The following is a 57,344-nucleotide window of genomic DNA, read 5'->3' on the forward strand; positions in this document are numbered from 1 at the left end:
GATCCAAATCCCAGCGAAATATAAAATAGCAGGGATTGCAGCAGCTTTTGCAATCTCCCAATAAGATAATCCAATAAACTCTGCCATCAAAAATGCTGCTGCCCCCATAATAGGTGGCATAATTTGACCACCAGTAGAAGCAGCAGCTTCTACTGCTCCGGCAAATTCAGGACGATAACCTAATTTTCTCATCATTGGAATGGTAAATGAACCAGAGGTAACAACATTAGCAACTGAACTACCACTAATTGTACCTTGTAATGCACTTGAGAAAACAGCAACTTTGGCTGGCCCCCCTACTCTTCTACCAGCAATCAATAATGCCAGATCATTAAAGTATTGACCAACTCCTGTTTTCTCTAAAAAAGCGCCAAACAATAAGAACAAAAAAATAAATTTAGCTGAAACCCATAAGGGTGTTCCTAGGATTCCATTAAGTGTGAAATACATATGGGAGATAATTCTTTCCCATGAGAGACCACGAAAGGCTAGAAAACCAGGAAAATAATTTCCAAACTTCGCATAAATCAAGAAGAGTGCAGCAATCAACGTAATTGGAATACCCACTACTCTTCTTGAAGCTTCAAGTACCAATAGAACAGCTAATAATCCAATAATGAAATCTAGTTGGTTATAATTTCCTGCTCTCATGACTAATCCATCATATTCATATACCCAATAAAGCCCGACAGATGCACCTAAAATAGGCAAAATAATATCTAATATTTTTACAAAAATATTTAATATGGGGAAATCAAGTTTTATATATTTCTTTGTTGGAAATAAAATATAAATTAAACTTAACCCAAATGCTAGATGGATTGTAATTAAAAGCTGTGAAGGTAAGTTTCCTGTTAAAGATGCATAAACTTGGAAGATTGAGAAACTAATAGCTAAAATGGTAACGATCCACTTCATTAATCCCTTATACTGATAAAAAGCTGATTCACGATCATACTTTGTTAATAATTGATGAACTTCTTCTTGTGATAAATGTTGAATGTCATGACTCATTCCTATCCCTCCCTTTTATCCACTGTACTAAGTTGCTTTTCGTTGCTTCAAATCGGATCCAATGACCTGGCACTGTTAACTTTGAAAGTGGGAGTTCTTTATTTTGGATCAATAATTTGTGGTTGGCGATCACTTGCCCAACCCTTTGATCAAAATATGGAAATACACGATGAATGGAGTCGAGAATAAATTTACCATTCTCTATCTTAAATTTCTCTCCATTTTCTATTTCAGATGGGATTCCAACCCCATAGCTTTCAAAAATGACTTTATCAAGGACAATATTTAATTGTTTATCAACATGATAAAACTCTTGAACAGGTGTTCGGTGTATTGAATGAATATATAGAATCGAAAACTTGTTATTATTTTGCAATGAAAAACGTTCAAGAACTTGATCAGTTTGACCATCTGTAAGAACTAACATTGGAAACAACGGTATATTGATTAGAATTAGAATGATAATTAGTAAGATGATTAGAATCATGAATGGAGGATGAAAGAAAAACCGAGGTAACAGGTGCCACCTCGGTTTAGAATGTAAGACTGGCATCATTTAATGCCTTTTTCCTCAAAGTACTTAGCAGCTCCTGGATGTAGTGGTAGACTAATCCCTTGAGTCGCAGTTTCTAAACTGATTTGCTCTGCTTTTTTATTGATGGCTACTAATCCACCTAAATTTTCAAATAAAGCTTTTGTAATATTATAAACTTGGTCTTCAGACAAACCAGAACGTGCAACTAACATCGCTTTAACAGCAACAGTTTTAACATCTTCATTTTGTCCAGAATAGGTTCCAGCAGGAATAACTTCTTCTGTGTAGTATGGGTATTTAGCAATTAACCCTTGAATTTTGTCATCATTTAAATTTAAGATTTTTACTCCTTTAGTCGCTGATAGTTCAGATACTGCAGAAGTTGGAGCACCAGCTGTTATAAATGCTGCATCTAATTGGCCATCCTGGATTTTCTGTGAAGAATCACCAAAAGAAAGACGTTCAGCTTGCAAATCATCAAATGTCAAACCATAGATTTCTAAAATTTGTTTAGCGTTAGCTTCAACCCCACTTCCAGCATCACCAACAGATACTCTTCTACCTTTTAAATCAGCAACAGATTTGATATCGCTGTCAGCTGGTAATACGATTTGTACTGTTTCATTATATAATGAGGCAATTGCTTGTAGATTTTCAACTGGTTTATCAAACATCTCTGTACCTTTTACAGCATAATCAGCAATATCTGTCTGGGTAAAAGCAAGGTCAACTTCTTCACTTGCAATTAAACGCATGTTTTCAGCAGAAGCCCCTGTTGTTTGGGCAGTAGCATCCATATCTGTGTTATCCTTAATGATCTGTGCGATTCCACCACCTAAAGGATAATAAGTACCTGAGGTCCCACCAGTGGCAATAATTAATTGATTGCTACCACCTTGGTCACCACATCCAACCAAAGCAATAGATAATAGCATAGTAATGGCAAGTAAAAAAGCAAATTTTTTCATAACTTGGCCCCCTTCTTCATTATGTATTTTTTAGTCAATTTTAATTTTAAACTATTTTCTAATAATTTGTATAGACTTTTTTGATATTTGTAAAAGGATAAATCTAAATTACAACATGTTCAAATAAAATTCAATAAATCTTCAATTTTTTTTGAACTTATCATGACATTTGTTTATTTAAATTTTAAGTTCATATACTAAATTTGCTAAAATAGTTATTGTGATCAATTTCACATTTATTTGGGAGGTATAGATGAATGGCTAAGACCGAGTTTCAATCAACAGTTTCTTTGAAAGAAGGTTTATTTGTAGAAGCAATTTCTAGAGGGTTTGCTGTCCACATGGACGAACCAGAACAGCTTGGTGGTACCGACAAAGCAATGAATCCAGTGGAACTATTATTATCAGCATTAGGAGGATGTTTGGCTATTACTGTTGGCGCATTTAGTAAAGCTGCGCATGTAGACATTAAGGAATGCAAGGTACATGTGACTGGTGATCTTGATCCTGAAGGTTTCTTGGGTTTAAACAAAGAAGTACGTAAAGGATTTAGTCAAATTCGTTATCAAATTGAAATCCTCTCTGATTCTCCTGAAGAACGAATTAAGAAGTTGATGCAAATGGTTGAAGAAAGATGCCCAGTATCTGATACATTAAAAGGTGTAGAAGTTAAAGGGGATTACGTTCTTCAAAACCAAGTTGCAAATAAGTGATCTTATTATCAAGAGAGCCTTTTAACGGCTCTCTTTCATTTAAATGAGAAAAATATGTGTGCACTTGTGAATATAGGACATCTTGTGATATAACCTTTTTATGCAATGAAATGATATGAAAGGAAGAAGATGATGGAAACCATTTTTACACCAGAATATCTTTTTATTCAATCCAATACCCTCTATATTTCAAGTGAAAAACTTTCAAATTTTATTCAAAAACAAGGAGAAGCTCATCCAAAGATGATTAGTTTGGATGCTCCTATTTTGTGGGAACGATTAGACAATCAAGAAAAAACAGAAGTTTTACTGCACATCGATTGGAATGCTTTCTCCGATTTAATTACAATCCAATTCTCGGAAAAAGATCTAAATTTGTTACAGGAGAATCGAGAGATTGAATCATTAGGCATTTTAGTTCATTTTGATCCAGATGATGGAAATGCAGAACAGGTCATATTCATCATGGGCATTCAAGAAGGATTAAGAGTCATTCTCTAACCAGTTATAAAATTCAAATTTTTCGTTTCCATTCTTTTTTGTATGCCTTGTGCTACTCTGATCTTGGTTGACCCTAAACTGTTTCGTATGTTCTTTTATCTGTTCTACGGTCTTTAAATTCTTCTTCTGCCATTCGAATAAGATTTTGTCAATATACCGGAAATTTAACTTATTTGAGAAAACAGCCTCTTTCAATGCGTATAGAATTATTTCGTTAGAATAATGATCCTGGTCTAACCAAGCTGAGATCAATTCAACTTCCATAGGTGATAACGGTCTGCCAAACTCCTGTTCAAAAACCTTAAAGAGATTATTTTCTTTTAATTCTTTTTCTGATTTCTTTTTCTCGATCCTGTCCATTTGCATTTCTCTTTCAAAGTGGTCAATGATTTTTAAATAGAATGGTGTTAGGTTATACGTCTCATAGAGAATTCCAGATGTCTCATCTTTCATTTCATCAATTTGAAGATATCCTTGTTTTACAAGCCGTTGCAAGATTCGTACTAATTCTTCCGTTTTCAAAGCCATTCTTTGTTCCAATTCTGAAATACTGGGAAATAGCTTCCCCTTACTTTGAAAGTATAGAATATGTATAATTAACATCATTTCTTGATCTGATAAACCTATCTTTTTATAATTTGATAGTAAATGGTTTAAAATAGGAGTTGTCCCTTCTTGTAAAATAGATAAAAATAATTCATGTTTTAATATCACAGTAAACACCTCAAAGCTAGTATACACCAAAAAAGAGCACCAAAGGTGCTCTTTTTTCAAATGTAAAGAAAGTATAACTTTCTTCCACTTGTCATTTAGGGGTTTGTATATTCCATAAGCTGCGACCTTCAGAAGTGCCCTTCTCTCCTTAATCTTTATTTATAGAAGGGCACGGATGACGGAGCGCGATGGAATATACAAACCTTTTCTTAAATGTAAAGAAAGTATTACGTTCTTATCTATTTTCATATTATGGATATAAACGGTTGAGCAAACGCGGGAAGGGAATGGTTTCTCTTACATGCTCCAAACCGCAAATCCATGCAACTGTGCGCTCTAATCCTAATCCAAATCCTGAATGAGGTACTGAACCATATTTTCTAATATCTAAATACCACTTATAAGAATCGATCGATAGATGATGATCTTTAAATCGTTGTTCAAGCAAATTTGGATCATCAATTCTTTGGCTACCGCCAATAATTTCTCCATAGCCTTCTGGGGCAATAAGATCTGCACATAAAACAACTTCAGGGCGATTAGGATCTGGTTTCATATAGAATGCTTTTAATTCAGTAGGGTAATGAGTAATAAAGACAGGCTTCTCAAATTTTTCAGCAATTGCAGTTTCATGAGGTGCGCCAAAATCATCTCCCCATTGAATTTCATGGCCTTCTTCTTGTAAAAATTTAATGGCATCATCATACGTAATCCGTGGAAAAGGAGCCATAACTTTTTCTAGCTTAGAAATATCCCTATCAAGTGTTTGTAATTCTATCTTGCAATTTTTTAATACGGATTGAACAACATGTGAAACGAATTCCTCTTGAATTTTAAGATTTTCTTCATGATCAATAAAGGCCATCTCAGGTTCAATCATCCAAAATTCTATTAAATGCCTTCTAGTCTTAGATTTTTCTGCACGAAAGGTTGGGCCAAAAGAATAGACTCTGCCTAAGGCCATCGCTGTTGCTTCCATGTATAATTGACCACTTTGTGAAAGATAAGCATCTTCATCAAAATATTTCGTGTGAAATAAATTAGTCGTTCCTTCAGCAGAAGTCGGAGTTAAAATAGGTGGATCAACCAATGTAAAACCATTTTGATCCAAATACTCTTGAATAGCACGAATAATTTCGCCTCGAATCTTTAAAATAGCTCTTTGCCTAGGCGTTCTAATCCATAAATGACGATGATCCATTAAAAAATCAGTACCATGCTCTTTTTTAGTGATTGGATATTCTTCAGCAATTTGAATGATTTCAATCCCAGTTACGGAGAGTTCATAACCAATGTTAGATCGATCATCCTTACGAACAGTTCCTGTTACATACAATGAGCTTTCTTGGGTTAATTGAGTAGCAGACTCCCAAACTTCTTCATAAACTTCGTTTTTCACAACAACACCTTGAATAAAGCCTGTTCCGTCACGAAGTTGTAAAAATTGAATTTTTCCGCTTGAGCGTTTGTTATACAGCCATACACCAAGTTTTACTTCTTGTTCAACATATTGAGCGATATCCTTTATCGTGGCTAACAATGACTTTCCCCTCCAATAGATATGGACTGAATGTTTAAGACATCACAAATTCTTTGATACGTTTCACTGCTACTGTTAGTTGCTCTAATGAAGTTGCATACGATAAACGAATGAAATTAGGAGCACCAAACCCTGAACCTGGAACAACGGCTACCTTTGCTTCCTCTAATAAAGCATTTGCCCAGTCATCAGCATTTGCGAATTTTTTCTCCTGAATACTTTTTGTTACATCAACAAAAATGTAAAATGCCCCTAGTGGCTTGATTGGTTTTATACTTGGTATTTCCTCTAATAATTCCAGTACCTTATTTCTTCGTTTTTCAAATACATTTCTCATCTCAACTAATTCAGATTGAGGTCCTACCAGTGCTTCTAATGCACCATATTGTGCAAAAGTAACAGGATTTGACGTACTATGACTGGCCAAATTAGTCATTGCTTTGATGATTGTTGCATCTCCTGCAGCATATCCAATTCGCCAACCCGTCATTGCATAAGGTTTAGATACCCCATTGATAACTAGCGTACGTTTGAATGCATCTTCACTTAAACTAGCAATACTGACATGTTCAATTCCATCATAGATTAATTTTTCATAAATTTCATCAGAAACGATGAGGATATCATGTCTTTTACAAATCTCAGCAATTGCAATGAGTTCATCGCGAGAATAGATGGTACCTGTTGGATTACTTGGTGAGTTGATAATCAGGGCTTTTGTTTTCGAAGTAATCGCCGATTCCAACTGTTCTGGTGTAATCTTATATTGATTTTCCTCTTTTCCTTCAAGGTAAACTGGAATAGCTTCCGCTAACTTAACCTGTTCAGGATAACTAACCCAATATGGTGCTGGAATGATTACTTCATCTCCAGGGTCACAGACCACCTGAAAGAAATTATAAAGAGCATGTTTTGCCCCTAAAGCTACCATGATTTGGTTTGAATGATAATGTAGACCATTATCCTTTGCAAACTTCTCTATAATGGCCTCTTTTAACTCTGGAATTCCTGAAGCAGCTGTATATTTGGTTTGACCATTTTTCATTGCTTGAATAGCTGCATCAATGATGTGGTCTGGTGTATTGAAATCTGGTTCTCCTGCACCAAGTCCCACGACATCCATTCCCTTACTTCGTAATTCTTTTGCCTTTGCGTTAATAGCTAAAGTTGATGAAGGTGTTAAACCCATGACCCGATTAGCTAATTGCATCGATACATCCTCCCCATAGTAAAATATTTTTATTTACTTGATTTTACTATTCTTAGGGTGTCTCTTGCAATCATAAGTTCTTCATTTGTAGGTACAACAAGTACTTCAACCTTGGACTCTGGTGTGCTGATTCTTCTGATCTGCTTAGAACGAGTATTATTTATTTCATCATCAATTTCAACACCCAAATAGCTTAAATGGTCAGTAATTGCCTTTCGAAGCAAATTTGAATTCTCTCCTACACCAGCAGTAAAGATCAATACATCAATTCCATCCATAGCTGCAGCATAGGCACCAATATACTTTCTAATACGATATTCGTACATATCAAAAGCTAACTTTGCATTTTCATTTGTTTCCATGTTTTCTTCAATATCTCTCATATCACTACCAATTCCTGATACCCCAAGAAGTCCACTATGTTTATTCAACATAGAATTTACTTCATTTAAAGTTAAATCTTCTTTATCCATAACAAATGGAATAATTGCAGGGTCGATGTCCCCACTTCTTGTCCCCATCATCAAACCTTCTAAAGGAGTCATTCCCATACTCGTGTCTATAGATTGACCTTTATTTACAGCTGTAACACTTGCACCATTTCCAATATGGCAGGAAACGATTTTTAGTTGTTCCAATGGTTTATTTAAAAATTCTGCTGCCTTCATACATACATATTTATGGGAGGTGCCATGAAAACCGTATCTTCTAATTTTATGCTTTTTATAAAGAATTCGAGGTAATGCATACATAAAGGCATTTTGAGGCATCGTTTGATGAAAAGCAGTATCAAACACTGCAACATTGGGTACATTGGGCAAAACAGTTTCAACTGCCTCTATTCCCACAAGGTTTGCAGGATTATGTAATGGAGCTAAATCAAAAGTTCCTTTGATCGCCGCTTTTACTTGTCCATCTACTTTTACAGAATCGGAAAAAACTTCTCCTCCATGAACAACCCGATGACCGACTGCTTCAATCTCCGTAACATTTTTGATCACGCCATGTTTTGGGTCAACTAAGAAATCAAATACTTTTTCAATTGCCGTAGTATGATCAAGAATTTCAGTTACCAACTTTACTTCTTCTTTATCTGTAGGTTCATGCGTTAATATCGCATCCTCCATTCCAATTCTTTCTACTTTGCCTGAAGCAATAACGGATTCGTCTTGCATGTCAAATAATTGGTATTTTAATGAGGAACTACCACAATTTAGTACAAAAATTTTCATCTGAAAAACCTCTCCTTTACTTTACACGTTCTCCATTTTCATATTTAAAAAAGCCTTGTCCAGTTTTTTCACCAAGATGTCCTGCACGTACTAATTTTTTTAGGAAAGAAGAAGGGCGATACTTCACTTCTCCATACTCTTTGTACATTGCTTCCATCACACGCAATACAGCATCAAGTCCCATTCGATCGGCCATCTCTAATGGTCCATAAGGAAAATCAAAACCTAACTTCATCGCGGTGTCTACATCATCTTCTGAAGCAACACCTTCCATTACGATATTTATCGCTTCAGTAATCAATGGCATCATTAAACGAACAGTTACATAGCCAGGAGCTTCAAAGACTTGAATACCTGTTTTATTCATTTGTTCTACAAATGTTTTAGAGATAGCAAAGGTTTCATCTGAAGTTTTCAATCCACGAACAATTTGGACTAATTCTCTTTTAACGACAGGGTATGTAAAGTTAAGACCAATGAACTTCTCAGGTCTGCTTGTTACACTTGCCAACTCAGTTACACTTAGTGTCGATGTATTCGTAGCAAAAATGGCATTAGGATTACAGATTTGATCTATCTCTTTAAAAATTGCTTTTTTAAGTTCTAAAATCTCATCTACTGATTCTATTACTAATTCAACATCTTTAAGTAATTCTTTCTTAACAGAGTAAGTTATCTTGGATAAAATCACTTTCTTTTCACTTTCTGTGATTCCCCATTTTTCGATTGCTTTATTTAGGGAATGATTTAAATTTTCTTTGGCCTTTTCTAAAAGGGTCTCTTCCTTATCAATTAAATTAACATCGATTCCGTGTTCAGCTAGCATTTGAGCTATACCTAATCCCATTACGCCAGCACCGATAACACCCACTTTACGAATTGTCATGCAAAAATACCTCCCTTTAATTGTAAACATAACACAAATAATATATTAACATAATCCAGCAAAAATGTGTTATAGTTATTTCTAATTTAATTATATAACACAAGTAAAAAATAAGCCAAATCATCCGATTTGGCTTATCATTGTTTCATTAGATAGCTGACGAATCATCTCTCTAAACTCATTTCCTGAAAGTACTTCTTCATTTTCAAGATGTTCAAGAGCTTTTACAATAACTTCTTTATGTGATTGTAACAGATTGCTAGTTTTTTGTAGTAACAGATTTAAAATCTCATTGCTCTCTTTTTCAAGTTTATCCTTCGAAATATAATTAGTATTGACGATTCCTAAGGATGTTAAACCTGTATCGATCAAGTAATTAACTAAATTTAGTGCTTGTTCAAAATCATTTTTAGATCCAGTACTACGGTGACCATAAAAGATCTCCTCTGCAACCGAACCCCCTAAAGCAATCATGATCTGTTGTTCTAATGATTCACGTGTATGCAAGTATTGTTCCTCTTGGGGATTATGACGAACATATCCTAATGCTTGTCCACGTGGTCTCAAAGCAACTTGCGAGATACTACCAGGTTTCACGTTTTCAGCAACAATTGCATGCCCAAGTTCATGTATCGCTACCCTTCTTTTTTCTTGTTGCGAAGCAGTACGGTCCATTTGTTCCCCCATGATGACTTTATCAATCGCACTTGAAAAATGCTTACTCTTGATCTCTTTACTTTTGTCCCTCATCGCATAGATCGCAGCTTCGTTTGCAACACTCTCTAACTGTGCTCCAGAAAATTGATACGTTTCAATTGCTATTTGATTCAGATCAACGTCTGACGCTAGTGGTTTATTTGAAGTATGAATTTCCAAAATCTTTTTTCTGGCATTCTTATCAGGTAGATCGACTAAAATATGACGATCAAAGCGACCTGGCCTTAATAGAGCAGGATCCAACATATCCTTTCTGTTTGTTGCTGCAATAACTAAGATTTGAGGTTGATCTCTACTTTGGATACCATCCATTTCGGTAAGTAGCTGGTTCAAGGTTTGGTCATATTCTCGTTGACTATTTGCGTCGCGTTTTCCACCGATTACATCAATTTCATCAATAAAAATGATCGCACTATTTTTTTGCTGCTTCTTTGCCAATGTTTTTGCTTCTTTAAATAAATCACGAACTCTTTGTGCTCCAACTCCTACATACATCTCAATAAACTCACTACCAGATGAAGCCACAAATACCGATCCCGTATAATCTGCAGCAGCTTTTGCCAATAATGTCTTACCTGTACCTGGTGGACCATCCATTAAAATTCCTTTCAATGGTCTTATCCCGTATTCTTTCATCTCTTCAGAATGTATTAAAAAGTCTAACGCCTCTTTTAATTCTTGTTTAGTTCTTTCGAGTCCACCAATATCTTCAAAAGTAACAATGGTTTTGCCAACAATATGATTTTTTTTCTTTATCTCTTGGTGTAATCCAGGTATACCACCTTTTTTCTCTGTGAGATAAAATGCTAATCCACCGATCAAGGTTAAGAAGAGAAGGGGCCCTATATTTAAACCAATAAATGCAAAGAAGATAAATAAAGCGGGAATGATTCCCCAAAAAATATGTTTAGCCAATCTTTTTCACCTCCAGATTATTCGTTCGAGGCAAAATGAGATATAAAGAAGAATTTTTTGATGAAGATCAATGTAGATTTGATTTTCATCCATAGAATAATTTGCCTTATCTAATTGGTATTCATTCTTTAAGGCATTTATTGTTTTGGGTATTAAACTATATTGATGTTGATCAATAGCTTGTGCAATATAAAAATAAGATTCACTCCATGCCTTCATCAACTTTTCGTCCTCAATTCCTTTACTTTTAAAATCCAAATTTAATTGACGTTTACCAAGATAGGGTTGTAATTTATCTTGTATTTGGTGATAGGTCAGCTGAAAGTTGTCAATTTTTTGGATAGATATACTTACGTTTATTTGATCTCGATCTATTTTTAAATCATAAAGAATAATCCCTTCAATAGAGGCTAATGCATTTTCAATAGGTTTTTTTATTTGAACGGTTTGATAGGTAAACCACCCACCGAATAAAACAACAAGAGACAATACAAGTATTGTGATCGTTACTATCCATGGTTTTTTCTTTATCATTTTATTTCGCCCCTCCATATCTGTAAATCGAATACATATAATAGTATATCACATGATATATCATCTGTTCTTTAGTAATTGCTACCATAAGAGTTGTATAGTAAATCATCAAAAATAAAAAAAGACTGTGACATTGCACAGCCAAATTAAAAAGAGATTATTTTCCCAATAGATACATTTTTATTAGTTCCCCTGTTTTTAAATCAAAATATTGATAACCAAATCTTCCTTGGTCATCCTTAAAAAGTACCTCATAAATCAAACGATCTACCTGCATAATTCCCGGTGTGATCCGTTTAATCGAACTATTAGGTTGTAGAGATAAGGCCTTCTTCTCAATCTCCTCTTTTTTTACCCAATTAGTTAAAAACTGGTAATTAATTTTATCTTTTTCATTTAGCCAAATGATGAGTTGAATACCTAAATGATCTTTTCCCATAATTACATAATATTGCTTTTCACCAGTAAAATAGGAAATTTCATCTATCTTGTCTAAAATAGAAACCTCTTGCCTTGCCTTCATCACCATTTGTTCTTCAACTTTTTTTTCTTTTGCCCAAATTCGATAAAAATAGGCAAACACAATAACTAACAATATGATCAGCAAGATTAAAATTCTAATAATAAATTTTTTCATTTTATCCCCTATAAACTTTTCTTTTTAATTCTTCTATTTTTTAAGTACGGTAAATGGTAAAAACCATCAAATTTGGATCATCTTCATCTTTTGCTAATCCAAACATCAGATCGTCATATTTTAAATTTTTGTTTAAAAGATCCACTATTTTATATAAATCTGAAGTAGCTGTGACTTTTACTGATGCGATCAATTCAATTCCCATAAAGTGACCTTCCTTTTTTAACGGTAAATTAAGTATAATTTTCTTCTTGTATTCGTCCAAGTCTTTTCTTCCCTTATTATACTAGAGAAAACTTGACTTCTGTCAAGTCTTTGTGCAAACAGAAACCCTAGTACTAAGAACATAAGACGCGCTACATGACTAAAGTAGTGAAAAAAGGATAGAAAAAACAGACATCACAAAAATATGGGGGTCTGCCTGAAATAGGATTTCATATCCGCTAGATTTCAGGTAATAATAATATTACACCTAAGGAGGTGATTAGCCTGAACGGCATCTCCAAAGGTCTAATATCACCGTTACATGTCAATCAAAGAGATCAGGTTAAGATTCATGAAATGACAGCATGGTTTTTGCTATTGAAAGATCAAATGGACTTGCTGGATTCAAAGGATGAAGTGATTGGAAATTTTCGTATGAAGGATAATTTATTTACTATTTAAACATGTTTGTTAAATTTAGTATGAATAAAATTAGTCTACCTTATACCTCTTTCTTGCCTGCTACCTTGCAGGCCTTTTTTATCAGTAGAGAAAGTGTCATTTTTTCCTTTTGATAAGAACTGTATGATAGGATCTAAATTTTGTTTTGCTGATTCGGATAATAATGGGGAAAAAAGGTCTCCCTTTTTCTTTAATCGCTCGATTACATTTAATAAATGAAATTGCTTGGGAGTGATTCCTTTTTCTAATTCTCTCCATTCAACAGGCATGGAAATAGTTGCTTCTATTGTGGCTCTTGGTGAATATACCATGGTTATGGTTTTTCCATGCCACATTTGCAGATAATCAAAGTATAGTTTTTTCCCCCTTTTATTAACTATTCTCTCGATCGTCACAATATCAGGAAATTTTTGGCTAAAGTATTGTGCAAAAAATTCATTAAGTTTTCTTGCCGTTTCATAAGTATATTTCTTTTCTATTGGGATATAAATTTGTAACCCTGTTGCCCCAGAGGTTTTTACCCAGCTTTTTATTTGTAAAGAATGAAGAGTTTCGTGAACCTTTAATGCAATATCAACTACTTCATCAAAGATTTGTCCTTCAGATGGGTCTAAATCAAATACTAATGCTGTAGGATAATTTTCTGTTTGATATAGGTTAAACGCCGTATGAAATTCTAAAACAGCTTGATTGGCTAACCATGCCAAGGTTGCCCGATTATTTAGCAGAATATATTGAACCCCTCTCCATTCGTAACGATCCACCCAGTTCGGTGCATAAACAGGAATATTCTTTTGGTAAAAAGATTTTCCACCTATGCCATCAGGAAAACGAATCGTTGTGAGTAAACGATCTCGAGCATGAGGTAATATATAGGGCGCTAGTTCTAATAATTTAGTAATGTAATCAATTTTGCGAATTTCCAAATTTGGCCATAACATTTTTTCAGGATTTGTAATACGAACCGGATACCCATCAATGGTGATAGAATTCACTGGCCAACATTCCCTTCTTACATAACATACTTTTAGAAAGTACATTCATCTTTTGGATGATCAACAAAACCTTGAATACTTGGTTGTCTTAGGGTTTGATTCTCTGTCCATTCCATAAATTTAACTTTTACTGTGATTTGAGGACGAATCCAAATTACCTCATTCATTCGCTCAGGTTTATTTATAAACGGACGTTCTTTTTGCACATGTTCCTTCACTTTTTTTGTAAAGCTTCTCCAATCAGTATGTGTTAACTTTCCTGTACCAGCATGTCCAATATACCAAAGCTGTCCTTCTTGATCATATAATCCTAATAAAATTGCATTTACAATCCCCTCGCGAAGGGTGACCCCTCCAACTACTGCAATTAAATCTTGATAGTTTTTTATCTTTTGCCAACGACTATCTTTTCCATTGATGATGTATGAACTGTTAAGGTTCTTGACCACTATTCCTTCCATTTGATGTTGAACCACAACATTGAATAATTCCTTACCATCGTGATGAGAGGATACCAATTGTATAGTTGGATTAGGTTTAATGATCGCTGAAAGCGCCTTTATTCTTTTTTTAATGGCCAGCTATTAATCCATTCCCCATTAAGATAGAGGATGTCAAAAATCATATAGGTGATCGGTACAATATTTTGCATACGTTTTATTTTGTCTAATCGGCGTATTCCATCTCGTTTCATGATTTCGTGAAATGAAGGTTTACCATCATTACCAAGGGCTATCACTTCGCCATCCAAAATAACAGAGTTTACATTACAATAGGTTTGAATGTCAATCAATTCTGGGTAATGGTTTGTTCGTTCATTTAATTTTCGATTAAAAAGTTTGACATGATGACCATTAAAATATGATAAAATTCTTACTCCATCCCACTTTATCTGAGCAATCCATTTATCCCCCGTAGGTATCTCCTTTGTGATCGTCGGTTCAAAAGGAACAATTGGTTTGAATTCCATGATCTAACCCCTAACTTGCCGTTGTTTTCTTTTTTCTGCCTCTTGTTGTCTTTTTATTTGGAGAGGTCTGTTCGATACTTGCTTGTAAAGCTTGCATCAAATCGATTATATTTTTTTGAGGAGCTGATGGCGCCTGTTCAATCTCTTCTCCCTCAACTTTCTTCGCAATCAGATCTTGAAGTGCTTTACGATATTCATCGGTATACTTTTCCGGTTGAAAAGGTGCAGTAAGATTTTCAATTAACTGAATAGCCATATTTAATTCTTTATCATCAAGCTTCATCTTTTGTGGGATGCCAGGGATAAGTTGAACATCCCTTACCTCATCTGGGTAAAAGATCGTTTCAAGTACAAGAAGATTTTGATAGACACGCAGTGCAGCCAAGGATTGTTTTGACCTGATAGCAATTTTGGCAATGGCGATTTTCCCGGTGTCATTCATCGCTTGCCTTAGCAGATGATAGGCTTTTTCCCCAGTATCTTGTGGTGACAAATAATAGGATTTATCAAAATAAATTGGATCAATTTCACTAAGATTGACAAAATCTAAGATCTCGATTGATTTCTTGATTTCTGGTTTAATCGATTCCAAGTCTTCATCGTCAATTAAAACAAAACGCCCTGGCTCATATTCAAACCCTTTTACAATATCATCCCATTCCACTTCTACATTACAAGTCGGACAAGTACGTACGTATTTTAACGGAGTACGGCAATCCCTGTGAAGATAGCGAAATTTTACTTCCTTTTCTTCTGTAGAAGCATACATTCTGATTGGGATATTCACTAAACCAAAACTAATAGAACCTTTCCACATGGTATGCATTGATAAGCACCTCCTATTCAGTTAGTGTTCGTCGAAATAGTAAAATCATACAAAAAAAAAGCCTGCTTGTGGCTTGTTTGCATTGATCAGTTAACCTAACCTCAATAGTTAACTCTTTCTAATGAATAATTCGTTCCATTACTAAGGATTTGCACTTCTCCTTCTTTCTCTAAAATCATCACGTCCATCCAAGATTCGTTTAACCGTTCAAGGACATCCTCGCTTAATGCATAAAGTTCACGATCACTTGAGAAAATGATACCAACTTGGGCATCCACTTTTTCCAAAAATGTTGCATCAGATCCAGCAACCCCACCAAAATCACTGACCTTCAAAATTTCAGATTTTAACGGATAGCGTTCTAATAACCTTTGTTCTATTTCTTGATTGATATCGCTTGTAAACAAGATTTGCACATCTTTATGGATTAATTGAAAAACAAGTGAATTCGCTTGAGGAGACAGAGAAAGAGGTTCGATTGGTGAAAGAACAACTATTTTTATATTTTGATTGATCTGAATTTCATCCTGAGCTTTTATTTTTTTATTTTTTTGGTAAGCAGAGGGAATTGGAAAAGTCGACGAGATTAATTCTGGAATATAGATAGATTGTATCGAATACTGGTTGAGAATCTGATTAAAACCTCCAAAGTGATCATCACTTGGATTGGTCAAGATCAAGCCCTTTAATTGCCCAACTCCATGTTGATTTAACATTGTTAATAATTGTTCTGTACACTCAGGTGAACCCGTATCAATTAAATAAAATTCTCGATCTGAAAGTTGAATGAGAGTAGCTTCCCCCTGTTTTAGTGGTAAAAAAGAGACTAACATTTCATTAGGCTCAATCTCTATAAATTTGGCTGAAGGGACGGTTTTTTGATCTGGTAAACGAATATAAATAAAAGCAAAAATAAAGAGGATAACAGTGAAGACTCTGATAGTGAATTGCAAAACAATCACCTTCTAGTCAAAAAGAAATGTTACCCTCTATCTATATGAGTCAATACCAATTTTATTCCTTTTGCATCCAATCCTCAATAAACGCAATGATTTTTGTAAAGGGTTGATATTTAATATCGACTGGGGGTAATGACTTAATAAATGACTTCCCATAACGAGATTCAACTACCCTACGATCAAAGATAATGACAACACCCTTATCCTTTTTTGTCCTGATTAATCGTCCAAACCCCTGTTTGAATCGAATAATAGCTTGAGGAACTGATAATTCCATAAACGGATTTTTATGATTCTCTTTTAATTTCTCTGTTTTTGCCTCATTGATCGGATGATTTGGTGGGGTAAAAGGTAAACGAACGATAACTAAGGCGCTTAGTGCCTCTCCTGGAACATCTACCCCTTCCCAAAAACTACTTGTCCCAAGCAAAATGGTATTCGGGTTCTCTGTAAACATCGTTGTTAGTTTAGAACGACTGTTGCTATCAATGCCATGACCTAAAACCTTTATTTGAAAAGGTGCTAGAATTTCTTTTAAGAGTGTATGAGTTCTTTGTAGCATCGAATGAGAAGTAAAGAGAACCAGAACTTTTCCACTTAGAGAAATCGCCACATCAGCGATATCTTTTGCCAAATGTTCGATATAAATATGTTCAGATACTTCTTGTATATTTGGGAAATCGCTGGGTATACAGACTAGTGCTTGTTTCTTGTAATGAAAGGGTGAATCTAGCTTTATTTTTTTAAATCTTTATCATCAGCTTCAAACCCAAATTCCCTACTACTAAAGTTGAATGAGTCATTTACACTTAATGTTGCAGATGTGAATATCACACTTTCTTTCCTATCAAATAAGAATTCCTTCAGGTAGGACCCAACTTCAATCGGTGCCGCATATAAGTATGAGCTCAATCTTTTTCCACGACTTTCTGTTTCAACCCAAAATACCATTTCTTTATTTTGTAGATAATTCCATTCTGAAAAAGCAAACATCATTTCCTTTACCTCTTTTAGATATCCATTCAAATCAATAACCATGCTTTCTTCTGCTTCAACATGTTTCAATCGGCGCAAAACATCCTCAAGTAAATTGCTTAAGTCAGTAAGCTGAATATAAAGATTGTTCGCGATCTCCTGAATGGTGATCCAATTTTCTCGTTCTTTTATTTTGTCTGTAACTCTTAATGTCTTGCGACCACTCTCCTGAGCAGAAGCTTCTTTGTTCACAAAATCCCCAATCATTGAAAAATAAAGTTGAAAATCATTTTCTATTCTTGGTAATAAAGAAATGATCTGGTTTTGAATAAAGTTGGCAATAGGAAAATAGTCTGGATTTTGCGAATGAATCAAATCATTCATAAGCAAAACAAGAAAACCATTTTTGGCATCTTTATATAATCTTTGCAATAAACGGTTTACCACATATTGATTGACCTCAAATCCTAAATGTTTTGATGCCACTTCACTAAAATGATGAGCTTCGTCAATCACCAACCGTTGATAAGCAGGTAAAATCCGATGTTCAGCTTTTAAATCAGTTAATAACAATGAATGATTTGTAATAATAAGATCAGCATTTTGAGCCTTTTGTTTTGCTTTATGATAAAAACACTGTCTAAACCAAGGGCATGAACGATTTAAACATGAATCCGCATCGCTTTTCACTTGTTGCCAAAGATCACGTCCACTTAAAGATAAGTTAATTTCTTCAACATCGCCTGTTTCGGTTTGAGCAACCCATGTTAGCATCTGAGATAAATTTACAGACTGCTCTTTGTTTGGTTCTTCATATGGAAATTGATTTAGTTGAAGTTCAAACTTTCTTAAACATAAGTAATTATTTCGTCCTTTTAAAATCGTTGCCTTAAAATCAAAAGGTAAGGTTTTTTTTAGTAAGGGAATATCCCTTTGATATAACTGCTCTTGCAGGTTGATTGTATGAGTAACAATTACAATTTTTTCTTCATGTTGTTTTGCCCAAAAAATAGCAGGGATTAAATAGGCTAAAGATTTCCCAGTTCCAGTTCCTGCTTCGACCATTAAATGATATCCTTCCTCAAAAGCATTCATGACTTCTAAAGCCATTTGTTCCTGAGCAGGTCTTATTTCAAAATCAGGAAAACGTTCAGATAATAATCCATTTTTTTCAAATATAAGATCGAATGATAACTTAGTTGATTTTTCAGTAGGAATCCTAGAATTATCTATCTCTTCTTTTTTCAAGGCGATTTGATTGATCAACTCATAATGCTCATCTTCAGAATAAAAACATATTTTTTGATGAGTCATTTCTTCTACGATTAGATACAAATCGTGGTGAGTGTTCTTTATCAATTCTTGTAAACGCTGGAGATAGGCCAATGGCATTTCTTTTAGGCGATTAAACAATTGTAAAAGTATAGTTGCTGTTGCATATGCATCAGCATCAGCACGGTGTGGTTGTTCATGAATAATCTCTAATTCCTGTGTCATCGAGTCTAACTTATAACTTTGCACCATTGGTAATAAAATCCTGGACATATCCAATGTATCGATAACAAGGCCAGAAAATGGGAGGTAGCCAAGTTGGTCTAGAGCATTTTGGATAAAAGCTAAGTCAAAAGGGGCATTGTGGGCAACAAAAACCGAACCTTCTAATAAAGAAAGCAGCTTTTGCATGACTTCATCGATTTTTGGTGCATTCTTAAGCATATCTTCATTGATTCCAGTTAAATCTTGGATATATGATGGAATTAATTTGTCGGTATATACAAAAGAAGAATAGGTTTGTTTGATTTTATCATCTTCTATTAAAACGGCACCAACTTGAATGATGGTATCCTTATCCGGCTGATTACCTGTTGTTTCTAAATCTATGACTATAAAGCGATTCAATTGTGTCACCTCTAACCTTTTCACGCATTCTTTTATACTATACTAGGAAATAAAGGATATGAAAAGGTGAAAGAAGAAAAAAGCCCAAAACAAAGGGCTTATCTTTAATGAATCAACTTTAGCCAAGAATTTTTAGCTTCCTCCACATGGCCAAGTAAATAATGGTTATAGCCTAAATAATAAAACCATTCCCGTCTCTTTATTCCCTTTTAACCATTCATTCTTGGCTAAGCCAAGCAAAGCTTCTGATTGAAAAGGTTCAAGTTCCAGCCATTTTTTATACCATTGTGTCGCCTGTTCGAAATGAAGTCGTTTTTCAAAATTAACGGCGATTTGTCGGACGATCATCGGTTGTTTGGCAATGGTATATGTTTTTTTAGCCATTCAATCGCTTGGTCATATTCCCCTAATTTTTGATATGCTTTACCCAAATAAAATAAGACTTCCCAATCATTTGTATTGATTTGAGCCAATTCTTTCAAATAGGAAATGGATTCATGATAATGCTTAGTTTGATAGTAAAGCATTGCTAAATTAAAAATAGGTTCTGTCCAATTCTTCTTTAATTCTATTGCTTTCTTAAAGTGATAAATTGCTTGTTCTTCATCACGTTCAAGACCATAGATCATCCCTAATAGATTATGTCCAAGAGAAAGAAGGTCTGGATCATCTGAATATTTGAAAAGAATCAGAATTTCACGTTTGGAATAAGCGTATTCTTTCTTCTTAAAATAGGTCATTGCTGTATATAACCGAGCTAAATTAAAATCAGGATATTTCTTCGTTGTTGTCTCAAGATGAAGTATAGCTTGATCGTACATCCATAAATCAAAGAAACCTATACCCTTTTGAAAAGTGATGAAATCCTCTTCATCAAGTTTTATGACGACTTCAGAATATTTTTCAGTCATCGTGTCAGTATCTTTCATTACATGAAGATCCATATCTAATAAACCATGATCTTTTTCGAACTGACGTATTTTTTCATTTAATTTTTTTAATTCTCCAGTAATCTCTTCACTCATCTCTTTGATCGATAAATATTTTTCTAATAAAGATAATTCTTCATCTATGCTATTGGTAACCTCAAATTCTTTACCTAATCGATCCAATGTTTGAGTCATATGGGCAAATAGCTCATGGTGAATCATTAAATAGCCCTCCCTTCCTATCCACAGTGTTTGTCATAGATAGGAAGAATATACGACCCTAAACTGATTTAGATGGTTATATCACCGGAAACAACTTTAATCATTTCTCCATTTTCTTTCTTAACGATTAAATATCCGTTCTCATCTACCCCATATATTTGACCATAAATAAAAGATGTTGATTGCGTAACAACGATAGGGGTTCCTTTCTTTAATAAAAGTTGATTATATTCATCAAAAAAGGGTGCAAATCCTTTCTGATGAAATAGCTCATAGTTTTTTTCAAATTGTTCTAGGAATTTACATAGAATTTCAATTCTTTTTGGATTCTGATTGATAAATTCTTCTAAAGATCCTGCTTTTTGTTTAAGTTCCAATGGATATTTGGTTTTATGCGTATTAATTCCAATTCCAATGATCAAATAGTGAATCTGATCTTGCTCTCCATGCATCTCTGTAAGAATTCCTGCAATTTTTTTCTTTTCAAAATACAGATCATTTGGCCATTTAATTCGAATATCAATTCCATATAAACTTCTTAATGCATTTGTAAGTATGATAGAGGCAAATAAAGTAATTTGAGGTGCTTCGTTATAACTAAAAGAGGGGCGTAATAGGATACTCATCCAAATCCCTTTTCCTTCGTTAGAAAACCAAGATCTTCCTAGTCTACCTTTTCCATTTGTTTGTTCATTCGCAATGACAATTGTTCCATGCTTAGCCCCTTGTCTAGCTAATTCATGTGCTTTAGTCTGGGTAGAATCGATTGATTTAAAATAGACAACGTTGCTCCCAAATATCTTTGTGTGACATTCTCTTTGGATGATCTCTGAAGAAATATCATCGGGTTCATTTAATAATCGATACCCTTTTTTTCTTACGGCTTCAAATTGGTAACCTTCCTTTTTTAACTCTTCAATTTGTTTCCAAATTGCTGTTCTTGAAATTTGCATTTGTTGACTTAGTTCTTCTCCGGAAATAAACTGGTGATTCGATTTTAAAAAAATTTCCTTTAGCTTTTCCCTCATTTTTGATCCCCTTTTAATTCTAATGATTTCTTTAATAAGATCTTAGGATCGTTTAAAAGTTGGCCATATACCACCTGCTCAAAAAGCTCCTCTAAAAGTTCTCTTACCCAAGGCCCACCTGGGCGATTAAAGAATTGCAGAAGATCATTTCCTGTAATGGCTAAATCTTTTATTTTTCTTACCTTTAAATCTTGATCTGTATAGAGTAGCTTTTGTTGCCAGTATAACCTTTCTTCTTCGCTGATCTGCCCTAACATCCAGGTCATTTCTATTGCTTTAGAACACGATTGAAAATCTAATTCAACCAAGCAACGTTTAAGCTGAATCAGTTGTATTCCACCTTGCATCATAGTTAAGGCACTAAAGATTTTATTGATCTTTACTTGTTCTTTTTTAGAAAATTTCATTTCACTTAATAAAAACAACCGTTCCTCTTCCTTTAAAAAATAAAATATGATTACCCAGCGTAAGAGGACATCAGATGTTTTAGATAATAATTCAGATAATTCTTTAGGATATAAGCTTATAAAACGTGTATCCTTCAACCCTCGTATATATTGGATCAGGCCAAGTTCAAATAAACCCGAAATTCCATATCCCGGGTTTTCTGAAGCCATTATCTTGTCCATTTCTGATTTAATTCTCTCCATTGCAATATATTGTAAGTAGGATCCAACCTCTAAGATGCCTTGTTTTGTTTCTTCCTCTATCTGAAATTGTAGTTGAGAAGCAAAGCGAATAGCTCTCATGATACGCAAAGGATCTTCGAGAAAACGGTCTTTTGGTTTACCGACGCTAATAACCAACTTAGATTTAAGAGCGGCCTGTCCTTGGAATGGGTCAATTAATAGACCATTAACATCCATGGCCATAGCATTTATGGTAAAATCCCTTCTCTTTAAATCTTCAACTAAACTAGAGACAAATTCAAGATGCGAAGGATGACGATAATCAAGGTACTGACCCTCCTTACGAAAGGTCGTAACTTCAAAAGGGACTCCTTCTTCAACGATCGTAACAGTGCCATGCTTCAATCCAGTTGGAATTGATTTAGGAAAAATCTGCATCACCTCTTCGGGTAAAGCATTTGTTGCGATATCGATGTCATGAATTTCCCTTCCTAAGAGAAGGTCTCTAACCATTCCGCCAACAAAGTATGCTTGATAGCTATTCGTGTTAAGTTGTTTTAATATTTTTCTTCCAACTTCAATCTTCTCCAACATTTATTCTCCTTTATACTTGTGTACAACCTCTCTCCAGGCAAAATCTCCTTTTTCCATCGCTTTAACGAGGATTTCAGCAGTCGCAACATTTGTGGCAACAGGTATACCATAAACATCACATAAGCGTAATAGTGCAATAATATCAGGCTCATGGGGTTGAGCTGTAAGCGGATCTCTAAAGAAAATAATAAGATCCAACTCATTTTCCGCTACCATTGCACCGATTTGCTGATCTCCTCCCAAGGGACCAGATTGAAAACGATGAATTTGCAAATTGGTTTGTTCCATAATTCTCTTTCCTGAAGTCCCTGTCGCATATAACTGATGTTTTGAAAAAATAATTTCATAGGCAATCATGAAATTTACCAATTCATCTTTTTTACGGTCATGTGCTACTAAAGCAATTTTCATTTTTTTCTCCTCTATTCTTTTGATTTCTTGACTAATCTAATAAATGTTCTAATCCATAAACTATGCCGCGTAAACTTTTTACTTTTTTAATGGCTAAATTCACTCCAGGCATAAAAGACTCTCGATGAATAGAATCATGACGAATGGTTAAAGTCTGACCTAAGTCACCAAAAATCACTTCTTGATGAGCAACCAGACCAGGAAGTCTTACACTGTGAATGCGAAAACCTGAATATTCCCCACCTCGTGCACCTTTTAAAACCTCTTTTTCATCAGGGTGACCTTGGTAAATTTTCTTTCTACTTTTGCTAATCAGTTCAGCTGTTTTTATTGCCGTACCCGATGGTGCATCAAGTTTTTGATTATGGTGCATTTCAATGATTTCAACATGGGGCATGTATTTTGCTGCGATTTCTGAAAATCTCATCATCAAAACGGCACCTATTGCAAAATTTGGGGCAATTAAACCACCAATGTCAAGCTCTTTCGCTAGCTTGTCCAAAGTTGAAATTTCCTCTTGAGAAAGCCCAGTGGTTCCAACGACTGGGCTAACCCCCATTTGCAATGCGATTTCTATATTTTTTTTAACAACATGTGGCGTTGTAAAATCAACATAGACATCTGGCCTTCCAGCAATGATTCCCTCTTCAAGCGTTCGATAACAATCAGATTCAGTTGGATCGACTCCGCCAACATATTCTAATTCCTCATCATTTAATACCATCTTGACTACCTCTTGACCCATCTTGCCATTCGCTCCAGCGACCATTACTTTCATTTTGCTCATTCAATCACCCTCTTTGTACAATTTAGAATAATATTCACGTAGTTCTTTTGCTTGTTGATGAAATGGATCTAATCCAAATACCATATTAAATTCCTTTATAGCTTGCGGTAGTCGTTGTTTTTCACCATAATAAATACCTAAGATAAGGTAAGCCTCAATATTTAAAGGATCCAGTGTTTTAGCTTGAATCAATATATTTTCAATTTCTTCTGTAAGTATCCCTTTTTTCATCAAATCTGCTGCAACCATGACTAGATTTTTGGCCTGTAAGATTTGAAGATGGTACCTATAGGTTAGGTTATACTGGAGTTCGCAAGCTTTTTTGGCTGCTTCTATTGCTTCTTTCATATCCCCATTTCTAGAGTAAGTGATAGATAATTTGTAATAATATGAAGCATTTGTTGGTTCACACCGAATGGCTTTATTAAAAGCATCAATCGCTTTTTGAAAATCATTTTGGAATATGGCATGATAGGCTTCTAAAAGATATTTTCTTCCTGAACTCATTTGCCTTCACACCTTTTTGCTAGCTGTAGCCCTTTGTATAAGATAATATATGACTGAAGCACTAGTTCGGTGTATTCTAGTGTCCATTTCATCAATATTTTTAATAACGTTATCGTACCCAATTTTTTCTTATAAATCAATAGATATGGGAAATTCTTGCATTTGACGAGAGATTATTTGTATAATGAGAATGATTTTGACATGAGGAGTTGTCCTATGAACTTGAGTTTTAAAAATTTGAGCTATCATCTTAAGAATCTTTTTTTATTGCAATCGGAGCCTTCATTTTTGCCTTTGGTCTTAATTATTTTACAATTGCTAATCGTTTGTCGGAGGGTGGCTTTACTGGGATTTCTTTATTACTGAACTACATCTTTGGTTGGTCTCCAAGTGTTGTAATCCTTATCTTAAACATTCCTTTATTCATTATTGGTTGGATGAAGCTTGGCCGCAATTCAATGATTTACACCATCATTGCCACTGTTTTAGTCTCTTTATTCCTATGGTTAACAGAGGATTTTCGAGAACCTGTTCTTGATCTACTTCTTGCCTCCCTATATGCAGGTGTGTCCGTAGGAGTTGGTTTAGGCATTATTTTCCGTTATGGCGGGACAACTGGAGGTGCAGATATTATTGCTAGATTAGCTCATAAGTACTTTGGTTGGGGCATGGGTCGTACGATGTTTATTTTTGATGCCTTTGTCATCGCTGCTTCCTATTTTTATATTGGAAGGGAAAAAGCAATGTATACATTAGTTGCTGTTTTTGTTGGGGCTAGAATTATCGATTTTGTACAAGAAGGAGCTTATGCAGCAAAAGCTGCCACAATTATTTCGGATCATGTACCAGAAATCTCAACAAAAATCATAAAGGAAATGGACCGAGGTGCAACCATTTTGAAAGGAAAAGGTGGATACACTGGAAGTGATAAAGAGGTTCTCTACTGTGTGATTAGTAGAAATGAATTAACACGATTAAAATATTTAATTCATTCCATCGACCCAAAAGCTTTTGTGGTTGTCAATGACGTTCATGATGTGTTAGGTGAAGGATTTGAAAAAAAATAAAATAGCAAAATCAGGTGGAGTAACTCCCCCACCTGATTTCCTGAAATACTAATGTAATTTAAATAAGTTTATTTTTAAGTTGAATAACGAACTCCTTTAAACTTACGCCAGATTACATAGCTTAAGGCTATAAAGATTGTAATACCCATTCCAACAGATGTTTTCCAAATCGTATTTTCCCCTATATAGTTAACCCATGTTTCTTTTCCATCACCATAAAATAATTGATTTATATTTGTTCGTAATTGATTGAGAAGGATTTCCTTATTTTGATCTACTTGTTGGCTAACCAGTGCCTTAATCAATGAATCAGTTCTTTCAACAACATACGGAGGCTTTACTACGATAATAGCTGGCCTAATTAAGAGATAGTCATTTTGAAAATGAGTATAGGCTACTTCTATTTGTTTTGCATCTTTAGTTTTTATTTTTTGCTCGATTGTATTTAAATCTTTATTAATTACCGGATAGTAACGATGCCAATAAGGTTGTAACGGGTGAGTAAGAGCATCTATCGCTAGATACAATTGTGTCGCTGAATAGAGAATAGATTTTTCATTTGGTGAAATAGCTGCAAGCTCTTTTTTTGAGTGGATAATGACTGCTGATATTGCTTCAATTCCTTCTGTAGTGGTTAACCCCTTATAGGAGATGGTAGGAAATAAGAGTGACAACTTTACAAGTTCCCCTTTTGCAGCTGCGTACTCTTTTATCTTTACTTTTTCATAGAATATTTGCGATAATCTTTGCAATTCTTGTAATTTGCTCTCTTCTGTCTCTGAAGCATGAACGAATGGTATATATAATTGAAAGAAAAAGAAGATTATCGCTATAACCATGACAACATAATTTTTATTAAACATCCGATTCACCCCTTATCCTATACTATTAGGGGTTGTACGACTTTATGCTTTGTTTCTCCTTAAAGTGAAAAATAATAAAAAAGTAAATAGACTTAGAGCAAGTGTATATTTCCCTACAACATGATCGATTTGACTAATGCTTTCCGGTAACCATGGATGTACATCCTGAGTATAATCAACAAAATCATTGATGATAATCCATACCCCTGAGATAAGAAGTTCGGTTATGCCAAAGGAATACTTCTTGACATATAAAATTGCTTCAAATGCCATTCCTAAATGGGAAATTATTAACATCACATCAATCCATGTAATCGATTGGATTGTAATAAGATGAATTAATGAGTGATCTTTTGCTAATGCACCCCAAATAATCATCGCTACCGCCCATATTCCATATTTGAAGGAAGTTAGTGCTGCAATTGCTTCGATTAGAGGGGCTTTCTTTTTAAAAAGGAAAAGGATAAGAAACAAAGTAAAAAAAGTACTAGATGTTGGGCTATCAGGTACAAAAATGATCCATTTTTTTGGGGAGGCCATAAGTTGATTTTTGTACCAATAAAATCCATAAATCGAACCTAAAAAATTAATCACAATTAATGAGATTAGAAACCATCGTTTTTCTAAATAGGATTGAATCGAATTCCATATGTACTGCATCGTATTACTCCTCTCAACTAAGTAGAAAAAATATCCACTCTATTTTAACACAAAACCCATAATATTGAAGCAAACAGAAAAAACCTGAGTATAAAGGATACCCAGGTTTAGAAAATTTATTTTTCTTCTTCATTTAATAATTGTTTAAGTTGATTGGTTAGTTCTATAAAGGTTTCTTTATCACCTTTGATTAAAGCCACATCGATTGCCGCGTATAATTGCTCCTTATTAAACTGACGAACCGCCTTATCCAAGACCATCTCCGCCATAAGATCCAGCAAAGAATCCTTCACAAGGTTTTGTCTTTCCATCGGATTTCCCTCCAATACCGCGGCATATTCCGGGGAGTTTTCCCGGTCTTTAAAAAATAAACCGATATATATTTCTTCCTCTGGATTAGAACGAATATCTAAGAATGCTGCCTCTACATCAGGAGTGACACGATTTTTTTGTAAAACTTAAAAGGTGTTAATGTAACACACTCAGATGAAATAAATAAAGATTTGGGTAGGTCATGAATGTCTTCAACGAAATGTACTTTTTCTAATATTTTATCATTTGAAGCGATATAAGTAAGTAGCCAAGCTGCTTCTTTTTTTGCTAATGTGTACGAACTTAAAAACCATTTAATAAAATCTTTTTTGTCATTCACTGTGATCATCATAGTGCCTACCTCCTATCATATAAATATGTTTGTGTTTTTATATTATATTCGAAAAATAGCAAGATTTCCTTTCCTTTTTTTAAAAAAGTGTCAGAAAAGTTTTGGAACTTAATATACGATCTCCTTTGCCTCAAAACTCTCAAAGTCATTAATCCAGTGATGTCCTTCTTCCGTAACACGTAAAAATGGAATCCCATCATCATTTCCTAATTGAATGAGACCAAGATGTAGCATCATTTTGATGATTCGTTCTTGAAAAATCTGTTCTTTTTTTTCATAATAATGGTCTTTCAACCAAAAGAGAGTTAACTCTTGTAAATGATCTAAACGTACCCATTGTTGATATGACATCAGATCGATAAAACGAACGATCAAAGGCAAAAAGGGAATGGGATGTTTATATAAACGAACCCAAAATTGATATAGTTTCTTGCTTTCCTTCATTCGTTGATGTGATCGTTCAACCCATTGGATTCCTAATGTGGTTAAGCCTAAAAAACCTTTTTCTCCTTCATCAATCCATTTTTGATAATATGCATAATCATACAGCAACGAGAAACGGTCTGGATATTCATCATACCTTCTACCATATCCAAAACGAAATGCTTGTCGTTTTAAAGGCTCCTCAGGTATGATAAAGGACTGAAAAATGGCATATTGCTGTCTTTTGTAGATGTTCCCTTCATTTGTTAGATAGATATCCTCTTTGCGTATTGTATTTAGAAAGGTGAGTAAATCAGAAAATAAAAGATCTATCTCATCACGGTAAAAGGGGATTTCCTCTTTCACAAGCACTTGTTTTTGTAATTTTCGAATAAGTGATTGTAATATTTTCTTTTTTAGGTCTTCGGGTACTAAATAGATCAGTAAATGTTTCTTCCCTACTCCTTGAAAGATCCAACCTTTTTTCAATGCTGTTAATACAATTTCTCTTGGTTTTTCATTTGATTGTTGAAGTTCAATTGCTTGTTTTCCTTTTGCTAATAAATCTTCAATTGTGTACTTGGTTCGTGAGTCTAAATATAATAATTGAACAAAAGTGCGTTCTATATCAGTTAGTTGATCGATCATTTCCTCCAATGTGTTATTTTGAAAAAGAGTATAAATAATGGATTGAATCATCTCTGTTTTCGAATGGCGGTCACATTGACATTGATAATGGTCAACAATTTTATTGATATGCTGTATATCTGCATAGATTAACATTTCATTAAGATTCAATGTGATCATCTCCATGGCCTGTATTTTTACTATTATTGCCATGATTTAACAATAAATATTCCATTTAATATCAAAAAAAAGACCAAAATCTACTCTTGGTCTTTTAATAATTGTAAGAGTTGTTCCTTAATCATGTTCAGTTGTACCTGTGTAGGATCTATTGCTAAAGATTGTTCCATCATTGATAATGCCTTATTATACTGCTTTGTTTCTGCATAACAAGCAGCTAATTGTGTCAATATTTTTGGGTCAGGCTCTATTTCGATCTGTTTTTCATAACACTCAATCGCTTTTTCTATCTCACCATTTTTAAAATACAAATCACCTAAATCATGACAAATTTCTTCATCTGAAAATTCATGATATATCATTTCATATTGCTGGATTGCCTCTTTAACATCTCCATATGCTTTAATTATTTTGGCATACATCAAATGTAAATTTAGATCATCCGGATCAATTTCCAACGCTTTATATAGAATTTCTTTTGCTTTTTCCCATTCTTCCTGGTGTAAATAAATTTTCCCTATTCTTTTTAAAGCAGGTAAAAAGTATTCATCGATACTTAATATCTTCTCTAATTTCTGAAGTGCCTGTTCATGTTCATGTTCCCTTTCATAGGCATCAGCCAAAGAGGTCAAAACCTCTAAATTTTCTGGTTGTAATTCTGCGACCCTTTTTAAAGCTTTAATCCCTTCAGAAATTTGACCGATCTGAACAAGTAACATTCCTTTTAGGTATAAAGCCTCCTCTTGATCAGGATACCTTTTAAGAACCTCTTCGTAGTGGTGTAATGCTTCATCAAAATGTCCAATACTATATTCAGCTTCACCTAATGCTAAAAAATATAAAGGTTCTTCTCCATCTAGTTCAGTTGCCTGTCTAAAGCCTTCAATTGCAGACTCAAAATCACCTAATTCAAAAGCGTATAACCCTTTCTGATAATAATAAAAGGGAATCTCCTTATTTTCTTCAATTGCTTTGTTAATATATCGATAAGCCACTTCTGGTAACCCTTCATCAAAATAAAGTTGGGATAAAAAAACATAATCATCATCTGTGGGATCAAGACTAATAATTTGATGCATTAATTCTAGTGCCTGGTCATAATCCCCTTCTTTATAAAAGATTTCAGCTTGTAATCTATTTAATTCAATTGGCTGAATCTGATCTTTAATCTGTTGAAGCATATCCTTGGCATCCTCAACATGCCCTAAAAATAAATGAATCTTTATGATATCTATTTTTTCTTCTGAATTTAGCTTATGTACATCAATACTTTTTAAAAGAGTTAATCCTTCTTCAATATTTCCACTTTTAAATTGCTGAACCATATCTGCAATGCGCTCGGAAAAAGACTGCGGCATAAAATTGCACTCCTTAATATTGCTTAATATTGGATTGTTACACTCATCATATATAAAAAACCACACTTCTTCAAGTGTGGTTAGAGTTCTTTTCTTCATTTGAGATCCAATTCATCAATAAAGTGATCATCGATAAACCCAAAATAATGATTACAAGAAAAAGTTGCAATTTTGTTTGATCATTTTCATGTGGATGATAAAGCTTTGGTTCACCTATACTTGCTACCATTCCTTCTTGGATTTCAGAAAAACCTAGGTTAGTAAAGGATTTAGCGAAGTCGGTTGATTTTATAATCGATATAAATGAATCATTCGGTGCAGATGGGGTATACGTATTAGGGCTAGGTTTTAAAAATAGAAAACTAAGAACAACCCCAATAAGGAAAACAATAGCAATCAAAGAACCAATGTTTATCGTGCTCTTATGATTGGTAATAGGCTGCTCATGAACCGGGACAGCCCATCTATTTTCATTGATAATCCTTTCCATCACTTTCCTTGATAGATCACTTTTTTCAATTGGTTGGATCCTATCCATGTTATCTTTTCATCCCTTCATATCAGACCATTGATGTTCATTATGTACGTAAGTCTCTAATTGGGATTTAATACTTCCCCTTGCTCTAAATAATAATGATTTTACCGAGCTTACAGTCGAATTTAAAATATGAGCAATTTCTTTATAATCCATTTGCTCATATTCTCTTAGAATGAGAGCTGATCTTTGCTTTTCAGGTAAACAGTTGATCGCTTCTCTTACTTTTTGTACGCTTTCATTCCTTAATAACTCTTGTTCTGGTAATAAATTAAGTGAAACTTGAAAAGTTTGTACTGTTTCATCCAAAAACAACTCTGAATGTTTAGATTTTCTAATTTCACTTAATGTGGTATTTCTAGCAATCGTATATAACCAAGTAGAAAAAGTTGCCTCTTCATCTCTAAATGTATCTAAACTCTTAAATGCTTTGTAGAAGGTTTCTTGGCATATATCCTCTGCATAGGCCTCCATTCGATACGTTCGAAGTAATTGCAGGATAAAAGCTTGTATTTTCTTTTCATATCTTTGAATCAAGATGGAATACAGCTCAATTTGACCATCTTTTATCTCCCGGATTACCTGAGAATCTGTCATCCCAAGAATCCCCCTTTAAAGTTTCCACTCTCATACTATATGTTTATCTCTTATTTTTAGAATAGCTTTAAATAAATTGATTCGTCAATAGATTTCTTCATATATTCACTTAATTGTTGATATTTGGCGCAAATGTTCAAAAAACTGGGGATAAGAAATATTAACGGCTTCTGCCTGCTGAATAATAATAGGCTCCTTTGCAATCAACCCAGCTATAGCCATTGCCATTCCGATCCGATGATCACCATGGGTAGATACCTGACCCCCTTGTATCCTTTGCTTACCCTCGATAACAAACCCATCTGTTAACTCTTCTACTTTGACACCTACTTGGCGCAATTCATTGACAATGGTGGAAATTCGATCACTTTCTTTAACCCTTAACTCTTCTGCATTCGTTACTTTTGTTATCCCTTCTGCTTGTGTTGCAACAACCGCAAATAAAGGTAATTCATCAATAATTTTTGGAATCCAATCCCCCGAGATGGTTATTCCCTGTAGATTACTAGATTTAACAAGAATATCACCTACAGATTCATTTCCTTCATAGTGTAAATTTAATATTTCTATTTGGCCATTCATTTGTTGCATTGCTTGTAGAAAACCAATTCTTGTCGGGTTTAATCCGATATTCTTTATTCTTAATAAACTATTTGGAACTAAAAGAGCGGCAGCTATAAAAAAAGCTGCAGAAGAAAAATCACCGGGTATATTTACTTCTTGGCCTTCTAATCTTGGACTTGGCCAAATGGTCACTTCTTGGTTTGTTTTTTCTAATTTTGCTCCAAACTGAAGCAACATATTTTCACTGTGATCTCTAGATTGAAATGGCTCGATCACTGTTGTTTTCTGATCTGCAAATAATCCAGCAAATAGAATTGCTGATTTTACTTGAGCGCTGGCTACTGGTGAATGGTAGGCGATTCCTTTTAATTTACCGCCTCTAATAGATAGGGGTGCATATTTCCCCTCTTCCCGACCATCTATTTTGGCTCCCATTAAAGAAAGGGGTTCCTTGATCCGTTTCATCGGACGTTTTAAGATAGAGTCATCTCCAATAAGTACACTATGAAAGGGTTGCCCAGCTAAGATACCAGCAGTTAAGCGTATTGTTGTCCCAGAATTTCCTACATCAAGAACATATTTTGGTTCTTGTAATTGATTAAGACCCTTTCCCTTAATAATATATGAAGTCTCAGCAACTCTATCAATTTCCACACCTAATTGTCGAAATACCCTTATTGTGCTTAAACAATCTTCTCCATTTAAAAAACCATGAATATGGGTATTCCCAAGGGAAAGGGCACCAAGCATCACAGCTCGATGAGAAATCGACTTATCTCCAGGTACCTCAATAGACCCTTTAATCGATGTAATGGGATGAATAATCTGATTCATAAACTCCCCTGCCTATACAAATATTTTATTAAGCAAATTGTTTTAAAGTATCCACTACTTTTTCCATTTGTTCTTTTGTGCCAATGGTCACACGTATCCAACCTGGAAAGCCAAGTTTGGACCCAGCCCTAATGATAATTCCTTCTTCTAAAAGTTTCTGAAAAACTAGCTGATCATCTGTGTTCACATTTACAAGAACAAAATTGGTTTCTGATGGAAAATAAGAAAAACCAAGTTGTTGAAGTTCATCTAAAAAATATTGTTTATTTTTCTCGTTCTGTTCTTTGCAATATTGAATAAATTCCTGATCCAAAATGGCCTCTTCAGCACTTACTTGAGCAAAACGATTGGCATTAAAAGGTTCCTTAATTCTTAATAGATCTTGAATCACTTTTAGATTTGAAATACCATAACCAATCCGAAGTGAAGCCAAACCATATATTTTGGAAAAGGTACGTAATATCATCAAATTTGGGTATTTAGATAGAAGTTGTAAAGAATCAGGGTATGTTTGATCAGTTACATATTCAGCATATGCTTCATCTAGGATGACTAATTTATCTTTTGGTACAAAGTCGAGAAAAGAAATAAGTTCTTGCTCTGATATGATCGTTCCCGTAGGATTATTTGGGTTACAGATCCAAATTAAAGCTGTCTTTTCGGAGATTACCTCAGCCATTTTCTCTAAATCATGTTTTCCTTCTACTAAAGGGATTTCGATCACTTTTGCCCCTTCCATTAAAGCATTCGTTTTGTACATAGGAAATGTAGGGGTAGCCATGATCACCTCAGTATTTGAATTAAGATAAGCCCTTGAAAGATATTGTATGATTTCATCAGAGCCATTTCCTAAAATAATCTGTTCTGGAGCAATATGATATAAATCAGCAATTCGTTCTTTTAAATTTCTACCTGCACCATCAGGATAAATCGTGATCATCTCTAGTTCTTTCAAGATCCGTTCTCGAATCCGTTTTGAGGCACCAAAAGGATTTTCATTTGATGCTAATTTCATAACATTTGTAAGACCTAATTCTTCTTGTACGTCTTCGATCGGTTTACCAGGTTGGTAGATCGGGATCTCCTTTAATTCAGGATTTAAAATCATTTCTTTCACCTCATTTCAATGTTTAATTTTATCACTTTACTATATTAAAATCTATAAATAATTGATCTTCCTTTTCTTCTATCTTTTTAATTCATTTAATGTCTCAAATATAAACTTTGGATCAATATTTTGTTCAATTTTTACCTGGCCGATGGCAATAGGCAATACCATTCGAATTTGGCCATTTTTAAATTTTTTGTCTCTCAACATAATATTCATCATTTGGTTTGTATCATATTCTTTTGGAATAGAAGTTTTACATTTAAATTTTTGAAGAAGATGTTGATAAAATGCCTCTTCTTCTTTACTTAACCATCCAAGTTTTGCAGCTAATTTGGCCGCAAAAAACATCCCAATTGCTACTGCTTCCCCATGCAGATATTGATAATTTGAAAGTGTTTCTATCACATGTCCTAATGTATGGCCAAAATTTAAGATTGCTCTAATCCCTTGTTCTTTTTCATCTTCCATTACAATATCAGCTTTAATTTTAATTCCTTGTTTAAGAGCATAGCTTACTGCCTCTTGATCAAGATGTAGGAGAGAATCTGCGTTTTTCTCCAACCAATCCACAAATTGCCGATCTGCAATCAATCCATGCTTCAATACTTCCACTAAACCAGAGCGGACTTCTCTCGTTGGTAAGGTAGTCAAAAAAGAAGTATCATATAAAACGAATTGTGGTTGATAGAAAGAACCGATTAAATTTTTTCCTAAAGCATGATTTATACCTACTTTGCCACCAACACTACTGTCGTGTGCCAGTATGGTAGTTGGACATTGAACATAACGAATTCCTCGCATGTAAATAGAGGCAACAAATCCAGCTAAATCACCAATGACTCCTCCGCCTAAAGCCAAAATGACAGAAGAACGATCTAACCCATGTTGTATAGCATAAGTGATGATCTTTTCAACTTCTCCGATGGCCTTTGAAACATCCCCTGCAGGAACCACATAAGAGATGGCATCAAATTTGTTTAATTGGTCAACCACAACTTGCAAATAAAGAGGGGCAACATTTTCATCAGAAATAATTAATATTTTCGTTTTTTGACTGATTCCAGTTTGTATTAGTAATTTAGGCAACTGGTTTATGATTTTCGAACCAATGAGGACTGGATAAGCATGGTTAGTTGTTTCGATTCTAATCGTCTTCATATCAATACTTCCTTATCTGTTCTTTGTAAATTTGGTATTGATGCGTAATTTCTTCATAAGAATCTCCTGAAAATTTTTCAAAAAAGGCATTTGCCAATTCCCAAGCGATCACATGCTCGGCAACAATACTAGCTGCAGGAACGGCACAAGCATCTGAGCGCTCTATGCTTGCTGCGAAGGCTTCTTTTGTGTCGATATCAACACTTTGTAATGGCTTATATAACGTAGGAATTGGCTTCATAACGCCTCTTACAATTAAAGGTTCACCCGTAGTCATACCACCTTCAATCCCTCCAGCCCGATTCGTTGAACGATAAAAACCCTTCTCTTCTGACCATAAAATTTCATCATGAACCATAGAACCAGGTAGATTTGCTACTTTAAAACCCATTCCTATTTCTACACCTTTAAACGCTTGAATACTTAAAATGGATTGAGCTATCTTACCATCAAGCTTCAGATCCCAATGAACATGACTTCCTAATCCAATCGGTAGTCCTAAAGCAACGACTTCTACAATACCCCCGATTGAGTCCCCTATCTCTTTTGCTTCATCTATTTTCTTTATCATTAAATTACTTTCTATTTCTTCTGCGCATCTTACTTCCGATTGTTCGATCTGTTTCTGAAGTTGTTCTAACGAACGATCTACTGATAGTTGAATAAATGTTTTAGATTGAATACCACCAATATTAACAACATGACTCATAAGAATAATACCATACGGTTTAAGTAATTGTTTCACTAATGCTCCTACTGCCACTCTAATCGCTGTTTCCCTTGCGCTTGATCTTTCTAATATATTTCTTAAATCTCTATGGTTATATTTTAAACCACCGTTTAAATCGGCATGTCCAGGTCTAGGCTTAGAAACTCTTCTCGCTGATTCATCATCCACTTGATCAACACTCATGATTTTCTTCCAATGAGAATAATCTTTATTTTCTATGACTAAAGTGATTGGGGCACCAGTTGTTTTCCCAAATCGAATCCCACTTTTGATTTGGACTTGATCATTTTCTATTTCCATTCTTCTGCCCCGACCATATCCTCCTTGTCTTTTCTTTAGAATATCATTGATTTCCTCTATCGAAATAGAGAAACCACTAGGTACTCCTTCGATAATTGCAGTTAACTGAGGTCCATGAGACTCACCAGCAGTTAAAAATCTCATTACATCTTCCCCCTGTTCAAGAAAATAATCTACCTTCTTTTTTCAATCCAGCTTAAGTTTTCTTTAAAATATATCATATCTCATTGATATTTTAAAACAGTAAAACAAAAAAAATCTGGATTAGGTGCACTAATCCAGATTCGTCAGCTTTAATGAATATATCTCATAGCGTCGTATTCTAGTTGATTTGTACTTTTTTCTAAAATAGTTGGATCGATCCCTAAAATTTTTGTACATTCGTCCTTTGATAATAAACCTCGATAATAAGCTTCTATAATTGTATCCTTATCCATCTTCTGATACCCTCCAACAAAATTCTACTTAGTATCAGTATAGGATAATCAACCATTTTCTATACACATTACTTTTTTTCATTCATGACTACTCTTTGCACTAACTTATTATTTCGATAATACACATATTCGCCAGAAGAAATAGAAACAAAAGTGGTGATGACTATCATTTCCCAAGTTGTTAAGTAGTTAAAGAAGCTTTCAATCACAGTCAATGACAAATACTCACCTAAAGCAACACCACTAAGCATCAGAAAAATATAAGCGAAATGCTCTGATCTATTGTCAGATAACAATCTACTCTTAAATAGATAACGAATTCCTTGTCTATAGAATAGATAACTTAATCCAATCGTTATAATAAAATACAGCATCTTTGATTCTCCCTAATTCAGTTTCAATCTTCTATTAGTGTAACAAAGTTTACCTTATCTTTCTATAGAAAAATGTATCTATCGTTTCTAATTGGTATTGTGCTGGATTGAAGATTTGTTCAGTACTTCCAACAAAGAGAACTCCTCCTGGTTTTAAAGCTTGACTAAACTTTTGGTACAGGTGATTTTTCGCTTCTTCAGTAAAATAGATCATCACATTTCTACAGATAATCAGATCAAAGTTCTTGTCAAAAGGATCTGATAATAGGTTATGCTTGCGAAATTTTATTTTATTTTTTATTTCTGGTATCACGTGCAATACTTGATTTTGTTTTACAAAATATTTGTTTAGCATCTCTTTAGGCACTTCCTGTATAGACCTTTCCGTATAAATCGCTTCTGCTGCTTTTTTTAAAGCACCTTCATCCAAATCAGTCGCCAATAGTTCTACTTGAAGATGAGGAAAATGATTCGCGAGAATCATCATCAGTGTATACGGTTCTTCCCCGGTAGAACAGGCTGCACTCCAACATTTTATTTTTCTTTGATCTGGCAATTGGTGGATCACTTTGTCTGTAAGTACCTTCCATCTGCTATAGTTACGAAAAAATTCGGTTACATTGATCGTCATTCGATCTAACATTTCAGCAAAAAGTTGTTGATCTTTCTCAAGTGCATGAAAATAGTCTACAAAATTAGCGTATCCTCGCTTCATTCTTAAAGAATTAAGCCTTCTTTTCATTTGTGCTTCTTTATATAAAGATAAATCAATACCCGTTTTTTTCTTTATTTTTTGTATAAATTGATAATAATCTTGATCTAACGCTGTCATTCTACTTCTCCTCGAATGTTCAATAATCTAATCTCTGTTTAATGATATTCTCCATTAAATAGATAAAATCCTCCATCAAGTATAAAAACATAAAAGACTACTGACTTTACAACAGTAGTCTTTCAAGTAAAAAAATTGTCCAAATGCTGGGTTTTTAACTCTATATCCAGCGATTGATATCCTTATTATATGTAAGTAGTTCTTCCTCATTGAAAAATAATTGAATTTCACGTTGAGCGCTTTCTAGAGAGTCAGAACCATGAATGACATTCATACTAACATTAACTCCATAATCGCCTCTAATCGTTCCAGAAGCAGCTTCTGCAGGGTTTGTCTTCCCCATCATATTTCTCGCTACTTGTACGACATTTTTCCCTTCCCAAACCATTGCAAAAACTGGACCAGATGTTATAAAATCAACTAATTCGGGAAAGAAAGGCTTTTCTTTATGCTCTTGATAGTGTTTTTCTGCTAGTTCTGAATCGATCATCATCAATTTAGCACCTATAAGCTGAAATCCTTTCTCCTCAAATTTTGCTACGATTTTACCAATTAAAGATCTTTGCACACCATCTGGTTTAACCATTAGAAAAGTTCTTTCCATATTGATACCCCCATAAAATGTAGTAAGATGCCAACGAAATTTTAACAAATTTTTCATACTATTTCAACTATGAGAAAAATTCATGCATCAAATAATAAAAAAACCAAAGTCGATATAACTTTGGTTTGAAAGACTAATAAGTGCGATCTGCGATAAAATCACTAATTTCTAATAAGGTTTTTCTTTCTTTAATATTAGGTAGTTCCATTAAAGCTTTTTTGGCTTTTTGAATATATGTTTGTGCTAACTCTTTTGAATAGTCAATTCCTTCAGACTTGCGAACAATGTCTACCATTTCATCCATCTGTTCTTGAAGGTGATCACTCTTTACCATCCGTTGTAGTTTTTCCTTATCGTTGGAGTAATGCAATGCATACAATGCAGGTATTGTAATATTACCTTGACGAAGGTCACTTCCAGCAGGTTTTCCAAGTTGTTCTGTTGTTCCTGTAAAATCTAAAATATCATCTACAATTTGAAAAGCCATCCCTACATTATAACCATATTGATATAGCCTTCTTACCGTTTTGAGATCTGCATTACTGGCTAGACCCCCTAATTTACAGGAAATCGCAATAAGAAGCGCAGTTTTGCGTTTTATCCTTCTTAAATATTGTTTTAATGATTGGTTCCAGTTATTAAAATCTTTAATTTGTTCAATTTCTCCTTCACACATACGAACAATTGCATTTGAAAGAGTTTGGTGAATCTCAGGGTTTTCAAATTCAGTAATTAACATTAAAGCTTCGGCAAAAATATAATCACCAGTATACATCGCAATTTTATTATCCCATTGCGCTTTTACGGTTAATTTACCACGCCTTTTATCTGCATCGTCAATCACATCATCGTGAACAAGGGTGGCCATATGTATTAATTCAAGAGCAGCAGCCACTTTTTTCAGCTTATCAAAATCATATTCCCCAAAATGGCCAGATAACAACACAAAAACAGGACGAATTCTCTTTCCTCCAGCTTTTAATAAATGATTAGCAGATTGATTTAATATTCCTTGATCTGTTGTAATCGCACGAGATAATTCTTTTTCTATTTCATTTATATCTTTTTTCATTCTGTAGTAAATATCTACAAGCTTCATCCATTTCACCTTGTTTTTTAATGATAAAGAAAGGTAACTTTCTTTTCTGTTTTTTTCTATCTATTCTTTTCTATCTATTTTCTTTTTTATGCCCAATATGAAGAGCAGCAATTCCGCCTGTAAGTGGATAGACTTCGACCTTTTCCATCCCTACTTTTTCAAAAATAGCAGCAAGCTCTTGTTGATCAGGAAAATTGGTTAATGATTCAGGTAACCATGCATATTGTTCATATCGATTTGCAAATAATTTACCTAACCATGGGAGTATTTTATAAAAGTAAAAAAAGTAAATTTTACGAAATATTGGCCAGTTTGGTTTAGATAATTCAAGAGAAACTACTTTACCTCCTGGCTTAATTACTCTAAGCATTTCAGATAAAACGGTTTCAATGTCTGGAACATTTCTTAAGGCAAAACCAATGGTTGCATGGTCAAATGTATCATCAGGAAAAGGTAATTTCATTGCATTCCCATTAATTAATTCAATCTGCTTGTCCAAACCTTGTTCCTGGACTTTCTTTTTTCCAATTTTTAACATATTTTTACTGAAATCAAGACCAACGATTCTCCCAGTTTTTGAAGCCTTTGCTAATGCAATTGTCCAATCAGCTGTACCGCAAGCTACGTCTAGCGCTTTATCACCTTGTTGGACTTTCATCTTCTTCATGGTGAAATTCCGCCATGCTTTATGCCGACGGAAACTAAGCAAATTATTCATTAAGTCATATTTACTTGCAATATTTTCAAAGACGGAATGAACAAATTCCTCTTTCTTTTTTCCTCGTATAAGAACCTGTTTTTCCACTTAAAGTCCCCCTCCATTTTCTTAGAAGTTTCTAACTTCTTTCAACCATATTTATCGGCTGTTGAAGTAGATGAGAGAATTGGTCAAGAAGCAATAGTAACTCTCCTTTTACCATTCCATTCTCTATACTTTGAATCCTTTCTTCAATGTTTCTATATAGTCCTTGTAACATTTCTTCTATTTTTTCTGGGATTAAATGCTTTTGAAAAAATGGTTTATTTGCAAAATGATTCACAAATAGGTGGGGAAAATCGATTAGGGAAAAGAGTAACACAAAATCTTCAATGAGTCGTTTCCATAAAATCTTATGCTCTGAAGAATTTAGTTCGTCTACAAATTGAATGTATAGATCACTCTCTTTTACTTTTATCAATTCTACTAGTTGGGTCATTGATTGGAAACCTTCCCCATTATTTTGCGTATATAATTTCATTTTTGCAATATTGATATTTCGAATTCCTTTTGCTAATTTTTTTACCCCGTCTATTAAATTATTTTTAGAAAGTAAGGAATAATATTGGCTACTGTAGTAATCGCCTGCCAAGATAGAAAGTTGTCTTCTTCTGACTTCTTTGTCATTATATTCCTTTTGATTCGTGATTGTTTCATGTATATCAAGTCCCAATTGGACTAGCCCTGTTGTTACACAATAAGATCTCCGTTTATATTGAGGAACAGAGGCAAAATAGAAAAATAAATTTAGTAATTCAAGACGAAAAATGGAGATTTTAGGTAATGTTACATATTTTTCAATAAACAAATTTTGAGAAAGTTGATTGATCTCAGCCACAATTTCTTCTATTTCTCTACGGAAAGTACTATGCGTCATTGTCATTTGATATCCCCCAGATTTTAAACTACATAAATTCACTTCCGAACACAAGTATAACATAATTATCTGATAGGTAACAGGAATTATCAATACCACTTTTTCTCTATCTGATCGCATTTCCATAATTCAAACCAAAATATTGGTCTAAGAAATCTTTATTCGACATTGATGATCCTAATTTCATTGTTCGATTATTCATAATATCTTCTTTTTTTGCTGAAGTTGCAACAAATATTTTTTCTGAGTCCTTTAGAAACACTCGTATGAATATTTCATTAACATTATTTTTTTCAACAAATCCTTTTTGAATCAATGTAAATAAATCTAGATAAACAACTTCCGTATCAAGTACTTCATCAGAAGTTAATGTAAGATCGACGGACAATGTATTATGGTCCCAGATTACTTTTTTGATCGGTAAGTGAAGGGGAATTGAGCTAATAAAATCAACAAGATTATCATTTGAAAGCACCATGTTTTTTTGTATTTTAAAGACTGGTAAATCATAATTGATTTGAGCTATTTTGGCATTGGGGATTAAAGAAATCATAAATGCAATGATCACAGATAATGTTAAAGCTGCCACCATTCCTTTGGAAACATGTTTATATGCATGCATTGAAATACACCTCCAATACATTGTACAAAAAAACAAGCCGGCTATTCCAGCTTGTTCGAAAAAATCATTTTTTTAATCCTCAGTTGAAATGATGCCATAAGGGGTAAAGATTTCTGCTTTACCTCGCACTTTGACCGCAGAAGTATGTTCAGTAAATTGTGCGATCATGACTTCTCCTCGATCTAATTTCTCAAGATGGTGAAATTTGGTATCTTGCCCGCGAGTAAGCCCGATCACATTCACTCCATTTTCCTTCGCTTTAATCACAAAAAAGGAATTGTCTTGATTATTCATTTTGATCCCCACTTTTATCCAGACTATGTATATTTAATGTAAAACCACTCCATTCAATGTTCCCATTGAAGAAGTGGTTATGTATATGGAAAGAATGGTCGGAACGACAGGATTTGAACCTGCGACCTCACCCACCCCAAGGGTGCGCGCTACCGAGCTGCGCCACGTCCCGACTAAAATAGCAACATATTTTATTATATCTAATTAATTATATTTTTCAAGCCCAATTTTTATCCATCAGTTCCTTCAAGTCATTATGAACGAATTAATTGTAGAATTTCATTTCGTAATTGCGGATCTTCTTTATAAATTCCTCTAGCAGTAATTGTGACGGTTTTAGAGCCAGGCTTTTTTACTCCTCGCATCGTCATACACATATGTTCTGCTTCTATCATGACTAAAACTCCAAAAGGTTCTAATTTTTCCATGATCGCATCCGCAATCGTATCAGTCATTCTTTCTTGTAACTGAGGTCTTTTGGCAACAGCTTCAACAGCTCTAGCCAATTTACTTAAGCCAGTCACTCTTCCATCTCTTGGTATATATGCTACATGCGCAATACCAAAAAAAGGAACTAAATGATGTTCACAAGTAGAATAAAAAGGGATATCTTTGACTAGTACAACTTCCTCGTGTTTTTCACTAAAAATCACATCAAAATAATCTTTTGGATCCTGTTCTAAACCAACGAAAATCTCCTCGTACATACGTGCCACTCTTGCTGGTGTTTCTAATAACCCTTCTCTTTCAGGGTCTTCACCAATGGACTTTAAAATAACTTTAACCGCTTCTTCTATTTGTTTATGATTAACGCCCATTTATCTTGCCTCCTTCTAACTCCAAAAGCAAAATTAATGTTAGCATAAATAAATATTAAAAGCAAAAAAGAAGAGTTACACAAGTGTAACTCTTCTTTACTGTATGTAACACATTATTACTTAAGTGCATCCTTCAATGCTTTACCTGGTTTGAAAGCAGGTACCTTGCTAGCGGCAATTTCAATTTCTTCCCCAGTTTGTGGGTTGCGCCCTTTACGAGCAGCACGCTCACGAACTTCAAAATTACCAAAACCAATGATTTGAACTTTGTCGTTTGTAGCAAGAGCATCAGAAATAGAAGCAAATACAGCGTCTACAGCTTTGGTAGCATCCTTTTTCGTTAACTCTGTCATTTCAGCAACTTTTGCGATTAATTCCGTTTTATTCAATGTATTCACCTCCTCCCAAGGTAAAAATCTTGTTATATCCTTGTGTTACCGTTTCTTAGAAATTTATACATGTTTCAACAAGGATTTTCCAAAATTTTTATAGACAAGCATATAGTAATATACAAACGCTGTAATTTCAAGGATTTTCTTTAGAAAGACATAAAAAAAGCACTACTATGAGTGCTTTTTGGTATTATATTCCATTTATTTGCTATAAAATAATAGCAATGAGTCCTCCTGACCCTTCATTTATAATTCTCTCTAATGTTTCTTTTAATTTATACCTCGCATTATCTGGCATCATGGAGAGTTTCGCTTGGATCCCGTCACGAACAATACTTGCTAATGATCTACCAAAGATATCGGACTCCCACATTTTTAATGGGTCATCTTCAAAATCCTGCATTAAATACCGTAATAATTCTTCACTTTGTTTTTCTGTTCCGATAATCGGTGCAAACTCGGACTCAACATCTACTTTAATCATATGAATAGATGGTGCAGTTGCTTTTAAGCGCACACCAAACCTTGAACCCTGTCTGATCAATTCTGGTTCGTCCAAAGTCATATCTTCTATAACAGGATTAGCGATACCATAACCTGTTTGTTGCACCATGGTTAAAGCTTCTGCCACTTTGTCATATTCTTTTTTCGCATGGGTAAATTCAACCATAAGTTGGAGTAAATGATCTTTTCCTTTAATTTCTACTCCAACGATCTCCATTAAAATTTGATCATAAAGCTCATCTGGAGCAAATAAATCAATTTCTGCTACCCCTTGGCCCATATTCATGTCAGCTAATATAGCATCAGCAATAAATTCATAGTTTTTAAATTGATCTACGACAACGCGCACATCACGTAATCTACGAATATCTTTGACCGTTTCTTGAACAGACTCTTCAAAGTTCTTTCTGAGCCAATGTTCTTTATTTAAAACCATGACCCAGCTAGGTAGATTTACATTGACCTCATGCACTGGGAATTCGAATAAGACTTCACGTAATACACCAACAATATCTTCCTCTTGCATATTGGCTACACTCATTGCAAGAACAGGAATATCATATTTTTCTGCTAATTCACTTCTTAGGGAATCTACCCGTTCCGAATATGGTTCAGTGGTATTGATCACCATGACAAAGGGTTTGCCTACCTCTTTTAATTCTTCAACTACTCTTTCCTCAGCGGATACATAGGATTCCCTTGGAATTTCTGTAATCGAACCATCGGTCGTCATCACTACACCCAATGTGGAGTGATCTTGGATTACTTTTCTTGTTCCAATTTCAGCTGCTTCTTGGAAAGGAACTGGGTCTTCGAACCATGGTGTATTTACCATTCTTGGACCATTTTCGTCCTCATATCCCTTTGCTCCTTCAACAGTATAACCAACACAATCGACTAGGCGAATGTTGATGTCTAATCCTTCATCCACATGGACTTCAACCGCTTGGTTTGGTACAAATTTTGGTTCAGTTGTCATGATTGTACGTCCTGCAGCACTTTGTGGTAATTCATCCGTTGCTCTTAGTTTGTCGTTTTCATTTTGAATATTAGGAATAACTAATGATTCCATGAATTTCTTAATAAATGTTGACTTTCCTGTTCGGACGGCCCCAACAACACCTATGTATATGTCTCCACCTGTCCGTTCTGCAATATCTTTAAAGATATCAAACTTTTCCACAGTATCCCTCCTCGATTAAAATCAACACTTGTATCTCCATATCCCTTATGATATTAACCATCCCTCCCCATACAGTCATAAATCGACTCGTACCATAAAATTGGACAGTATAAATATATGAGACTTTTTTGCCAATATGACGTAAAATAAAAACTTTCATCAGTTTGCTAATAAAAAATTTTCCTTAGCAAATTCTTAATCAAATACTAAAATTTATGATGTTAAACATAAAAAAAGAACGATTTTTTATCGTTCTTTTAATCATCCCAGATACTCTCATTCTTTTGTTTGGCCAATTGCTTTCGAATGGCTGCCTTTAAAGGTTCTTCAGGAACTTCGACTTTTAATCTCTTTAGTACTTTTGTTTGACAACCTAATCTTGTTCCGGCTTTTATTAAATTTTTCCCTAATTTTTGTAACTCGCTTTTGGTGGGCTGAGATACTGCAGAGTTGTCATCTATTTTTACTTTACAGGTCAAACAAGCTCCTCTTCCACCACACTTATGTCCTAGATGAATCCCCGACTTTAAAGCTGCTTGTAATATCGTTGTACCTGGTTTCACTTCAAATTTTTTTTGATCTGGGAGAAATAGTATAGTTTCCGACAATGTTGATGTTCACCCTCTCATGATCTTTTAAAAACTTCTGATAAAGCAACTTCTTCCATCTCATGTGTTCTTACACGCCCCATAAGATCTTCGACAGCTATTTTGGGGCTTTTGTTTTCAAAAAGTACCTTAAATAATTCATTTGTAATCGGCATTTGAATTTGATATTTTTGTGATAAGTAAAAGGCAGCTTTCGTTGTTTTGACACCTTCTACCACCATTCCCATTTGCTTAAGTATAGCATCTAAGTTTTGACCCTTTCCAAGCATATATCCAGCTCGCCAATTGCGGCTATGTTGACTTGTACAGGTGACTACCAAATCACCTACGCCTGCTAAACCTGAAAATGTTAGTGGATTTGCTCCTAATTCTATACCTAATCGTGCAATTTCCGCAAGTCCTCTGGTTAGTAAAGCAGCCTTTGCATTGTCCCCAAATTCTAGACCATCGGATAGGCCAGCGCCTAAGGCAATAATATTTTTTAGTGCTCCAGCAATTTCGACGCCAATAATATCTGGATTAGTGTATACACGAAAATTTGAATTGATGAATAAATCCTGTACCTCTTCAGCAACAGAAATGTTACGACCAGCTACTACAACTGTCGTCGGCAAAAGACGACTTACCTCTTCAGCATGGCTTGGACCTGATAAAACAAGGATCTGATCTGATGGTAAACCAGGAAGTTCTTCATGTATCACTTCACTCATTCGTTGATATGTCCCTTGATCTAACCCTTTTGTTGCATGAATGAGAACTGTTTGATCGGAAATATATGGTTTAACCATTTTTGCAGTATCACGCATAGCATGAGAAGGTACGACGAGAACAATATATTTTTTGCCTTTAAGTGCTTCTTTAACATCAGCATGGGCTAGGATCGTATCTGGAAGTTTGATTTCTGGTAAGTATTTATGATTCGTATGATTGTAGTTGATCTCGTCTTTATGTTTATCGGTTCTAGCTAATAAATCAACGGCAAAACCATTGTTTGCGAGTACGATGGAAAGTGCCGTGCCCCAACTACCGGCTCCGATCACAGCGATCGACATATTCGCCATTTTTGTTATTCCTCCTCTTTTTTAATCCTCTTCATTCTTTTTCCTAACCAGGATTCGAATCGGTGTACCTTCAAAGTGAAAAGAATCTCTGATTTTGTTTTCCAAATACCTTTCATAAGAGAAGTGCATAAGTTCAGGATCGTTAACGAAAAGGACAAAAGTTGGTGGTTTTACCGCAACTTGTGTAGCGTATTTGATTTTCAATCTTTTACCTTTGTCTGATGGAGGTGGATTGATAGCTACTGCATCAGAAATAATATCGTTTAAGACAGGTGTTTGGACTCTCATTGCATGTGATTCAGCCACTTCATTAACCATAGGCAAAATTTGATTCACCCTTTGTTTTGTTTTAGCTGAAACAAAAACAATTGGAGCATAAGACATAAATAGGAAGTGATCTCGAATCTTTTGTGCAAATTGATGCATCGTCTTGTCATCTTTCTCTACAATATCCCATTTGTTTACTACAAATATGGAGGCTTTACCAGCTTCATGTGCATAGCCAGCTATTCTTTTGTCTTGTTCAATAACACCAGAATGACCGTCAATCACTACTAATACAACATCCGCATTTTCAATTGCTTTTAGAGCACGTAATACACTGTATTTTTCGGTTGTTTCATAGACCTTTCCTTTTTTTCTCATTCCCGCTGTATCCACTAAAACATAATCTTGTTCATCTGTTGAGAACAATGTATCGACTGCATCCCGAGTCGTTCCAGCTACATTACTTACGATAACTCTTTCTTCTCCTAATATGGCGTTCACTAATGAGGATTTACCTACATTAGGACGCCCGATTAGAGCTACACGAATCACATCATCATCATAGTTTTCCTCTTCTTCATCTGGAAAATGGGACACAACCTCATCTAATAGATCACCAAGACCTGTTCCATGTGCTCCCGAAATAGGATATGGATCGCCAAACCCTAAAGCATAAAAATCATAGATTTCTTGCTGCATTTTAATGTTATCGATCTTGTTTACTGCGACAACAACTGGTTTTTTGGATCGATGTAAAATATTTGCAATCTCCTTATCTTGTTCTGTTAAACCTACCTTTCCATCAACCATAAAGATGATCACATCTGCCTCATCGATCGCAAGCTCTGCTTGTTGTCGAATCAGCATGAGGATTTCATTCTCAACATCAATTTCGATACCACCTGTATCAATGAGATGAAAAGAGTGGGTCAACCATTCACCGGTGCTATAAATTCGATCACGAGTAACACCTGGTTTATCTTCAACAATAGCAATTCGTTCTCCAGCTAAACGGTTAAATATCGTTGACTTTCCAACATTTGGTCTACCTACGATTGCAATGACAGGTTTAGACATTAAACTTCAACCTTTCCATACAAATTACCCAATTAGATTTTAAATGCGTCTATACTATTATAAACAAATTATTCCATCAATCAATAGGATAAACTAATGTCTTACAATGATTAGAGAGCCATTTTCTAAATCATGAGCTATTCCATCAAGGATTTTTTCTAGCAAAAAGGCGGTTCTCTGTAATTCCTTTTCATTATTAGCAATAAAGATAGGAACACCACCACTTAACACTTTATCTTTATGTAGAGTGACAACAGCTAGGATATATTGTTCAATTGTAGTTCCCATTTTTCTCCTCCTATTCGTTTACTTCTGATTCAGAAGGTAATCTTACGGCATTTTCCAATACGGGTGTCTGTTTAACCACCTCAATTGCCTTTTGAATATCCTTGATCTGAGGTAAGAAAAATACGCCCAATCTTCCATCATTTAAATCACGTTTAGCCAATGGAACCAAGGCTGGTTCGCCTGAATCACGATATACACCCATTATTGTGGCTAAATTATGGAGTATCGCTTGTCTTTGCCCTAAATTTGCAATCGTAACGATACTGTTTTGATCTTTAGGCTTTAAGATAATGCCAACCCCATGTTCAAGAATTCGGTCTTGATTGTCTTTTAAGCCAATATTCATAATATAAATATCATCTACATATAGATGAGGCCCATTGACAATTACTTTTCCTTCTACAACCTCAGCAAGTTCTTTTATGCTACTACCTGACATGTATTTTTTACTAACAAATAAAGTTATGATTCCCGCGAGAATGCCCCATTTCCAATCCATTAATATTGAAATTAAGGAAACAAAAAAGGAGGTAAATATAACTAAGTAATTTCTTCCTTCAAACACCATTGCAATGCCTTCAATATATGTGACTCCACGTGGAACCAATTCCAAACTATCTAATGTTGTTAACGTTTGTCTTTCCATATTCCGAACATCACGGAATTGTTGGGCTGCCAACCCTAAAAAGGTTATTGCCGTATAATTTTCTTTTAATAATGAAGGTACCGCTACTGCTCCTAAGCCTGCAGCTATAAAACCTAGTGAAAGGTGAATGATTCTGCCATGGGTATGTGTTGGATATTGACGATAATCGGTCTTAAGCATTAACAATCGATTTAGAAAACCTATAATCACACCTAATATGACAGCAATCATATTATTGTTTAGCATATTTTAATCACCTGATTCGTAAGTATTTAATCAGTTGTTTATCCTTAACCCAATTTTTGACCAAAATCATTAAATGTTGAAAGAAATAGAGCTGTATCAAAGAGAGCCATAAAATATCCCGTTGTAAAGCATTCCCAAGTATAATCTGAGGAAAATGAGTTCTATGGTGAAAGGAATAAAATATTTCTCCTAAAAGTAACCCACCTATTAGTAATGCAAGACGCACTACTAATTTATTGGATACAAAGAGTACAATCATAACTAAAAAAAATGTAATTTCTATTTGCTCATTCCAAAGCATGAGAATCGGATCTAGGCGAATTAATTCTTTGAACAAGAAATAGATTGCACCTAATAATGTGGTAGCAGCAAATAAATAAGGTTTATCTGCTTTATCCCCTTTTATCCAAAAATAAAAATAAAAAACCATTGGTACGATAAAACCTCCCATATTCACTTTCCATTGATAATTAAAAGGAAGTTCAATCATTGATAGAATAAAAATCGCCAAGAAGATGAAGATTACTTTTCCTTTTCCTATCTCTGATACAATGGATTGGAACCATCCTGTTGAAACTAAGATGATCATAATTAATAGAATAAGATTTGTTAATACACCATCATTCATACTCTTTACCTCCTTTTGTCACTATTATGTAGTATTTCTTTTTTTGGCATAAAAAAACCCATTACTAACATAATGGGTTAAAGAAACTCTCTTCTTGCAAGTTCATTTATTGGAATACCTCTTAGTTCACACCAATCTTTTGTTTCCCCTAGAATAACCATTGGTTTTTTTTGCAAATCTAACAATTCTACTGCGCCTAAGCTTGTCATGATCAATTTTATTTCGTGGTGAAGTTGATTTACATATCCTAATGTTTGTTTAAATCCTTCATTTACTAACTTTCTTAAAATCATTCCAGACATTCCTACAGCATTAGCACCTAAACCTATTGCCTTTGCAATATGTAAACTATTCTGGATACCTCCTGTAGCTATGATTTCTGTCTTGTTTACCGTTGTAGCTTCAAGAATACTTGTAGCTGTATGTATTCCCCAATCATTGAAGAAGGGATATGGGTCTAACCGCCTCTTATTTTCAATCAAGGCAAAGTTTGTTCCTCCCCTTCCACCCACATCAATAATCTTTATCCCTCGTTTCACTAGTTGAAAAACTACCTCTTTGGACATTCCAAATCCTACCTCTTTAACAATGAAAGGGATTTTTACAGACTCTTTAATTGCCTGTAATCGATCCAATATTCCTGTAAAGTCTCGATCACCTTCAGGCATGGTAAGTTCTTGTATTACATTTATATGTATTTGGATTCCATCTGCTTCGATCATTTCAATCGCTTCGTTAGCTTGTTCCGGCGTTGCATCTGCACCAAGATTGGCAAAAATGATCCCTTTTGGATTGTTACCACGTACAATCTGATAGGTAGAACGATACTCTTTGTTTTTAATAGCAGACATCTGCGAACCAACCGCCATTACCAAATTCAGCTCATTCGCTAGTGCGGCTAAATGTTGATTTATTTTAACCGTTTCATAAGCTCCACCCGTCATCGCGTTAATAATAATCGGCGAACTCAATTGAAGTCCGCCGATAGAAGTAGCAATCGAGGTTTGGGATAGAGCAACTTCTGGTAAAGCTTGATGGACAAAATGAACATTTTCAAAGCCTTGAACACCCGTTTGACCAGTCTCAATGGCATATTTTAAATGTTCAAGCTTTCTAGAAGCTCGACTCATGTCGTTTCCTCACTTTATTTTAATTTTTTTAATTTGTCACCTAGAATATCTGCTAAAGTGAAACCAGTATTATGTTGTTCCTGAATGAGGTGATTTTCCTTTACTTCTTTTTCTACCTCTTGTTCTTCTGCTTCACGAATACTTAAACTAATGCGTTCAGAGGAAGGATCAACATCTAATACTTTCACTTTTACTTCTTGACCGATTTTAAGAACTTCACTTGGTTGGCCAATATGCTGATGCGAAATTTGAGAGATATGAACCAGGCCTTCTACATTAGGTTGAATTTCTACAAAAGCACCAAAGCTAACTAGCCTTTTTACAATCCCCGTATAGATTTCACCAATTTTTAAATTCTCGATTGCTAGATGAATAGGATTTTGCATAGTTTCTTTGATGCTTAGACTAATCCGTTTTGTCTCTGGATCAACTCGTAGTACTTTAACATTGACTTTATCTCCTTCTTTTAATACATCAACAGGTTTGCCAATTCGATTCCATGAAATTTCAGATACATGAACTAAACCATCAACCCTACCTAAATCGATAAACGCGCCAAAGTTAGTAAGTCTTTGAACAGTACCTAATAAAATGTCCCCTACTTTAATTTGTGCAACTAGTTCTTTTTGTTTCTTATTGAATTCCTCATCTAAAACAGCTCGTTGAGATAAAATCACTTTATTTTTATCTTGGTCAATTTCAACAACCTTAACACGTAAAGTTTTTCCTTTATAATCAGCAAAATCTTCAACAAAATGTCTTTCTACCATTGAAGCTGGTACAAACCCGCGTACTCCAACATCAACAACCAAACCACCTTTAACAACATCTGCTACCTTAACTTCAAAAACTTCACCTGTGCTTAGCTTATGTTGTAATGTATCCCAAGCTTTTTCACGGTCGATCACCTTTTTGGAAAGGAGTACCTGTTCCTTTCCATCGTTGACACGAAGGACTTTGCATTCTACTTGATCGCCAACTTTCAAAACATCGGTTATTTTTTCAATATGTACATTTGCAATTTCGCCTATAGGAAGAATGCCATCATATTTGTAGCCTATATTGACTAATGCTTCCTTTTCTTCAATTTTTGCTATGGTTCCTTTTACAATATCTCCTTCTTTTAAAGACATTACGTTTGTCATTTCTGAATTCATTTCCTCAACCATAATTACAATTCCCTCCTTAAAGTAACAAAACACTTCAAAAAACTTATAATCATACCCTAACGATAAAGCCGACCTTTATCAGGTGGAATACGGTTGGGCATAAAAACTATTTCAACTTGGTAAAGAGATAGAAAATCGTTAAGAAAATAATAAATAAAATAATTGCTCCAAGCCAAAGCAATCGGTCTATTGAAAGGACATTCATTTCATAAAGGATAAAAAGTATCATGATCATTGTTAAATTTATTATGAAGCTATTTAAAACATTCCATACAATCTTTTTAATCTCTTCAAGTTGATAACCTTTTAATATACAACGTTTTGCAATGATTCGACTAAGGTTTAATATGAAGATCATTAAACTTAAATAAATCATACTGTAATAAAAAAAATTCATTTATTTTATTTCCTCTAGTTGTTTCTTAATTTGAGCCATCATAAAAGTCATCGTTTCTGTTAAATCCTCAGATGAAACCTTCTCTTTTTTAAAAGAATCTAACTGAATAGGATTACCTATATTCACGATAATCGGCTGAAACCACTTATAACTTGAATCGATCCCAATCGGAATCACTTTTACATCTGACTTTAAAGCAAATAAGGCAGCACCAGGTAACCCAGGCTTTAATTCTTTATCTTTGCTACGCGTCCCTTCAGGGAAAATGCCTAGAACTTCTTGCTCCTTAAGGAGGTCTAATGCTGTTTTAATCGCCTTACGATCACTTCCTCCTCTATTGATAGGAAATTGACCCACTTTTTTTAAAAAGGAACCCAAAATAGGGATGTCGAACAATTCCTTTTTTGCCATAAAATGAACTTTCCTATTTACTGAACAAGCGATCACTACTGGATCAAAATTACTAATGTGGTTTGAAATCAAGATAAGAGGACCCTCTTTTGGAATATTTTTAACTCCATACACTTTTAGTTTGTAAAAAGTTTTCAAGTATCCTTTGATTAATACTCTAGCAAAAGTATAGAGTGACATTTTAGTTCTCTCCTCTCATTCTTTCTCTAGCTAGACTTAAAATTACATCTACCACCTGTTCAATGGAAAGTTGAGAAGTATCAATCAAAATAGCGTCTTTTGCTTGTTTTAAAGGTGCAACGGTCCTTTCTTGGTCTTTTTTATCCCGCAATTCAATTTCCTCGACGATCTGCTCCAACTTTATTTCGTAACCGTTTTTTGTCATTTCTAAGTACCTTCTATGTGCTCGTTCTTCAATTGAGGCTGTCAAAAATATTTTTAACTCTGCATTTGGTAATACATTGGTTCCAATATCTCTTCCATCCATGACAACAGAACCTTCTTTTGCTAATCTACGTTGAAGTTCAACCATTGTTTCCCTCACTTTAGCATGAGAAGCAACCAATGAGACCTGTTTAGTAATCTCTGGTGTTCTAATTGCCTCTGTTACATCTGTTGTCCCAATTTTTACCCTTTGTATGTGTTGATCAATTTCAAATTGAATAGGGTTACGAAGAAGACATTTGTTTAATTGATCTTCATCATGAAGGTCTATATTTTCATTTATCGCTTTTAAGGTCAGTGCCCTATACATCGCTCCAGTATCAATATATAAAAATCCCAATTCATTAGCAACCTTTTTTGCAACGGTACTTTTTCCCGCTCCTGCAGGTCCATCAATGGCAATACTTATTTTTTTCATTCTAATCCTCCAAAATATGTAGGGTCACAACTTTCTATATCATAAAAAAAACAGGCCGGTGCCTGTTGAACAATATGTTCATAAAAATCTTATCATATTCTTCCAATATAATCAATTGTATGATGGAATTTAGAAGCTGATCCTTCCATTTTTTCCACTGGAATAAATTCTTTGCGAAACGATTCAAAGCACAAAAGAAATTGAATACCAATGAGGAGAATAAGCACTAAGATAAATATTTTTTTGATCGTCTTTTCTACATAATCAGAAAATAAGATAAACTTTTCCTCATAAGGACGGTAACGGGTTTTTATCATCATCATCCCTCCGTTAACTATCCTTAACAAAGGATAGACAAGATATACTCTTCTTTTATAAACCTTTTTCCCTTAGTTCTACTTGTCTTTCATAACAAAACCGGATGATTTTTGACCTCATTGTTTCATTGATTGTTGTAAATGAAATAGAAACCCAAGTTACGTTTGTTTTTTGATTGGGAATTTCTGATCTTATAATTTCTCCTATATAAGAGATATGCTCAATCGTTCCATTTTTAAACGGCAACACAATCCAACCTTCGATCATTTCTCCAGTCATTACTTTTTTCGGGAAAGGTAATACAACTTGCATGCCCCCACCACTGAGATCCAACGTTTGAACTACTGTCCAATCCTGTTTATCTAATGGCTTAAATGCTGTTTCCACATGAACTGGAACTCTTAGAAAGTTTCTCCTTTGCACTCGATGAATCTTAGATACCACTGGCTTAGTTAATATCAATAGAGGGATCTGTTCTTGTTTTCTCCCCACAACAATAGTATCAAAAGAGAATTGCCCATGGACATTAGACATATACCATACTTTTACTTTTTGGCCAACCGGTATCAATTCGAGTTTACCAGTTTCTTCATTGATTGGCACCTCAATACTTATTTCATTTTCAGAAACTTCAGCAATTCTTGATTTTAAAGAAAATTGATGTTCATGACCAATATTTATTTTTACGACTTGATTAATACTAGGTAACAAAGGCCTCTCCCCTTATATGTTGTAAAAACAGGAGGCATTTTAATCCTCCTGTTCATAATCGTCTTTCTTTTAACTTACTATATCTTCCTCTACTTTTTCAACTACTTCTTCTTCACCATTTTGCGCATTGATATAAATTCTGTAGGTAACTTTGTCAAAATCCCCTGTTACCTCATAGGTGAGTACTTCTTTTCCATCACTGTTTTCAATCAATGCAGGACGGATAGAGAAAATTTTCAAATGGGGGTTTACTTTTGTTTGGACTGTTTCTTTTGTAATAGTTGGTGATGGAATTACTCTCTTTTTATGATTAAAGGTATAACCTGTGGATTCAAAACCGATAATCTCCCCATTATCTAAAGCGACCTTGACACTTAGCATATCAGGATAAACAACCACACCATTTTGTTTGTAAGCATATGTAAAAATTAAGCTATTATCATACTGATCAATCGTAGTTGGTACCATTGAGGTATAACCACGTTTTTGTAAAAAAGCATTTGCTTTTTCTGTCGCTTGTTCTAATGAGATTTTTTTGCCATCGATCTCCCGATTTATGATCATCCAGACTATGTGGCCACCCACTTTAGTAACGTCCAAATTAACTATATTCTTTCCTTTTATTTGTACGCTAAAGGCTTCAAAATTAGATCCTTTTCCCGTTTTATCCACTTTTATTTGATCTGAAACAGGTACTTTCATAAATTCGGCAGCCTTTTTCTTTGCTTCTTCAGCAGTAATCAAACGTCCTTTTAAGTTTTTTCCTTTCTCTTTATTTTTCTTTTCTAAACTCATCATTTCTGGACCCCAATCTAATTCGGGGAATTCCTGTACTTTTTTGTCGATTGTTTTAAATCCATCAATAATCGTGTTGTCCATCTTTTTGTCTTCTTCTGCCAAAGCAATTTCAACATCCATCCATCGTAATTGTTTATCGATGACTTCTGTTTGCACATGATTTAGTTCGTTTCGTATTTCTTTAGATCTCTCGTACAAGGTTTTTAATGTCTTATATTCCTGATCAGTTAAAGGTTCTTTTCCCAAATCTCTTATTGCAATACGATAGGAGAAATCCCCGATTTTTGCTAAGAATTCTTCTGTTTTACTAAATGGCATCAATGTTAATGGCAACTGACCTACATCAGATTGAGCAGAATAGGCTAACCTCCAAACATTCGCTAATGAAGGGGATAACTGTCTACGGGAATTAACGGCTAATGTTTTACCTAATTCATCATGTAAGGCATCAATATGAAAATTTAGATCATGAAATGCCCGTTGATACTGATTTTCTGCTTTAATCAAAATTGAGTTTTTCTCTTGATTTTCTTGATAACCCCAAAAACCTGCTCCAATTACAGCAATGACTAATACAGGGATTAAAATACCTGTTATACCCTTATACATTTCATTTTCACTCCTTCATCGACAAAAAATATGTTTGCCAATTTTTTTACTTGTGGCCTTGACCAAATCCATTTTGAAGTGGCTGTTTGTGGGTTAAAGTAATATTCACATCCATCTGTTGGATCCCAACCACTTAAAGCATCCTTTACAGCCTTTTCCGCTTGTTTATTAGGAGTTAAATAGATTTGTCCATCTGCAACAGCAGTAAAAGCTCCCGGTTCAAAAATAACACCGGAAACAGTGTCTGGAAAAGAGGAGCTTTTAACGCGGTTTAAGATAACTGCCGCAACAGCAACTTGACCAACATATGGTTCTCCTCTTGATTCGCCATAAACAGCATTCGCCATCAATTTCATATCATTAGCAGATAATGTGGTTCGCTGTGCTTTTACATCATTCTCATCAGGGGCTATTGGATTAAAAATAAAAGTGAGGATGAAAAATAATAAACTGAACAATAGGCAATAACGAACAACTTTTTTCATCATGAGATCCGCCTCCTATTTCTAGTTTGAGTTTAAATGCTCCATACTATGCAATAAGGTAACAACCTGAAGAATAAAGAAAGACCCTTTCCTTTTTTGGAAAGAGTCTTAAATGCTGATCCATTCTTCCTCTTAAAAAAACTTTTCACCACATTGGTTACAACGAATGATTACCTTAACTCGTGTCAAATCATTCACCCCCTAGTTCCATTTTAACCACTTTTTTCAGTAATTTACTTCAGGGGGTTCACTTTCGTGAAAAGGTGATAATTTTGTTGCTATTTTTATTTTCTTTAACCCATACCACCACAAAAAAGTTAAAAATGGTAGCATCAGATATACCCAATCCATCATCTTTTGTTCTAAAATAAAATTGTAGGTTGCATGAGCAATCATTGGAATGATCCATGATAAGAACAGAAATATCTTTTTATAATGGATGCATGAAAATTTAGCTTTTCCCAAAAAATATCCCATCATAATGGCAAAAAGAGCATGGCCTGAAACAGGTAATAGACCTCTTAATAAAATCATAGCTGGTTGACTAGAATGAAAAAACAAATACCCTAAGTTCTCAAGCGTTGCAAATCCAATTGAGACAGCAACAGAATAGACCACCCCATCATAAGGTTCATTAAATTCAACATGTTTAAAAA

General features: G+C 34.5%; 65 protein-coding genes, 1 tRNA gene and 3 pseudogenes. 3 read left to right on the forward strand and 66 right to left on the reverse strand.

Annotated elements, in window-relative coordinates; translation table 11 throughout:
* The 3 genes from U473_RS05825 to U473_RS05835 all read right to left on the reverse strand — a co-directional run.
* Positions 1-1,014 (reverse strand): TRAP transporter permease (locus U473_RS05825; RefSeq protein WP_153012076.1); only part of this gene is annotated, 1,014 nt, incomplete at its 3' end.
* On the reverse strand, positions 1,004-1,567 hold the full coding sequence (locus U473_RS05830) for a DUF1850 domain-containing protein (protein WP_161937290.1): 564 nt from the start codon (positions 1,565-1,567) through the stop codon (positions 1,004-1,006). The genes U473_RS05825 and U473_RS05830, both read right to left, overlap by 11 nt.
* Positions 1,567-2,517 carry a TAXI family TRAP transporter solute-binding subunit gene (locus tag U473_RS05835; RefSeq protein WP_068724299.1) on the reverse strand — a complete coding sequence of 317 codons (951 nt, stop codon included), beginning with the start codon at positions 2,515-2,517 and terminating at the stop codon, positions 1,567-1,569. Before U473_RS05835 ends, U473_RS05830 begins: the two co-directional genes overlap by 1 nt.
* Before the next feature lie 257 nt (positions 2,518-2,774).
* On the opposite strand from U473_RS05835, the gene U473_RS05840 reads away from it, so the two are divergent.
* Both U473_RS05840 and U473_RS05845 read left to right on the forward strand, forming a co-directional pair.
* Positions 2,775-3,230, forward strand: coding sequence for an OsmC family protein (locus U473_RS05840; RefSeq protein ID WP_068724302.1), 456 nt, complete (start codon positions 2,775-2,777; stop codon positions 3,228-3,230).
* Between the two features lie 132 nt (positions 3,231-3,362).
* Positions 3,363-3,731: a hypothetical protein gene (locus tag U473_RS05845; RefSeq protein ID WP_068724303.1), complete on the forward strand. Its 369-nt coding sequence runs from the start codon at positions 3,363-3,365 to the stop codon at positions 3,729-3,731.
* On the opposite strand, the gene U473_RS05850 is transcribed toward U473_RS05845, so the two are convergent.
* From U473_RS05850 to U473_RS05950, 22 genes and pseudogenes are all read right to left on the reverse strand, one after another.
* A complete protein-coding gene (locus U473_RS05850; RefSeq protein WP_068724305.1) occupies positions 3,714-4,445 on the reverse strand; it encodes a DnaD domain-containing protein in 732 nt (243 codons plus the stop codon). The two genes, U473_RS05845 and U473_RS05850, sit on opposite strands and share 18 nt — an antisense overlap.
* Before the next feature lie 250 nt (positions 4,446-4,695).
* Positions 4,696-5,985, reverse strand: a complete 1,290-nt coding sequence (asnS, locus tag U473_RS05855) for an asparagine--tRNA ligase (protein ID WP_068724307.1) — start codon at positions 5,983-5,985, stop codon at positions 4,696-4,698.
* Between the two features lie 34 nt (positions 5,986-6,019).
* The gene (locus U473_RS05860) at positions 6,020-7,195 is read right to left on the reverse strand and encodes a pyridoxal phosphate-dependent aminotransferase (protein WP_068724309.1); all 1,176 of its coding nucleotides are present in this window, start codon (positions 7,193-7,195) and stop codon (positions 6,020-6,022) included.
* 29 nt (positions 7,196-7,224) lie between these two features.
* Positions 7,225-8,427 carry an acetate/propionate family kinase gene (locus U473_RS05865; RefSeq protein ID WP_068724311.1) on the reverse strand — a complete coding sequence of 401 codons (1,203 nt, stop codon included), beginning with the start codon at positions 8,425-8,427 and terminating at the stop codon, positions 7,225-7,227.
* Positions 8,428-8,443: 16 nt separating this feature from the next.
* Positions 8,444-9,313 carry a 3-hydroxyacyl-CoA dehydrogenase family protein gene (locus U473_RS05870; RefSeq protein ID WP_068724314.1) on the reverse strand — a complete coding sequence of 290 codons (870 nt, stop codon included), beginning with the start codon at positions 9,311-9,313 and terminating at the stop codon, positions 8,444-8,446.
* Positions 9,314-9,433: 120 nt separating this feature from the next.
* Complete coding sequence (locus U473_RS05875; protein WP_068724316.1) at positions 9,434-10,945, reverse strand: AAA family ATPase; 1,512 nt, start codon at positions 10,943-10,945, stop codon at positions 9,434-9,436.
* 6 nt (positions 10,946-10,951) lie between these two features.
* On the reverse strand, positions 10,952-11,479 hold the full coding sequence (locus U473_RS05880) for a hypothetical protein (protein ID WP_068724319.1): 528 nt from the start codon (positions 11,477-11,479) through the stop codon (positions 10,952-10,954).
* Between the two features lie 157 nt (positions 11,480-11,636).
* Positions 11,637-12,116, reverse strand: coding sequence for a cell wall elongation regulator TseB-like domain-containing protein (locus U473_RS05885; RefSeq protein WP_068724321.1), 480 nt, complete (start codon positions 12,114-12,116; stop codon positions 11,637-11,639).
* A gap of 40 nt (positions 12,117-12,156) precedes the next feature.
* A complete protein-coding gene (locus U473_RS05890) occupies positions 12,157-12,321 on the reverse strand; it encodes a YpmA family protein (protein WP_068724324.1) in 165 nt (54 codons plus the stop codon).
* 496 nt (positions 12,322-12,817) lie between these two features.
* Entirely contained in the window at positions 12,818-13,777 is a 960-nt protein-coding gene (gene ligD, locus U473_RS05895) for a non-homologous end-joining DNA ligase (RefSeq protein ID WP_068724326.1), read from the reverse strand.
* Between the two features lie 32 nt (positions 13,778-13,809).
* Positions 13,810-14,747 (reverse strand): annotated as a pseudogene (locus tag U473_RS05900) (ATP-dependent DNA ligase).
* Between the two features lie 10 nt (positions 14,748-14,757).
* Positions 14,758-15,573, reverse strand: coding sequence for a non-homologous end joining protein Ku (ku, locus tag U473_RS05905; RefSeq protein ID WP_068724328.1), 816 nt, complete (start codon positions 15,571-15,573; stop codon positions 14,758-14,760).
* A gap of 101 nt (positions 15,574-15,674) precedes the next feature.
* Complete coding sequence (locus U473_RS05910) at positions 15,675-16,526, reverse strand: ComEC/Rec2 family competence protein (RefSeq protein WP_068724331.1); 852 nt, start codon at positions 16,524-16,526, stop codon at positions 15,675-15,677.
* Positions 16,527-16,587: 61 nt separating this feature from the next.
* Positions 16,588-17,145 (reverse strand): helicase C-terminal domain-containing protein, encoded by a 558-nt coding sequence (locus U473_RS14210; RefSeq protein WP_161937291.1) that lies wholly within the window; start codon positions 17,143-17,145, stop codon positions 16,588-16,590.
* Between the two features lie 122 nt (positions 17,146-17,267).
* The gene (locus U473_RS05915; RefSeq protein ID WP_153012010.1) at positions 17,268-19,406 is read right to left on the reverse strand and encodes an exonuclease domain-containing protein; all 2,139 of its coding nucleotides are present in this window, start codon (positions 19,404-19,406) and stop codon (positions 17,268-17,270) included.
* Between the two features lie 165 nt (positions 19,407-19,571).
* A complete protein-coding gene (locus U473_RS05920) occupies positions 19,572-19,790 on the reverse strand; it encodes a hypothetical protein (protein WP_068724333.1) in 219 nt (72 codons plus the stop codon).
* Positions 19,751-20,557: a tetratricopeptide repeat protein gene (locus U473_RS05925; RefSeq protein WP_068724335.1), complete on the reverse strand. Its 807-nt coding sequence runs from the start codon at positions 20,555-20,557 to the stop codon at positions 19,751-19,753. The genes U473_RS05920 and U473_RS05925 overlap by 40 nt, the downstream gene beginning before the upstream one ends.
* Before the next feature lie 68 nt (positions 20,558-20,625).
* Positions 20,626-21,585, reverse strand: coding sequence for a biotin--[acetyl-CoA-carboxylase] ligase (locus tag U473_RS05930; RefSeq protein ID WP_068724337.1), 960 nt, complete (start codon positions 21,583-21,585; stop codon positions 20,626-20,628).
* A complete protein-coding gene (locus U473_RS05935; protein WP_161937292.1) occupies positions 21,582-22,805 on the reverse strand; it encodes a CCA tRNA nucleotidyltransferase in 1,224 nt (407 codons plus the stop codon). The genes U473_RS05930 and U473_RS05935 overlap by 4 nt, the downstream gene beginning before the upstream one ends.
* A 3-nt stretch (positions 22,806-22,808) precedes the next feature.
* Positions 22,809-23,219: a methylglyoxal synthase gene (mgsA, locus tag U473_RS05940; protein WP_068724341.1), complete on the reverse strand. Its 411-nt coding sequence runs from the start codon at positions 23,217-23,219 to the stop codon at positions 22,809-22,811.
* Positions 23,220-23,250: 31 nt separating this feature from the next.
* On the reverse strand, positions 23,251-24,006 hold the full coding sequence (gene dapB / locus U473_RS05945) for a 4-hydroxy-tetrahydrodipicolinate reductase (protein WP_068724344.1): 756 nt from the start codon (positions 24,004-24,006) through the stop codon (positions 23,251-23,253).
* The gene (locus U473_RS05950; protein WP_068724346.1) at positions 24,007-24,513 is read right to left on the reverse strand and encodes a tetratricopeptide repeat protein; all 507 of its coding nucleotides are present in this window, start codon (positions 24,511-24,513) and stop codon (positions 24,007-24,009) included. It lies immediately after the preceding gene.
* 266 nt (positions 24,514-24,779) lie between these two features.
* On the opposite strand from U473_RS05950, the gene U473_RS05955 reads away from it, so the two are divergent.
* Complete coding sequence (locus tag U473_RS05955) at positions 24,780-25,580, forward strand: YitT family protein (protein WP_068724349.1); 801 nt, start codon at positions 24,780-24,782, stop codon at positions 25,578-25,580.
* 74 nt (positions 25,581-25,654) lie between these two features.
* On the opposite strand, the gene U473_RS05960 is transcribed toward U473_RS05955, so the two are convergent.
* From U473_RS05960 to U473_RS06155, 41 genes and pseudogenes are all read right to left on the reverse strand, one after another.
* Positions 25,655-26,443, reverse strand: a complete 789-nt coding sequence (locus U473_RS05960) for a sporulation protein YpjB (RefSeq protein ID WP_068724351.1) — start codon at positions 26,441-26,443, stop codon at positions 25,655-25,657.
* A gap of 42 nt (positions 26,444-26,485) precedes the next feature.
* Positions 26,486-27,103 carry a DUF1405 domain-containing protein gene (locus U473_RS05965; protein WP_068724353.1) on the reverse strand — a complete coding sequence of 206 codons (618 nt, stop codon included), beginning with the start codon at positions 27,101-27,103 and terminating at the stop codon, positions 26,486-26,488.
* A 116-nt stretch (positions 27,104-27,219) separates the two neighbouring features.
* Complete coding sequence (locus U473_RS15185) at positions 27,220-27,414, reverse strand: IDEAL domain-containing protein (RefSeq protein WP_068724355.1); 195 nt, start codon at positions 27,412-27,414, stop codon at positions 27,220-27,222.
* A gap of 81 nt (positions 27,415-27,495) precedes the next feature.
* A pseudogene (locus tag U473_RS15190) lies at positions 27,496-27,767 on the reverse strand (YpiB family protein); the annotation flags it as partial.
* A 108-nt stretch (positions 27,768-27,875) separates the two neighbouring features.
* Entirely contained in the window at positions 27,876-28,988 is a 1,113-nt protein-coding gene (locus U473_RS05980) for a hypothetical protein (RefSeq protein ID WP_068724361.1), read from the reverse strand.
* Between the two features lie 89 nt (positions 28,989-29,077).
* Positions 29,078-30,355, reverse strand: a complete 1,278-nt coding sequence (locus U473_RS05985; RefSeq protein WP_068724363.1) for a tetratricopeptide repeat protein — start codon at positions 30,353-30,355, stop codon at positions 29,078-29,080.
* Between the two features lie 70 nt (positions 30,356-30,425).
* Positions 30,426-30,893, reverse strand: coding sequence for a hypothetical protein (locus tag U473_RS05990; protein ID WP_068724365.1), 468 nt, complete (start codon positions 30,891-30,893; stop codon positions 30,426-30,428).
* A 9-nt stretch (positions 30,894-30,902) separates the two neighbouring features.
* Positions 30,903-31,487 (reverse strand): RNA polymerase sigma factor, encoded by a 585-nt coding sequence (locus U473_RS05995; protein ID WP_068724368.1) that lies wholly within the window; start codon positions 31,485-31,487, stop codon positions 30,903-30,905.
* A gap of 105 nt (positions 31,488-31,592) precedes the next feature.
* Complete coding sequence (aroA, locus tag U473_RS06000) at positions 31,593-32,885, reverse strand: 3-phosphoshikimate 1-carboxyvinyltransferase (protein WP_068724370.1); 1,293 nt, start codon at positions 32,883-32,885, stop codon at positions 31,593-31,595.
* 28 nt (positions 32,886-32,913) lie between these two features.
* On the reverse strand, positions 32,914-33,993 hold the full coding sequence (gene hisC / locus U473_RS06005) for a histidinol-phosphate transaminase (RefSeq protein ID WP_068724372.1): 1,080 nt from the start codon (positions 33,991-33,993) through the stop codon (positions 32,914-32,916).
* A 78-nt stretch (positions 33,994-34,071) separates the two neighbouring features.
* Positions 34,072-35,154, reverse strand: coding sequence for a 3-dehydroquinate synthase (gene aroB / locus U473_RS06010; RefSeq protein ID WP_068724374.1), 1,083 nt, complete (start codon positions 35,152-35,154; stop codon positions 34,072-34,074).
* Between the two features lies 1 nt (position 35,155).
* Entirely contained in the window at positions 35,156-36,328 is a 1,173-nt protein-coding gene (aroC, locus tag U473_RS06015) for a chorismate synthase (RefSeq protein WP_068724376.1), read from the reverse strand.
* Between the two features lie 149 nt (positions 36,329-36,477).
* Positions 36,478-36,621, reverse strand: coding sequence for a hypothetical protein (locus U473_RS14745; RefSeq protein WP_161937293.1), 144 nt, complete (start codon positions 36,619-36,621; stop codon positions 36,478-36,480).
* 68 nt (positions 36,622-36,689) lie between these two features.
* Positions 36,690-36,995, reverse strand: coding sequence for a hypothetical protein (locus U473_RS06020; protein ID WP_068724379.1), 306 nt, complete (start codon positions 36,993-36,995; stop codon positions 36,690-36,692).
* Positions 36,996-37,044: 49 nt separating this feature from the next.
* Positions 37,045-37,827, reverse strand: a complete 783-nt coding sequence (locus tag U473_RS06025; RefSeq protein WP_068724381.1) for a CheR family methyltransferase — start codon at positions 37,825-37,827, stop codon at positions 37,045-37,047.
* Between the two features lie 160 nt (positions 37,828-37,987).
* Positions 37,988-38,431 (reverse strand): nucleoside-diphosphate kinase, encoded by a 444-nt coding sequence (gene ndk, locus U473_RS06030; RefSeq protein WP_068724382.1) that lies wholly within the window; start codon positions 38,429-38,431, stop codon positions 37,988-37,990.
* Between the two features lie 133 nt (positions 38,432-38,564).
* Entirely contained in the window at positions 38,565-39,530 is a 966-nt protein-coding gene (hepT, locus tag U473_RS06035) for a heptaprenyl diphosphate synthase component II (RefSeq protein ID WP_068724384.1), read from the reverse strand.
* A 70-nt stretch (positions 39,531-39,600) separates the two neighbouring features.
* On the reverse strand, positions 39,601-40,335 hold the full coding sequence (locus U473_RS06040; RefSeq protein WP_321164150.1) for a demethylmenaquinone methyltransferase: 735 nt from the start codon (positions 40,333-40,335) through the stop codon (positions 39,601-39,603).
* 31 nt (positions 40,336-40,366) lie between these two features.
* A complete protein-coding gene (locus U473_RS06045; RefSeq protein ID WP_068724386.1) occupies positions 40,367-41,170 on the reverse strand; it encodes a heptaprenyl diphosphate synthase component 1 in 804 nt (267 codons plus the stop codon).
* A gap of 100 nt (positions 41,171-41,270) precedes the next feature.
* The gene (locus U473_RS06050; protein WP_068724388.1) at positions 41,271-41,786 is read right to left on the reverse strand and encodes a hypothetical protein; all 516 of its coding nucleotides are present in this window, start codon (positions 41,784-41,786) and stop codon (positions 41,271-41,273) included.
* A 72-nt stretch (positions 41,787-41,858) separates the two neighbouring features.
* On the reverse strand, positions 41,859-42,080 hold the full coding sequence (gene mtrB, locus U473_RS06055) for a trp RNA-binding attenuation protein MtrB (RefSeq protein ID WP_068724391.1): 222 nt from the start codon (positions 42,078-42,080) through the stop codon (positions 41,859-41,861).
* Positions 42,081-42,175: 95 nt separating this feature from the next.
* Positions 42,176-42,252, reverse strand: a tRNA-Pro gene (locus U473_RS06060).
* Between the two features lie 82 nt (positions 42,253-42,334).
* Entirely contained in the window at positions 42,335-42,898 is a 564-nt protein-coding gene (folE, locus tag U473_RS06065; RefSeq protein WP_068724393.1) for a GTP cyclohydrolase I FolE, read from the reverse strand.
* A gap of 116 nt (positions 42,899-43,014) precedes the next feature.
* Positions 43,015-43,287 carry an HU family DNA-binding protein gene (locus U473_RS06070; RefSeq protein ID WP_068724395.1) on the reverse strand — a complete coding sequence of 91 codons (273 nt, stop codon included), beginning with the start codon at positions 43,285-43,287 and terminating at the stop codon, positions 43,015-43,017.
* A gap of 211 nt (positions 43,288-43,498) precedes the next feature.
* Positions 43,499-44,977 (reverse strand): stage IV sporulation protein A, encoded by a 1,479-nt coding sequence (gene spoIVA, locus U473_RS06075; RefSeq protein WP_068724397.1) that lies wholly within the window; start codon positions 44,975-44,977, stop codon positions 43,499-43,501.
* Between the two features lie 257 nt (positions 44,978-45,234).
* Positions 45,235-45,585, reverse strand: coding sequence for a 2Fe-2S iron-sulfur cluster-binding protein (locus U473_RS06080; RefSeq protein WP_068724399.1), 351 nt, complete (start codon positions 45,583-45,585; stop codon positions 45,235-45,237).
* Between the two features lie 17 nt (positions 45,586-45,602).
* Positions 45,603-46,646 carry an NAD(P)H-dependent glycerol-3-phosphate dehydrogenase gene (locus U473_RS06085; protein WP_068724402.1) on the reverse strand — a complete coding sequence of 348 codons (1,044 nt, stop codon included), beginning with the start codon at positions 46,644-46,646 and terminating at the stop codon, positions 45,603-45,605.
* 21 nt (positions 46,647-46,667) lie between these two features.
* Positions 46,668-47,990: a ribosome biogenesis GTPase Der gene (gene der, locus U473_RS06090; RefSeq protein ID WP_068724403.1), complete on the reverse strand. Its 1,323-nt coding sequence runs from the start codon at positions 47,988-47,990 to the stop codon at positions 46,668-46,670.
* Between the two features lie 93 nt (positions 47,991-48,083).
* Complete coding sequence (locus tag U473_RS06095; protein ID WP_068724405.1) at positions 48,084-48,278, reverse strand: capping complex subunit for YIEGIA; 195 nt, start codon at positions 48,276-48,278, stop codon at positions 48,084-48,086.
* Positions 48,279-48,288: 10 nt separating this feature from the next.
* Positions 48,289-49,170: a YIEGIA family protein gene (locus U473_RS06100; RefSeq protein WP_068724407.1), complete on the reverse strand. Its 882-nt coding sequence runs from the start codon at positions 49,168-49,170 to the stop codon at positions 48,289-48,291.
* A gap of 7 nt (positions 49,171-49,177) precedes the next feature.
* Positions 49,178-49,798 (reverse strand): YphA family membrane protein, encoded by a 621-nt coding sequence (locus U473_RS06105; RefSeq protein ID WP_068724410.1) that lies wholly within the window; start codon positions 49,796-49,798, stop codon positions 49,178-49,180.
* A 77-nt stretch (positions 49,799-49,875) separates the two neighbouring features.
* Positions 49,876-50,928 carry a type 2 isopentenyl-diphosphate Delta-isomerase gene (fni, locus tag U473_RS06110; protein WP_068724412.1) on the reverse strand — a complete coding sequence of 351 codons (1,053 nt, stop codon included), beginning with the start codon at positions 50,926-50,928 and terminating at the stop codon, positions 49,876-49,878.
* A gap of 14 nt (positions 50,929-50,942) precedes the next feature.
* Positions 50,943-52,097: a 30S ribosomal protein S1 gene (rpsA, locus tag U473_RS06115; RefSeq protein WP_068724414.1), complete on the reverse strand. Its 1,155-nt coding sequence runs from the start codon at positions 52,095-52,097 to the stop codon at positions 50,943-50,945.
* A gap of 106 nt (positions 52,098-52,203) precedes the next feature.
* Complete coding sequence (locus tag U473_RS06120) at positions 52,204-52,494, reverse strand: hypothetical protein (RefSeq protein WP_068724416.1); 291 nt, start codon at positions 52,492-52,494, stop codon at positions 52,204-52,206.
* Positions 52,495-53,085 (reverse strand): lysophospholipid acyltransferase family protein, encoded by a 591-nt coding sequence (locus tag U473_RS06125; protein WP_068724418.1) that lies wholly within the window; start codon positions 53,083-53,085, stop codon positions 52,495-52,497.
* A 1-nt stretch (position 53,086) separates the two neighbouring features.
* Positions 53,087-53,767 (reverse strand): (d)CMP kinase, encoded by a 681-nt coding sequence (cmk, locus tag U473_RS06130; protein ID WP_068724421.1) that lies wholly within the window; start codon positions 53,765-53,767, stop codon positions 53,087-53,089.
* Positions 53,768-53,859: 92 nt separating this feature from the next.
* Complete coding sequence (locus U473_RS06135; RefSeq protein WP_068724423.1) at positions 53,860-54,084, reverse strand: hypothetical protein; 225 nt, start codon at positions 54,082-54,084, stop codon at positions 53,860-53,862.
* Positions 54,085-54,139: 55 nt separating this feature from the next.
* Positions 54,140-54,796: a flagellar brake protein gene (locus U473_RS06140; protein WP_068724426.1), complete on the reverse strand. Its 657-nt coding sequence runs from the start codon at positions 54,794-54,796 to the stop codon at positions 54,140-54,142.
* A 69-nt stretch (positions 54,797-54,865) separates the two neighbouring features.
* Entirely contained in the window at positions 54,866-56,203 is a 1,338-nt protein-coding gene (gene ypeB / locus U473_RS06145; protein ID WP_068724428.1) for a germination protein YpeB, read from the reverse strand.
* A gap of 15 nt (positions 56,204-56,218) precedes the next feature.
* Positions 56,219-56,574: pseudogene (locus U473_RS06150) on the reverse strand (cell wall hydrolase); the annotation flags it as partial.
* Positions 56,575-56,913: 339 nt separating this feature from the next.
* The coding region (locus U473_RS06155; RefSeq protein ID WP_161937294.1) for a PrsW family glutamic-type intramembrane protease at positions 56,914-57,344 on the reverse strand (431 nt) is incomplete at its 5' end.

It is taken from the genome of Tepidibacillus decaturensis, from assembly GCF_001561915.1.
In the GTDB taxonomy this organism is placed as follows: Bacteria; Bacillota; Bacilli; order Tepidibacillales; family Tepidibacillaceae; genus Tepidibacillus_B; species Tepidibacillus_B infernus.

Coding starts and splice junctions, on each gene's coding strand:
- U473_RS05925 (WP_068724335.1), bottom strand. CDS start 20,557: ATGATTCACCATGAGCTATTTGCCCATATGACTCAAACATTGGATCGA.
- U473_RS06120 (WP_068724416.1), bottom strand. CDS start 52,494: ATGAATTTTTTTTATTACAGTATGATTTATTTAAGTTTAATGATCTTC.
- rpsA (WP_068724414.1), bottom strand. CDS start 52,097: ATGGTTGAGGAAATGAATTCAGAAATGACAAACGTAATGTCTTTAAAA.
- der (WP_068724403.1), bottom strand. CDS start 47,990: ATGTCTAAACCTGTCATTGCAATCGTAGGTAGACCAAATGTTGGAAAG.
- U473_RS06095 (WP_068724405.1), bottom strand. CDS start 48,278: ATGGGAACTACAATTGAACAATATATCCTAGCTGTTGTCACTCTACAT.
- U473_RS05860 (WP_068724309.1), bottom strand. CDS start 7,195: ATGCAATTAGCTAATCGGGTCATGGGTTTAACACCTTCATCAACTTTA.
- U473_RS06100 (WP_068724407.1), bottom strand. CDS start 49,170: ATGCTAAACAATAATATGATTGCTGTCATATTAGGTGTGATTATAGGT.
- aroC (WP_068724376.1), bottom strand. CDS start 36,328: ATGAGATTTTTAACTGCTGGTGAGTCTCATGGACCTCAGTTAACTGCA.
- ypeB (WP_068724428.1), bottom strand. CDS start 56,203: ATGTATAAGGGTATAACAGGTATTTTAATCCCTGTATTAGTCATTGCT.
- U473_RS05830 (WP_161937290.1), bottom strand. CDS start 1,567: ATGCCAGTCTTACATTCTAAACCGAGGTGGCACCTGTTACCTCGGTTT.
- U473_RS05930 (WP_068724337.1), bottom strand. CDS start 21,585: ATGAGGGAAAAGCTAAAGGAAATTTTTTTAAAATCGAATCACCAGTTT.
- U473_RS05890 (WP_068724324.1), bottom strand. CDS start 12,321: ATGGGAATTGAATTGATCGCATCAGTAAAAGTCACAGCTACTTCAGAT.
- U473_RS05885 (WP_068724321.1), bottom strand. CDS start 12,116: ATGAAAAAATTTATTATTAGAATTTTAATCTTGCTGATCATATTGTTA.
- U473_RS05965 (WP_068724353.1), bottom strand. CDS start 27,103: ATGCAGTACATATGGAATTCGATTCAATCCTATTTAGAAAAACGATGG.
- U473_RS06020 (WP_068724379.1), bottom strand. CDS start 36,995: ATGCTGTATTTTATTATAACGATTGGATTAAGTTATCTATTCTATAGA.
- U473_RS05880 (WP_068724319.1), bottom strand. CDS start 11,479: ATGATAAAGAAAAAACCATGGATAGTAACGATCACAATACTTGTATTG.
- U473_RS06025 (WP_068724381.1), bottom strand. CDS start 37,827: ATGACAGCGTTAGATCAAGATTATTATCAATTTATACAAAAAATAAAG.
- U473_RS14745 (WP_161937293.1), bottom strand. CDS start 36,621: ATGGATAAGGATACAATTATAGAAGCTTATTATCGAGGTTTATTATCA.
- U473_RS05985 (WP_068724363.1), bottom strand. CDS start 30,355: ATGCCGCAGTCTTTTTCCGAGCGCATTGCAGATATGGTTCAGCAATTT.
- U473_RS05845 (WP_068724303.1), top strand. CDS start 3,363: ATGGAAACCATTTTTACACCAGAATATCTTTTTATTCAATCCAATACC.
- U473_RS05835 (WP_068724299.1), bottom strand. CDS start 2,517: ATGAAAAAATTTGCTTTTTTACTTGCCATTACTATGCTATTATCTATT.
- U473_RS06085 (WP_068724402.1), bottom strand. CDS start 46,646: ATGGCGAATATGTCGATCGCTGTGATCGGAGCCGGTAGTTGGGGCACG.
- U473_RS05920 (WP_068724333.1), bottom strand. CDS start 19,790: ATGGCTAAAAAAACATATACCATTGCCAAACAACCGATGATCGTCCGA.
- U473_RS06050 (WP_068724388.1), bottom strand. CDS start 41,786: ATGCATGCATATAAACATGTTTCCAAAGGAATGGTGGCAGCTTTAACA.
- ndk (WP_068724382.1), bottom strand. CDS start 38,431: ATGGAAAGAACTTTTCTAATGGTTAAACCAGATGGTGTGCAAAGATCT.
- U473_RS05840 (WP_068724302.1), top strand. CDS start 2,775: ATGGCTAAGACCGAGTTTCAATCAACAGTTTCTTTGAAAGAAGGTTTA.
- folE (WP_068724393.1), bottom strand. CDS start 42,898: ATGGGCGTTAATCATAAACAAATAGAAGAAGCGGTTAAAGTTATTTTA.
- U473_RS05995 (WP_068724368.1), bottom strand. CDS start 31,487: ATGACAGATTCTCAGGTAATCCGGGAGATAAAAGATGGTCAAATTGAG.
- U473_RS05865 (WP_068724311.1), bottom strand. CDS start 8,427: ATGAAAATTTTTGTACTAAATTGTGGTAGTTCCTCATTAAAATACCAA.
- fni (WP_068724412.1), bottom strand. CDS start 50,928: ATGAGTCGAGCTTCTAGAAAGCTTGAACATTTAAAATATGCCATTGAG.
- cmk (WP_068724421.1), bottom strand. CDS start 53,767: ATGAAAAAAATAAGTATTGCCATTGATGGACCTGCAGGAGCGGGAAAA.
- dapB (WP_068724344.1), bottom strand. CDS start 24,006: ATGAGCAAAATGAAAGTAATGGTCGCTGGAGCGAATGGCAAGATGGGT.
- ku (WP_068724328.1), bottom strand. CDS start 15,573: ATGCATACCATGTGGAAAGGTTCTATTAGTTTTGGTTTAGTGAATATC.
- mtrB (WP_068724391.1), bottom strand. CDS start 42,080: ATGAATAATCAAGACAATTCCTTTTTTGTGATTAAAGCGAAGGAAAAT.
- U473_RS05960 (WP_068724351.1), bottom strand. CDS start 26,443: ATGTTTAATAAAAATTATGTTGTCATGGTTATAGCGATAATCTTCTTT.
- U473_RS05950 (WP_068724346.1), bottom strand. CDS start 24,513: ATGAGTTCAGGAAGAAAATATCTTTTAGAAGCCTATCATGCCATATTC.
- U473_RS06105 (WP_068724410.1), bottom strand. CDS start 49,798: ATGAATGATGGTGTATTAACAAATCTTATTCTATTAATTATGATCATC.
- hisC (WP_068724372.1), bottom strand. CDS start 33,993: ATGATTTTAAATCCTGAATTAAAGGAGATCCCGATCTACCAACCTGGT.
- U473_RS05870 (WP_068724314.1), bottom strand. CDS start 9,313: ATGACAATTCGTAAAGTGGGTGTTATCGGTGCTGGCGTAATGGGATTA.
- mgsA (WP_068724341.1), bottom strand. CDS start 23,219: ATGAAAATTGCTTTAGTAGCACATGACCGTAAAAAAGATGAATTGGTA.
- U473_RS05990 (WP_068724365.1), bottom strand. CDS start 30,893: ATGGATAGGATCCAACCAATTGAAAAAAGTGATCTATCAAGGAAAGTG.
- U473_RS15185 (WP_068724355.1), bottom strand. CDS start 27,414: ATGGAAAGACAAAACCTTGTGAAGGATTCTTTGCTGGATCTTATGGCG.
- aroB (WP_068724374.1), bottom strand. CDS start 35,154: ATGAAGACGATTAGAATCGAAACAACTAACCATGCTTATCCAGTCCTC.
- U473_RS06135 (WP_068724423.1), bottom strand. CDS start 54,084: ATGATAAAAACCCGTTACCGTCCTTATGAGGAAAAGTTTATCTTATTT.
- U473_RS06045 (WP_068724386.1), bottom strand. CDS start 41,170: ATGACAATGACGCATAGTACTTTCCGTAGAGAAATAGAAGAAATTGTG.
- U473_RS06125 (WP_068724418.1), bottom strand. CDS start 53,085: ATGTCACTCTATACTTTTGCTAGAGTATTAATCAAAGGATACTTGAAA.
- hepT (WP_068724384.1), bottom strand. CDS start 39,530: ATGAAGCTTGTAGATATTTACTACAGAATGAAAAAAGATATAAATGAA.
- aroA (WP_068724370.1), bottom strand. CDS start 32,885: ATGAATCAGATTATTCATCCCATTACATCGATTAAAGGGTCTATTGAG.